Genomic DNA, 55,857 nt, shown 5'->3' on the forward strand with positions numbered 1-55,857 from the left:
TTCAGGACGCCGGGCGTCATTCCCGCCGTGTCGCGGGGAGCGTGGCGCGCGTCGTCCGCGTAGACGTAGATCACGCCCATGTTCGGTTTTTTAAAGCGTAAGAAGAAGCAAGAGTCTCCTGCCCAGTACGTCGATGAGTCGCAAGAGGATGCGGCGGCGCTCGACAAGGAAGAGGGCGGCACCGGTCACGAGGAATCGACCGACGATGAGGCGCGTCGCGCCGTTGGAACGGTCGATCCCGACTCGGGCGAGGCGGCCGAGATTGTCCCCGAGCCGTATGAAACCCAGGCCGCACGCGAAGCCTTGGACGACCCCGAGGTAACGCCCCGCGATGGTGCCATGGGCGATGCCCGGCCGCTCGATCCCAATGCCGAGGCGCTCGCCGAGGACGTCGCCCCTAGTGCCGAGGCGTCGCCGGCATCTTCTCAGGCGGCTGTCGAGCCGAAGACGATTGCCGAGCCCGAGCCCGAGCCCGAGCCCGAGCCCGAGCCTGAGCCTGAGCCTGAGCCTGAGCCTGAGCCTGACGATGAAGATGCGGTGCGCACCGGCGCGGCCGAAACAGCGTCGCAACCGACACCGCCCGATGACGCATCGGCCCAGGCCGATGAGCCGGCCAGCGTGGCGCAACCCCGTGAGCGCCCCAAGAAGAAGAGCTGGTTCGCACGCATCAAGTCGGGGCTCGGCAAGACGCGCGCCAATTTCACCGAAGGGCTGGCGGGTCTGTTTCTAGGCAAGAAGCAGATCGACGATGAATTGATGGAGGATCTCGAGACCCAACTGCTGATGGCGGATGTGGGGATCGAGGCGACTACCGAGATCATCGATCGCCTGACCGAGCGCGTCTCGCGCAAGGAATTGAAGGATCCGCAGGCGCTTTACTCGGCTTTGCAGGAAGAGCTCCAGGAACTGCTCGATCCGGTTGCCCAGCCGCTGGCGTTGCCGCCCAAGGGCGAAGGGCCGTTCGTGATTCTCATGGTCGGCGTCAATGGCGTTGGCAAGACCACTACCATCGGCAAGCTGACACAGCGTTTCCAGAACGAGGGACGCAGTGTGATGCTGGCGGCGGGTGATACCTTTCGCGCGGCGGCGGTAGAGCAGCTCAAGGTATGGGGCGAGCGCAACCAGGTGCCGGTAGTGGCGCAGCACACCGGCGCCGATAGCGCTTCGGTCATCTACGATGCGCTCTCCGCCGCCAAGGCGCGCGGTGTCGACGTGCTGATCGCCGATACCGCCGGGCGCCTGCATAACAAGAGCCATCTGATGGAGGAGCTCAAGAAGGTGCGTCGCGTGATGGCCAAGCTCGACGAACAGGCGCCCCACGAGGTAATGCTGGTGCTGGATGCGGGCACCGGACAGAACGCGTTGTCCCAGGCCTCGACCTTCAACGAAGCGGTGCCGGTGACCGGCATCACCTTGACCAAGCTCGACGGCACCGCCAAGGGCGGCATCATTTTCGCCCTGGCCAAGCAATTGGGCACGCCGATTCGTTTCATCGGTGTGGGCGAGACCCTCGACGACTTGCGCCCGTTCGCCGCCGAGGACTTCGTCTCAGCGCTGTTCGAGCGCGACACGGGCGGAGACGCGTAGCGGTATGATCGTCTTCGAGCATGTCGGTAAACGTTACGGCGGGCGCTCCGAAGCCCTCGCCGATATCAACTTCCGGGTGGGGCGGGGCGAAATGTTGTTCCTCACCGGGCACTCGGGGGCCGGCAAGAGCTCGTTGCTGCGCTTGATCATGCGTCTGGAAAAGCCGTCGCGGGGGCGCGTACTGGTGGCCGGTCATGACCTCGACCGCTTTCATCTCAGCCAAATCCCTTATTACCGCCGCCAGATCGGGGTGGTCTTCCAGGACCACCAGCTGTTGTTCGATCGCAGCGTCTTCGCCAATGTGGCGTTGCCGTTGGAGATTCAGGGCGTGGAACCCCGCGAGGCGGCGCGTCGTGTGCGGGCGGCATTGGATAAGGTCGGTCTACTGTACCGGGAAACGGCACTGCCCATCGAACTTTCGAGCGGTGAGCGCCAACGCATCGGCATCGCGCGAGCGGTGGTCAACAAGCCGTCGTTACTGCTCGCCGACGAGCCCACCGGCAATCTCGACCCGCAGCTCTCCGCGGATATCATGCGATTGTTCGAGGACTTCAACCGCATCGGCACCACGGTGATGGTGGCCAGTCACGATCTGGCCCTGATCACGCGCCTGCGGCATCGGGTCCTGCGCCTGCGCGAAGGTCGGCTAGTCGGCGACGAGGAGGCGGCATGACCCGACGCACGACGTCTTCTGAAAGCCAGCGCCCCGCGCGGCGTGGCGCCCGAGCCTCTCAGGTGGGTCTGGAAAGTCGCACGCGAGCCTGGCTGCGTCATCATCGCGCGATGTGGCTCGATAGTGCTCAGCGGCTCGCCAAACGCCCGCTGAGCAGCCTGTTGACGATGTTGGCGATCGCCATCGCGCTGGTGCTGCCCAGTGGGCTGTGGCTGGCACTGGATAGCGCGCGATTGCTGGATGCCGAACTCGATGAAAGCGCGACCGTGACCGTCTATCTCGATACGCGCCTCGATGAGCGTGAGGCGATGGATGTCGCTGCGCGACTGCGCGATCAGGCCCCTGTGGCGGGAGCACGGCTGGTGACGGCCGCCGAAGGTCTGGCCGAATTCCAGCAAGGCGTGGGACTCGAGGATGCCCTGGCCTCGTTGGAAGACAATCCGCTACCCGCAGCGGTGGTGGTTACCCCGGCCGATACCGATCCCGATTCGGTGCGTGTGCTAGCGAGTAACCTCGAAGCGGTTGAGGGCGTCGACGAGGCGCGTGTCGATCTTGCTTGGCTGGAGCGCCTGCGGCGGCTGGCTGAATTGGGACAGCGTTTGGCGCTGGCGTTGGCGGGGCTGTTCGGCTTGGGCGTGCTGCTGGTGGTCGGCAATACCATTCGCCTGGCGGTAGAGAGCCGTCGTCAGGAGATCGAAGTGGTAACGTTGATCGGAGCCACCCATGCGTTCGTGCGCCGCCCGTTCCTGTATAGCGGTGCCTGGTACGGCCTGGGGGGAGGCGTGCTGGCAATCGTACTACTGGTCCTGGGGGGGCATTGGTTGTCAGCGCCGGTCACCGCCTTGGCCGAGAGTTACGGGGCACACTTCACGTTGCCGCGATTAGGCTTCGGGGGATCGGTTTTGCTGTGTTTTTGTAGTACACTGCTTGGCTGGCTGGGTGCTTGGTTAGCCGTCGGCCGTCATCTTGCCGACATTAAACCCCGCTAGGCTTGACAAGCCTGATGGCATGTATTGAACTTTCGTTCAAGTTAGCCTTCTAATGGGTCATGCGTGCTATCAGGCACATGATTCCTTCGCCGTGCAGCCGTGGATGCTGGATACGCCACGCACGCAAGGTGAACAACCGATGGAGACATCTGCATGAGCAACAGTCTTCAGCCCGTGGGTCATCTTTCTCCCGGTCATGACCTGAATGGCTACATTCAGGCCGTCAATCGCATTGCTGTGCTGTCCTCCGACGAGGAGAGAGAACTGGGCTTCCGCCTGTACGAACAGGGGGATCTTGAAGCGGCGCGGCGCTTGGTCATGTCGCACCTGCGTTTCGTGGTGCACATCGCACGCAGTTATTCCGGCTACGGTCTGCCGCAGGCCGATTTGATACAGGAAGGCAACGTCGGCTTGATGAAGGCCGTCAAGCGTTTCGACCCGAATCAGGGCGTGCGCCTGGTATCGTTCGCCGTGCACTGGATCAAGGCCGAGATTCACGAATACGTGCTGCGCAACTGGCGCATCGTGAAGATCGCTACTACCAAGGCCCAACGTAAATTGTTCTTCAATCTGCGGGGTGCCAAGAAGCGTTTGGCGTGGCTCAATAACGATGAAGTCGATGCCATTGCCAAGGATCTCGACGTCAAGCCGCAGGTCGTGCGCGAGATGGAAGGTCGTCTCTCGTCGTTCGATGCTGGCTACGATGCCTCGCCCTCTGAAGACGAAGATCAAGGCTATCAGGCGCCGGTCCATTACCTCGACGACGAGCGTTACGATCCTGCCGCGCAGCTCGAAGCGGCGGACTGGGAAGAGGACTCTTCGCATCGCTTGCAGTCGGCGCTGGGTGAGCTCGATGAGCGTTCGCAGGATATCCTGAAGCGCCGCTGGCTTTCCGAGTCCAAGTCCACGCTGCATGAGCTGGCTGACGTTTATGGCGTCTCCGCCGAGCGTATTCGTCAGCTCGAGAAGAACGCCATGAAGAAGATCAAGCAGCAGCTTGGTGATACCTTCGCCGCCTGAGTTCAAGCGCTAATCGGAAACGATGGACGCGAGACGAACAGTACGCGGAAGCAACAATGCCCGGCCATGTGCCGGGCATTGTCGTCTGTAGCGTCTACACGTGGGCAGGGTGTGGCGTAGCGACCAGCAGGCGGGCGGAGAGCATCTGCCACTGATCTTCCCAGTGCTCTGTGGGAAGGCGCCGGAAGTCGCTGCGCACATATTGCGTGATGCGTCCATCGGCGGCGGCCAGCAACAGATTGGCAGCGGCCGAGACTTTTAGCGTGGTGCGCAACCCTTCGTGAATCTCGGCTTCGCGCAGTATCTGCTTGAGCTGGGTTTCCAGGCGGTCGAAGAGCTGCGTCATGCGCACGCGCAAGCGTGCGGTTTCGCCGGTCAATGCATCGCCACCGAGCAGCCGGCACAGGCCGGGGTTCTTTTCGGCGAAGCCCAGCAGCAGCGTCAGAATATGATGGCAGCGCGCCTGTGCCTGCGGCTCCTCATCGAGAATGCGGCGGATGCGCTCGAACAGCGTCTCCTCTATGAATTCGATCAGCCCTTCGAACATCCGCGCCTTGCTGGGGAAATGCCGGTAGAGGGCGGCTTCGCTGACGCCGACCTGGCGGGCCAGCGCGGCGGTGGTGATCCGCTTGCCGCTGTCCTCCTGCAACATCAGCGCCAGCGCCTGGAGGATCTGCTCCCGGCGAGTTTGCTTAGGTGTTTCCTGCGTCATCGATATTCTTCTATTGGAATCGTGTTAGCCCATCCTAATGGGCTGCCGGGACGCCGACAAATCGTCGCGCATCGCGGCGCACCGTCCTGGGTGCGAGGAGAGTGTCAGTCTTTGCTGCCTTCGCTTTCGATGTCAGTGATCAGTGTGCCGACACCGGCGTTGGTGAAGATCTCCAGTAGCGTGGCATGCGGTACGCGGCCGTCGATGATATGCGAACTGGCCACGCCGCCTTTGACGGCATCCAACGCGCAGCGAATCTTGGGCAGCATGCCGCCATGGATGGTGCCATCGCCAATCATGGCGTCCACCTGGGCGGTGGAAAGGCCGGTCATGACCTCGCCCTCGGCATTCATCAGCCCGGCGACGTTGGTCAGCAGCATTAGCTTTTCGGCACTCAGCGCTTCGGCGACCTTACCGGCGACCAGGTCGGCGTTGATATTGTAGCTATGCCCTTCCGCATCGACGCCGATCGGCGCGATCACGGGAATGAAATCGCGGGCGGTGAGCATCTCGATGAGGTCAGTGGCGATGTGCTCGACCTCGCCGACATGGCCGATGTCGATGATTTCCGGCGCGGTCATCTCTGGGCTTTGATGCTCGACGCGCAACTGGCGTGCTGTAATCTGCGCGCCGTCCTTGCCGGTCAAGCCGATGGCCTTGCCACCGCTGCGATTGATCAGGTTGACGATGCTCTTGTTGACCAGCCCACCGAGCACCATCTCGACTACGTCCATGGTCTCGGCATCGGTGACACGCATGCCGCCGACGAAGCGCGACTCGATGTTCAGACGCTTGAGAAGATCGCCGATCTGCGGGCCGCCGCCATGCACTACCACCGGATTGATGCCGACTTCCTTCATCAGCACCATGTCACGGGCGAAGGAGTCGATCAGGGTGTCTTCGGTCATGGCGTTGCCGCCGTACTTTACTACCACTGTCTTGCCGGAGAAGCGCTGGATGTAAGGCAGCGCCTCCGACAGGATCTCGACCACTAGACGCGGGTCGCGTGCGTGTTCATTCATGAAGGTTGTCTCCTTGGAAGCGGCCGGTGCTCAGGCACCGGCCGCCGAGCATCAGAAGGGGAAATCGGCCTCGGGGGCGACCTGCTTGAGGGCGTCGCGGAATTGGCCTTGAATGCGTGCCAGGGCTTCCTCGCTCTTGCCCTCGAAGCGCAGCACCAGCATGGGCGTGGTATTGGACGCGCGGCACAGGCCCCAGCCGTCGGCATAGTCGACCCGGATGCCGTCGAGGGTGGTCTTCACGCCGTCGTCGCCGAAGTCGCCTTCCCGAGCGAGCTTGTCGACGATGGCGAACTTGTTCTCGTCGCTGACCTTGGCATTGAGCTCTGGCGTGCTGAGGTCCTGCGGGAAGCGCTCAAAGAAGGCGTCGGCGTCCAGACCCTGCGTGGCGCGTTGCTTGGCAAGGATTTCCAGCAGCCGCGCGGCGCCATACAGGCCGTCGTCGAAACCGTACCAGCGTTCCTTGAAGAAGATATGGCCGCTCATTTCGCCGGCCAGCGCCGCGTCGGTTTCCTTCATGCGCGCCTTGATCAGCGAGTGCCCGGTGCGCCACATCTCGGGCGTGCCGCCGGCGTTCTCGACCACCTGGGCCAGGTTGCCGGTGCACTTGACGTCGAAGATGATGCGCGCACCGGGACTACGTTGCAGCAGGTCCTCGGCGAAGGCCATCATCAGGCGGTCAGGATAGATTACCTCGCCCTTGGGCGTGACCACGCCGAGACGGTCGCCATCGCCGTCGAAGGCCAGGCCAATGTCCGCGCCGGTTTCCTTGACGGTGCGGATCAAGTCCTCGAGGTTTTCCAGCTTACCGGGATCGGGGTGATGATTGGGGAAATCGCCGTCGATTTCGGCGAACAGCGGTATCGTTTCCGCTCCCAGGCGCTCGATCAGTTGGGGGCCGAGCTCGCCAGCCACGCCGTTGCCGCAGTCGACCACGGCCTTGATCTTCCCGCTCAGACTGATATCGCCGAGGATGCGTTCGAGATACGCCTCGCGCACATCCATTTCCCGCAGGCTACCTTCACCTTCCCCGAGCGCGTCGTCCTGAATGCGCTGATAAAGCGCGGTGATGGCGTCGCCGGAGAGCGTTTCGCCGCCTAGCACGATCTTGAAGCCGTTGTAGTCGGGCGGGTTGTGGCTGCCCGTGACCATGACGCCGGAGCTGGTGCCCTCCAGCGTGTGCGTGGCGAAGTAGAGCACCGGCGTGGGCACCATGCCGATGTCGATCACATCGCGTCCCGCGTCGCGTAGGCCACGGATCAGGGCCGCTTGCAGGCGCTTACCCGAGTGGCGGCCGTCGCGGGCGACGACCACGGTGGCTTCGTCGCGGTTGGCGGCTTCGGCCCCGATGGCACGACCGATCAACTCGACGCCGTCCTCGGTCAGGCTGTCGTCGACGATGCCGCGAATGTCATAGGCGCGGAAAATGGACGCGCTGATGGATGTATTGGGAGCTTGTTGGCTCATGGTGAATCCCTTCGAGTCGATGGCCATGTGGCCGTGAACGTCGGGGCGACCGTCAGCGTCGCCCGCCCGAACTCAATGGCGTCCGGAGTGACCGAAGCCACCTCCGGCGCGCTCGCTGGCGGCGAAGTCCTCGACGATGTCGAGCTTGGCCTGTACCACGGGCACAAGCACATATTGTGCCAAGCGCTCGCCCGGTTCCAGAACGAACGTCTGGTTGCCGCGGTTCCAGACCGAGATCATCAGTTCGCCTTGATAGTCGGAGTCGATCAGGCCGACAAGATTGCCCAGCACGATGCCATGCTTATGCCCCAGGCCGGAGCGCGGCAGGATCATACCGGCAAGTCCCGGGTCGCCGATGTGAACGGCCAGGCCGGTGCGCACCAGCTCGCAGTCACCCGGTGCCAGCGTCAGCGGGCCATCGAGCAAGGCGCGCAGGTCCATGCCGGCGCTGCCGGTGGTGGCGTAACCGGGCAGCGGGAAGTCGTGTACGCGTTCGTCCAGAATCTTCACCGACAAGATGGTGTCGGAAGACAACGAGGCATCTGACATGAGAATGGGTCCGTCAGTCGTGCGCCGTAGGGGCGCGGTGGGCGTAAAGCGTCAATACCCGGTCGACGATGGCATCGGCCAGGGTGGTCTTGGGCTGTGGCGGCAGTGCTTGGCTGTCAGTGCCATCGCCGACACGCCACAGCAGCAGGGCGGCGTTGTCGTCGGCGCCGAAGCCGAGTCCCGCCTGGGAAACATCGTTGGCGACGATCATATCCATGCCCTTGCGGGTCAGCTTATCGCGTGCATAGCGTTCCACGTCGCGGGTCTCGGCGGCAAAGCCGACTACCAGCGGGCGCGGTGAACGTGCGGCGATCTCGGCCACGATATCGGGGTTCTTGACCAGGGTGAGCGTCAGCGTCTCGCTGGCGTCGGTCTTCTTGAGCTTGTGCTCGGCCACTGTTTCGGCGCGGTAGTCGGCGACCGCCGCGCAGCCGATGAAAATATCGCTCTCGGTGACGGCGTGCTCGGCGGCGGCAAGCATTTCGCTTGCCGATGTCACATCGATGCGCTCGACATCCGTAGGCGTCGCCAGGGCGACCGGCCCGCTGATCAAGCGCACGCGGGCGCCACGTCGGGCCCAGGCAGCGGCCAGGGCGTAGCCCATCTTGCCGGAACTGTGATTGGAGAGGTAACGCACCGGATCGAGCGCCTCATGGGTCGGCCCGGCGGTGATCGTCACTCGCAACGCCTCGGCATCGCGCACAGCCGGCGTCTCTGCGAGCTCGGTGATCAGCGCTTCCGGTTCGCGCATGCGGCCGGGCCCGACATCGCCACATGCCTGCTCGCCTCCATCCGGGCCCAGCAGGCGCCAACCCTGGGTGCGCAACGTCGCGGCATTGGCTTGGGTCGCGGGATGGCGCCACATGGCCTGATTCATCGCCGGTGCCATGACGCATTGCGCCTCACTGGCCAGGCACAGCGTGGTGAGCAGGTCGTCGGCATGGCCATGCGCCAGGCGCGCCATGAGATCGGCGGTAGCCGGCGCGACGAGGATCACGTCCGCCCAGCGCGCCAGTTCGATATGCCCCATGCCCGCTTCCGCCTCGGGGTCGAGCAGTGACGTGCGCACCGCTTCGCCGGTGAGTGCCTGAAGCGTCAGCGGGGTAATGAACGTCTGCGCGCCTTCGGTCATGACCACGCGCACCTCGCAGCCCGCCTTCTTCAATAGACGGGCGAGCTGGGCGCTTTTGTAAGCGGCGATACCGGCACTGATGCCGAGTAACACGCGCTTGCCGAAGAGTGTTGGCATGGCGGGAATCCTGACCGTTTTGCAGGCCTTCCACCTTACCATCGTGCCCCGGCTTTGCGTAGCGGACGCCGCTTCAAGCGCATAGCTGTTTGATGGCGATCTCTATTCCTCGCAATTCTGCCAGCCCCTTGAGACGCCCGATCAACGGATAACCCGGGCGTGTTTCGCGCGATAGGTCATCCAGCAGGTGATGGCCATGATCGGGGCGTAGCGGCAGTCGTGGATCGCCGTCACCCTCGCGGCGACGTTCCTCGTCGAGCAGGGTCTTGATCACGCCGACCATGTCGACATCACCATCGAGATGAGCCGCCTCATGGAAAGTTCGCGGGTCGGCCTCGCGCTTCGTGGCGCGCAGGTGGGCGAAGTAGATGCGCGAAGCGAAGCGCTCGCCCATCGCCACGAGATCGATGGCGTCGCTGACACCATAAGAACCCGTGCAGAAGGTCAGGCCGTTGGCAGGGCTGGGCACGGCATCGAGGATCCATTGAACGTCGTCGGGCGTCGAGACCACGCGCGGCAGGCCGAACAGCGAGCGGGGCGGGTCGTCGGGATGGATCGCCAGGCGAATGCCGACCTCCTCGGCCACCGGCACGATGGCGCTCAGGAAATGGCCGAGATTGGCGCGCAAGCGGGCGGCGTCGATCTCGGCATACTCGGCGATCACCTGGCGAAAGCGCGCCAGAGTGTAGTGTTCCTCGGCGCCGGGTAGCCCGGCGATGATGGTGTCGATCAGTCGCTGGCGCGCCGTTTCGTCGAGCGTTTCGAGATAGCGGCGTGCGGCCTCGCGTTCGGCGGTATCGTAGTCGCGTTCGGCGCCGGGGCGTTCGAGCAGGTACAGGTCGAAGGCCGCGAAGGCGGTTTGCTCGAAGCGCAGCGCGGTGCCACCGCCGGGTAGCGGCCAGGCCAGGTCGGTGCGTGTCCAGTCGAGAACGGGCATGAAGTTGTAGCAGACCACGTCGATACCGCAGGCCGCCAGATTACGCAATGTCTGCTGGTAGTGGGCGATGTAGGTCTCGCAGTCGCCGCGCCCCTTTTTGATGTCCTCGTGGACCGGCACGCTTTCGACCACCGACCAAGTGAGCCCCGAGGCTTCGATCAACGCTTTGCGCTCGGCGATTGCCTCGCAAGGCCAGGTCTCACCGTTGGGGATCTCGTGTAGAGCGGTGACGATGCCAGTAGCTCCGGTCTGGCGGATGTCGTCGAGGGTGATCGGGTCGTCGGGCCCGAACCAGCGCCAGGTGTGTTCCATGGTCGTCTCCTATCGTGTCGGGGCGTCGAGAATGGTCAGGGCCTCCCCGACGCCACCTTCGGTCAGCGTGGAGTAGGCGTCGAGCACCGCGTTAGAGAAGCGGGCATCGTCGGCCAGCTCGCTTGGAAAAACGCTGTCGAGGGCGAGGAAGGCGGCGATCAGTGGCTCGGGCTTGTCGTGGTTGGCGTGCAACGCAGCGAAGGTGTCGGCCATCGGGTCGTCGACCGGGTGGCTCTCGCCTGCCAGATTGCTGCCGGCGGTGTAGCGGATCCAGGCCGCTACGCCGAGCGCCGTGCAAGCGATCTCGTCCCCGACCTCGAGCCGTACCTGCGCTCCGGCGAGCCAGCGTTGGGGGAGCTTCTGAGATCCATCCATGGCGATCTGTTGCAGGCGATGATGCAGGCTATCGTTGGCAAAGCGAGCGATCAGACGATCGGCGTAGGCCTCGAGGTCGATATCTGCCGGCATGGCCAACGTCGGTGCGGCTTCGCGGCGCATGTAGCCGCGCAGCAGGGCGGCGAACTCCGGACGACCGACGGCTTCTGCCACCGTTTCGATGCCGGCCAGCGCGCCGAGATAGGCGAGCAGCGAATGGCTGCCGTTGAGCATGCGTAGCTTCATGGCCTCGAAGGGGGCGACATCGGCGACCATCTGCACGCCGTCGTGCTGCCAGTCGGGGCGACCCTGCGGGAAGTCGTCCTCGATCACCCATTGGCTGAAAGACTCGCAGGCCACTGCGGCGGGGTCGTCGATACCCAGTGTGCGCAGGCGCTCGAACTCGGCCTCGCTCATCGCCGGGACGATGCGATCGACCATGCTCGAGGGAAAGGCCACGGCATCGGCGATCCATTCGGCGAGTGAAGGGGCGCGCTGATGGGCCAGCTCGATCACCGCGCGTCGGGTGCGCTGGCCGTTATCGGGCATGTTATCGCAGCACAGTATCGTGAACGCCGGGGTGCCGGCCATGCATCGCCTAGCCAGCGCTTCGACCAGCATGCCCGGTGCGGTCCGCGGTTGCGTGGGATTGGCGATGTCGTGGCGAATCGGCTCAGCGTCGAGCAGCAGCCGTCCGTCCGCCGGGTCGAGGTGGTAGCCCTTCTCGGTCACGGTCAGTGTGACGATGCGCACGGCGGGCTCGCTCATGCGCCCCAGCAGGGCCTCGAGGTCCTCGCCGCCGGGGCCGGCATAGAGCGTCTCGCGGATCGCCGCGACCTCGCGTAGGGTCAGGGTGTCGCTGTCGGTGTATTCGGCGACGTGATAGCGCTGTTCGCGTTCGCGCATCAGCTCGACGAGCTGGCGGTTGGAACGCAGGTTGGCGCTGGCGATGCCCCACGGGCCGCCATCATGGCGGGCCAGGTTACGCTCCAGATAGACCGCTTGGTGGGCGCGGTGAAAGGCACCCAGGCCGAGATGCACGATGCCCACCGTGGCCGGCGCGTGCGTGCTGGGTATCGATGTCGGGATCATGGTCGATCAGTCTCCCATCAGCAGATTGGGCAGCCACAGCGAAAGGGTCGGCACATAGGACACCAGTAGCAGCACCACCAGGTTGCAGATCAGAAACGGCACGATGGCGCGAGCGACACGCAGCATCGGCAGCTTGCCGATACCCGAGACAACGAAAAGGCAGACCCCGAGGGGGGGAGTGGTCAGTCCGATCATCAGGTTAAGCACCGCCATCAGGCCGAAATGCACGGGGTCCATGCCCACGCCGGTGGCTACTCCCAGTAACGCGGGGAACAGAATGATCAGTGCGGCGATGGTTTCCATGAAGGTGCCGACCACCAGCAGGATCAGGTTGAGTATCAGGATGACCACGATGGGATTCGCGCTAAAGCCTAGTATCTGGTCGGCGATCATCTGCGGGATCTGTTGGCTGGTGAGAATCCAGCCGAACAGGTTGGCCAAGCCCACCAGCAGCATCAGCGAGCCCGAAGTCAGTACCGTATCGACGACGATCTGCGGCAGGTTGCGCCAGGTAATCCCCTTGTAGACGAACATGCCGATTATCAAGGCGTATAGGCTGGCGACGATGGACGCCTCGGTGGGCGTAAAAAAGCCGCCGATGATGCCGTAGAGAATGATGAAGGTCATCATCAGTGCCCAGAACGCGCTGCGCCCTTCCTTGATCAGTTCCTTGAAGGTCGAGCGCCTCTCGCGTGGGTAGCCGCGCTTCACCGCCAGGATGTACACGGTGATCATCATCGCCAGGCCCAGCAATAACCCCGGAATGGCGCCGGCCAGAAACATCCGGCCGACCGAGACGCCGGATAGCGAGCCGGCGATGATCATCGGCACGCTGGGGGGAATGATCGGCCCCACTGTCGACGAGGCGGCGGTCACTGCAGCGGCGAAGGGCTTGTCATAGCCGGCGCGTGCCATGCCGGGGATCATCACTGAACCGATGCTTGCTGCATCGGCCACGGCGGTGCCCGAGATGCCGCCGAAGATCATCGAACCGCCCACGTTAGCGAGCCCCAGGCCACCGCGGATATGGCCCACCAAGGCATTCGCGAAACGCACGATGTGATCGGTGATATTGCCGACGTTCATCAGGTTGCCGGCCAGCACGAAACCGGGAATGCATAGCAGCACGAAGGTGTCGATGCCCCCGTACATGCGCTGCGGGACGATGGTCAGCGAGATGTCCGATAGCAGCAGGTAAGAAAGTGAGGCGATGCCCAGCGAAAAGGCGATGGGAATACCCACCAGCAGCAAGACCAGAAATACGCAGAACAGAACGGCGATTTCCATTACGGCGTCTCCCCGGTATGGGTCGATCCGCCGCGAGCAATGGCCACGCTGGCCTCGATCAGGCCGATCGCCGCATACAGGGCGGATAGGCCGAACAGGGCGACGGTCGAGAAGAAGATATAGTGCATATGGACCTCAAGCGTCGGCGAGGTCTGGAAGGCACCCACCTGAGCGAATTGCATGGCGTAGGGGATCATCCATGCGGAGAAGACACCCACGACCAAACAACATAGTGCTCGGTAGACCAACTGGCTGCGCCGGCCCAACAGGTGCTGGAAAAGTTCGACGTTGACGTGGCGGTTGCGGCGAAGGACGAGGCCGGACGACAGCGACACCATGTAAATGAATAAATAGCGCGATAGCTCCTCGGTCCAGGCCGGGGAGCTAGGCAGCGCCACTCGGGAGACGACTTGCAGGATCACCACGGCGGCGATGGCTAGCAGCGCCAGCGATGCGAGTAGGGCAAACAGGCGGTCGAGCCCGCTGACCAACCGCCCCCAGATACCGCCGAGGGGTGGGATCTCGGCGATGTCGTGTAGCGGATCGCTCGGTATGGAATCGGAATCGCTCATCAGGAATGTTCCTCGGCGAGTCGGCAGAGTGCCGGGGCCGTCATGCCCAGCCCCGGCGTGGGGAATGTGCCCGATCAGAGATCCTGGATCGCCTCATAGAGCTTTTGCTGTTCGTCGTTGAGCGACGCTTTGACAGCCGGTTCGGCCTTGTCGGCGAAAGCTTTTTGATCGACCTCGACGAACTCCATGCCGGCTTCTTCGAGCGCGTTGCGCAGACGTTTCTGGTCCTCGCTGAAGAGCTTCGCCTCATAGGACTGCATCTGCTGAGCCGCATCGAGAACCACCTCTTGCAGGTCCTCCGGCATTGACTCGAGCTTTTTCTTGCCGATCACCACGTAGATCCAACTACGCACGTGATCGGTCACGTTCACGTAGTCCTGAACCTCATTGAAGCTGGCGCTCTCGATCAGCGAAAGCGGGTTCTCCTGGGCATCGATGGTGCCCTGCTGCAGCGATGTGAACACCTCGCTGAAGGCCATTGGCGTGGGTTTGGCGCCGAGTGCCTGCCAGGTGTCGACGAACAGTGGCACGTTGGGCACGCGCAGACGCAGGCCGTTCAGGTCGGAGGGTTTCTTGATCGGCCGGTTGGAGGTCAGCTCACGCGGGCCGCGTTCGAACCAGGCGATCGGTACCAGGCCGGCTTTCTCCTCGATCTGTTGTTCGATCTGCTTGCCGATATCGCCCTCGACTGCCTTGCGCAGATGCTCGGAGTCGCGGAAGGCGTAGGGCACGGCCATCATCGCCGCCTTGGGGGCCCAGTTCTGCAAGCTTTCCCCGGTGATGGTCATATCAGCGGTGCCGAGTTGAATGCTGTTGATGACTTCCATCTCGGTGCCCAACTGCTCGTTGGGAAATATCTGTACGTCGATGCGGCCGTCGGATTCCTCTTCGACGACTTGTTTGAAGCGCTCGGCGGCTTTGTTCCAGATGTTTTCTTCGTTGGCCAGGTGGCCGAACTTGAGGGTGTAGTCCGCGGCGGTGGCGAACGGGGCGGCGAGGATGCTTGAGCCGATAACGGCACTGGCGAGTAGTTGTTTGAGCATGACGTTCACTCCTGACTCTGATTGAGGGCTGTTGTTGTTGAGCGTTGAGTAGTGGTTTGCAGTCGATGTTTGGCGAGTGCGAGGGATCTAATCGCTTCAGGCATCGAGCTCGATGAGTACCTTGCACACGCGTTCCGGGTAATGGTCGATCATATGGATCGCCTCACCCATCTCGGCGAAGGGCAGCCGGTGGCTGACCAGCGCCGTGGCATCGAGCCGCCCGCTGGCGAGCATCTCGATGACTTCGGGGAACTTGCGGTTGTTGAGTCGTGAGCCGACGATCGTCAGCTCCTTCTTGATCACCTCGAGTTGAACCAGGTCGCTGGGCGTGGCGTTGAAGCCCAGCAGGCCGATGCGCCCGGCTGGTGAGGCGATTCGCGCCATTTGAGGAAACAAGGCGGGTACGCAGGCGGCATCGGCGATTAGCGGCACGCCTTCGCCGCTCGTGCGCTCGGCCATCACGGCCTCGAGGTCCTCCCGCTGACCGTTCACTGTGTGGCTGGCGCCCAGTGAGCGGGCGACGTCCAGCCGGTCGTCGATGACGTCGCAAACGGTGATGTCAGTGAGCCCTTGCGCTCGGGCGACCTGGAGGATCGTCAGGCCGATCACGCCGGCGCCGAGGATCAACAGGGCATCGCCGTCGTGAGGCTGCATGCGCGCCAGTACGTTGGCCGCGATGGTGTAGGGCTCGACCAGCGCGGCCTGATCGAGAGCGATGTTCTCGGGCAGCCGATGAGCGTTAGCGGCGGGAACGCTGACCTGGTTGGCGAAGCCGCCGTTGCGGTGCACACCGATCACCTGCATGGCGCTGCAGACGTTGGGCCGACCGATACGGCAGGGGTAGCACTCGCCGCAGTTGATGACCGGGTCGATGCATACTCGGTCACCCACCGACACGTTCTCGACGCCCTCGCCTACTGCCTCGACGACGCCGGCGAACTCGTGGCCGGTAATCCGCGGGAAGCGTACGAAAGCGTTGTCGCCGTGAATGATGTGCATGTCCGAGCCGCAGATGCCGGCGAAGGCGACGCCGACGCTCACCTCGCCAGCGGCGGCTTGCGGGGCATCGACGTCAACGATACTGAAATCGTGAGGGGCGCGAACCTCAAAGGCTTTCATGACGGACTCCACTCTTTTCAACGGGGAACGGGATGACGGATAAACGGGATTACCAGTGCCAGAGCGTGCCGTCTTCCAGACGGTTGACCGGCAGACTGGCGCGTTTGTAGGGGTACTGGGCCGCGCGTTCCTCGTCGATATCGACGCCGTGTCCCGGAGACTCGCCCACCAGGAAATGGCCGTCCTCGAAGCGATAGTCGTGGGGGAAGACCTCATCGGTGAGTGGGTCGTGGGGCATGTGTTCCTGAATGCCGAAATTGGGTACCCAGGTGTCGAAGTGAATCGCCGCGCCCAGACATACCGGCGATAGGTCGGTGGGGCCATGGAAGCCGGTACGTACATGATAAAGCGCAGCCAAATCGGCGACGCGGCGCATCGCGGTGATGCCGCCGCCGTGGGTGAGCGGCATGCGGATATAGTCGATCCACTGGTTCTGGATCATCTCTCGGCAGTCGTGGATCGAATTGAAAACCTCACCGATTGCCAGCGGCGTGGTGGTGTGTTCGCGGATCAAGCGCAGGCTCTCCTGGTTCTCGGCCGGCACGCAGTCTTCCAACCAGAACAGGTGATAGGGTTCAACGGCCTTGCCCAATCGCGCTGCCTCGATCGGCGTCAGGCGATGATGGACGTCGTGCAGGACGTGCAGCTCGTCGCCGAAGCGCTCGCGTACTGCGGCGAATAGCTTGGGCGCATGATTAAGGTACTTTTCGGTACTCCAGACGTGCTCGGCAGGCAGTGAGGAGTCGGCCGGCTCGTAGCGCTCGCCGGGGTTCTTGGCCACGCCGTAGGTGGTCTTGATCCCCGGCACGCCGGACTGGACGCGCACTGCGCGATAGCCCATCTCGACATGACGGGCGACTTCCTCGAGGCAGTCATCGATTTCCTGGCCGGTGCAGTGGGCGTAGGTCATGACGCGCTCACGGCTTTTGCCGCCGAGTAACTGATAAAGCGGCATGCCCGCGGCCTTGGCCTTGATGTCCCATAGCGCCATGTCGACGGCGGCAATGGCGGTCATGGTCACTGGGCCACGCCGCCAGTAGGCACCGCGATAGAGATACTGCCAGGTATCTTCGATGCGGCTGGCGTCGCGGCCGATCAATGTCGGCACGACGTGTTCGTCGAGGTAGGCCGTCACCGCCATCTCGCGGCCGTTCAGGGTGGCATCGCCGATGCCGTAGGTGCCGGACTCGGTGACGATCTTGAGCGTCACGAAGTTGCGCCCAGGGCAGGTGACGATGGTATAGGCGTCTTGAATCTTCATGCACTGGCTCCAGAAAGCAGCGAGGTTCGACGACCACCCGTCGAGGTGGACGTGAAGAGTTCGGGAAAGCGTTCGACCAGGTCCGGTAGCGAGCTGAGTATTTCGCGCAGGTGTTCCCTCACGGCCTTTTCAGCAGCCTCGGGATCGCGCGCAATGATGCTTTCGAGAATGTGGGTGTGCTGATCGATCAGTTTCTTGATCGGCGTGGCGTCCGGCACGCTCAGATAGCGCACACGGTCGAGTTGTGCCTTGACCTCCTGTGTCACGCGCCAGGCGGCGTCGTGGCCAGTCTCTAGCGCGAGGGTACGGTGGAATGCTTCGTCGAGACGGTAGAAGCGGTCATGGTCTTGCGTCTCGATGCAGCGTTGCTGGCGGTCGATGAGTTCGCGAAGTTCATCGCGTACCTCTGGCGCGAGCCCCTGTTCGGCGGCGTCTCGTGCGACCGCGATCTCGATGGCTTCGCGGACGAAACGTGCCTCCATGACATCGGCTTGAGAAATGTGCACGACGTAAGTACCGCGTTGGGGACGTACCTCGATAAGGCCGGCCTCCGAGAGTCGAATAAAAGCTTCGCGTACGGGTTGCCGGCTGACCGCGAAGGTATCGGCTATCTCTTTTTCCGACAGTGCCTGGCCGGGCGCCAACGTCATGCGAATGATCGATTGGCGTAGGACCGCATAGAGGCGTTGACGGACGTTGCCGTCGGCTTGTTCGTCCCAGAGCGCGAGCAGCGATGGCGTCATGTGAAGGTCCTGAATCGATGCTTTGTATGACTAGTATGGTAGTCAGGTTAGACAATCATGCGATGCGACTTTGGTTGGGGGTGATCGGCATGCGATATTGCTAATTAATGAGATATTGCTGATATTATGTCTGGGTGTGCCGTGACATTCGCAAACCGAGAGAAGCTGTCGATGGGAATACGCGATTGGCCGGAAGGCGAACGCCCGCGTGAAAAGTTGCTCACTCTGGGGGCGCCGGTGCTGTCGGATGCCGAGTTGCTGGCGATTTTTCTACGTGTGGGCGTGAAGGGACGCTCGGCGGTGGACCTTGCACGTGACCTGCTGGTCGCTTTCGGAGGTCTACGGCCGTTGCTGGAGGCCGATCAGGCGCGCTTTTGCGCGGAGCATGGTCTGGGGGAAGCCAAGTATGTGCAGCTTCAAGCCTCCCTAGAGCTGTCGCGGCGCCACCTGGGGAGCTTGTTGGAGCGTGGCGGCGCTCTGACCTCGCCGGCCTTGGTGCGCCAGTTCTTGACCTCGCAGTTGCGTCACTTGCCCCACGAGGCGTTCGCGGCATTATTTCTGGATACGCAGCACCGCGTAATCCGTTTCGAGACGCTCTCGGAAGGCACGCTCGACAGTGCATCTGTCTACCCGCGTGAGGTGTCGCGCCGTGCGCTGGCGCTCAATGCCGGGGCGTTGATCTTTGCCCACAACCACCCTTCGGGCGTGGCCGAGCCGAGTGACGCCGATCGTCGAATCACCCAGCGGCTCAAGGAAGCATTGGGGTTGTTCGAGATCCGTGTGCTGGATCATTTCGTCGTCGGCGATGGTGAGGTAATATCGTTCGCCGAACGCGGATGGCTTTGAGGCCGTTTCTGCGATGCTAGGCTGGCCGTCCGTCGAGCCTCCGCAAGCTTGCGGCAAGGCTTGACGTCTGGTATAAAGTACGCCCTTTGAATCAGGGCAGAAGGCGGTAGCCTGCCATTCCCGGTTTGCCCGACAGGTTTTGAACAACTCGCCAGTGGTTGGAGGCTTCCATGTCCCAAGTATGTCAGGTTACCGGCAAGCGCCCGGTGACTGGTAACAATGTTTCTCACTCCCAGCGGAGAACACGTCGTCGCTTCTTGCCGAACTTGCACACCCATCGTTTCTGGGTGGAAGCCGAAAAGCGCTTCGTCAAGCTGCGCGTTTCCTCCAAGGGCATGCGCATCATCGACAAGAAAGGCATCGAAGAAGTGCTCAGCGATATCCGCAAGCGTGGTGATCGCGTCTAAACAGCGCGTCCAAACAGGGAGTAACGAGTCATGCGTGACAAGATCAAGATGGTGTCCAGCGCCGGAACCGGCCATTTCTACACCACCGACAAGAACAAGCGGAACACGCCGGACAAGCTCGAAATGAAAAAATTCGACCCGGTCGTCCGCAAGCACGTGATGTACAAGGAAGCCAAGATCAAGTGATCTTGGCCCTCCTTCGCCTCAGGTGATGTTCACCTGTCTGAAAAACCCGGGTCGCTCCGGGTTTTTTTATGCCAGCAAGAAAGGTGGCGGGAGACCAGCATGCCCGAACTCCCCGAAGTCGAGACGACGCGTCGCGGTATTGCGCCCTACATAGAGGGACGCGAGATTCGTGAGGTCATTGTGCGCCAACCGCGCCTGCGCACCCCGGTGCCGGATGACCTGGCGGATTCGCTCGTCGGTCAACGAGTCGGTACGCTAGGGCGGCGCGCCAAGTACCTGCTCATGCCTGTCGGCGAGCGTACCTTGTTATGGCATTTGGGAATGTCCGGAAGCCTGCGCCTGGCGCGTCTCGGCGATATGCCCAGAAAGCACGACCATGTCGACCTGGTCGTGGAAGATGGCGCGATTTTGCGTTATCACGACCCCCGTCGTTTCGGCTTCGTCGATTGGCTGCAGGGCTCGCTTGGCGACGATCCGCGCCTGGCGCGTCTGGGCCCCGAGCCGTTGTCGCCGGATTTCGACGGCGAGCGTCTCTATCGGCTTTCACGCAAGCGACGCATTGCCGTCAAACCGTTCCTGATGGACAACGCCGTGGTGGTGGGGGTTGGCAATATCTACGCCAGCGAAGCGTTGTTCCTGGCAGGGATCGACCCTCGGCGTGCGGCGGGACGTATCTCTCGCGAGCGCTATGAGCGCCTGGCCGAGGCGGCGCGCGAGGTGCTGGCGGCGGCGATCACGCAGGGCGGCACGACGCTTCGCGACTTCGTCAGCGGCACCGGCGAGCCCGGTTATTTCGCTCAGCGCCTCAACGTCTATGGGCGGCAAGAAGCGCCCTGTCGGCGTTGCGGCGAGCCTTTACGCTTGGCTACGCTGGGGCAGCGGGCCAGCGTTTTTTGTCCTCACTGTCAGCGCTGAGCGCTTTGCGCCGCGCGATGTCTTTGCCAAGAGGTTTTCCGTGACCGAACGTCTACGCCTCAAGAAAAACGCCGACCGTCGTCTCAAGGCGGGCCATTTATGGCTCTATTCCAACGAGATCGATATCGCGACCACGCCGCTGAAGGATTTCGAACCGGGCGCCCAGGCGGTCATCGAGGCTGCCAATGGCAAGCCGATGGGCATCGCCTACGTCAATCCGCATTCGCTGATCTGCGCGCGTATCGTGTCGCGGGATGTCGATGTGCGTCTCGACCGTTCGCTATTGGTCCACCGCCTCAAGCAGGCGTTGAGTCTGCGTGCGCGGATGTTCGCCAAGCCGTTCTATCGCCTGGTGTATGGCGAGGGCGACTTGTTGCCGGGACTCATCGTCGATCGTTTCGATGATGTGTTGGTCGTGCAACTCAATACCGTGGGCATGGATCGGCTGCGCGACGAGATCGTCGCCGCGCTCGAGAAAGTGTTGGCGCCGCGCGCCATCGTCTTCAAGAACGATTCCTCCGGACGTCGCCAGGAACAGCTCGGCGACGAGGTCGAGGTGGTCTATGGTGAGTTGCCTGACCAGGTACTGCTCGAGGAGAACGGCGTGCGCTTCGTGGTGCCGGTGCTCGATGGCCAGAAAACCGGGTGGTTTTTCGACCATCGCGCTAACCGGGCATGGCTCAATGGCCTGGTTGCCGGCAAGCGCGTGCTGGACGTGTTCAGCTACGTGGGCGGCTGGGGCGTTCAGGCGGCCGCGCATGGCGCTAGCGAGGTGCTGTGCGTGGATAGTTCCGCCCAGGCGCTGGAGCGTGTGGCCGAGAACGCTGCGCTTAACGGCCTGGCCGAGCAGGTGGCCGTCGGTGAGGGCGAGGCCTTCGAGGCATTGGCAGCCCTCAAGGCGGAAGGTGAGCAGTTCGATGTGATCGTGCTCGATCCGCCGGCGTTCATCAAGAAACGCAAGGATATCCCTAACGGTGAGCGCGCCTATTCGCGGCTCAATCGTGAGGCGATTCGGCTGCTGGGGCGCGATGGCATGCTGCTCTCGGCATCATGCTCGATGCACTTGGCGCCGGAGCGTTTGATGGAGTGCGTGCGAGGCGCGGTGCGCCATCAGGACCGTCACGGGCAGGTCATCTATCAGGGCCATCAGGGGCCGGATCATCCCGTGCACCCTGCGATTCCCGAAACCGCTTACCTCAAGGCCATGGGTGTGCGGGTTTTCCGCAACTGAGCATGACGTTGGAGCGCGTTCGCGTCTTTCGCCATCCCAACGCGTTGCTGGTCAATCACGTGCACAACGTGTTGGCTAGCGCCGGGTTGGTGCCCGTGCTACGCAACATGACCCTCGGCGGTGGCGCCGGTGAACTGCCGCCCGGTGAATGCGAGCCGGAGGTCTGGGTGCCGGTGGGGCATCGTCAACGCGCTGAGGCGTTGGTTGATGAGGCTCTCAATGGCCCCGCCGAAGGGTGCCCGAACTGGTGCTGCCCTGCCTGTGGCGAATGGTTGGATGGTGTCTTCGATACCTGCTGGCAGTGCAACGGGGAGCGTCCGCGCTAGTCGGCGTAAATCTTTCGGTATCGCGCCGTGTGACCGCAAGGTTTTCTGTCCGGCGGGGTCTGTTCAGCACGTTGTTTTGTTTTTCCGCGTTGCCTCTTCGATTCCGGTGTGTGTGCTGTAATGGATAGGCATCGAGCCTACATTGACCCCATCGTGAAGCGGAGGCGCCATGAAAATCGCCGTACCCAAGGAAATCAAGAATCATGAGTATCGCGTCGCTCTGACGCCGAGTGTGGTGCGAGAGCTGGCGGCGCGCGGCCATACCGTGGCCGTGCAGGCATCGGCGGGCGAGGGTGCCGGATTCCCTGACACTGAGTATGAAGCGGCGGGAGCGCATATCGAACAAGATCTCGATGCGCTCTGGGACAACGCCGAGTTGATCGTCAAGGTCAAGGAACCCCAGCCCGAGGAGGTCAAGCGCCTCAAGCCCGGGCATACCCTGTTCACCTACCTGCATCTGGCCGCCGAGGAGTCGTTGACCCGGGGGTTGATGGACAGTGAAGCCACCTGTATCGCCTACGAGACGATCACCGACGACCAGGGCGGGTTGCCGCTGCTGGCGCCGATGAGCCGCGTTGCCGGCCGCATGGCGATCCAGGCCGGGGCGCACAGCCTGGAAAAGGCCCAGGGCGGTGCCGGCATTCTGATTCCCGGGGTGCCCGGCGTGGCGCCGGCCAAGGTCACGGTGATCGGTGGCGGCGTGGTCGGCGAGAACGCCGCGCGCATGGCGCTGGGACTGGGCGCCGAGGTGACCGTGCTCGACAAGTCGCTGGCGCGTCTGGAAGTGCTCGATCATCGTTATCAGGGCCGTCTGAACACCGTGTACTCGACGGCGGATGCCCTGGAAACGGCGGTGCGCGAGTCGGACATCGTCGTCGGGGCGGTGCTGGTGCCCGGTGCGCAGGCGCCCAAGCTGATCACGCGCGACATGCTCGCCGACATGCGTCCGGGCAGCGTGCTGGTGGACGTGGCCATCGACCAGGGCGGTTGTTTCGAGACCAGCCGCGCGACGACGCATGCCGACCCCACCTATGTGGTGGATGGCGTGGTGCACTACTGCGTCGCCAACATGCCGGGCGCCGTGGCGCGCACCTCGACCCAGGCGTTGACCAATGCCACCCTGCCGTTCGTGCTGGCCCTGGCCGACAAGGGGTGGCAGGGCGCCTTGGCGGAAGACCCTCACTTCCTCGAGGGGCTCAACGTGCATGCCGGGCGCATCACTCATCCGGCGGTGGCCAAGGCCTTCGCCCTGGAGGCCGTCGACCCGCGCACACTGCTGTCATAGTCACTTCGCTGTGACAAGCAGACGCCGCGCGCCCCGGTCGCCTTGACCGGGGCGTCGTTGTACACTGGGCGGATTCTCACATTTCGTTGCGATCAGCCCAATTTCATGACCAAGACACGCGTTCTGACCGGTATCACCACCACCGGCACCCCGCATCTCGGCAACTATGTCGGGGCCATCAAACCGGCCATCGAGGCCAGCCAGCGTCCCGATGTGGATTCCTTCTACTTCCTCGCTGACCTGCATGCGTTGATCAAGTGTCAGGATCCTAAGCGCGTGCAGCAATCGCGCCTGGAAATCGCCGCTACCTGGCTGGCGCTGGGTCTGGATACCGACAACGCCGTTTTCTACCGCCAGTCGGACATTCCCGAAATCCCCGAGCTGACCTGGATGCTGTCCTGCGTCTGTGCCAAGGGGCTGATGAACCGTGCCCATGCTTACAAGGCGGCGGTGGCCGAGAACGAAGAACTCGGTCATCAGGATATGGATAAGGGCGTGAGCATGGGGCTGTTCGGTTATCCGGTGCTGATGGCGGCGGACATTCTGATGTTCAATGCCAATAAAGTGCCGGTGGGGCGCGATCAGATCCAGCATATCGAGATGGCACGCGACATGGGGGGGCGTTTCAACCATCTCTACAAGGGTCAGTATTTCACGCTGCCCGAGGCGGTGGTCGACGATAAGGTCGAAGTGTTGAACGGGCTCGATGGCCGCAAGATGTCCAAGAGTTACAACAACACCATCCCGCTATTCGTCTCGGAGAAGAAGCTCCAGAAGCTGGTGCGCAAGATCAAGACCAACTCCCTGGAGCCCGGCGAGCCCAAAGATCCCGATAGCTGCACGCTGTTCCAGATCTTCTCAGCGTTTGCCTCTGCCGAAGAAACCGCCACCATGCGAGCCGACTACGAAAACGGTATCGGTTGGGGCGAGGCCAAGGACCGAGTCTTCGAATACCTCAATGTGCATCTGCGCGAACCCCGCGAGCGGTATAACGCCCTACTCGAGGACCCCGGGCATATCGAGGACGTGCTCAAGCAGGGCGCCGAAAAGGCTCGCGCCGAGGCGCAACCGCTCATGGATCGCGTGCGCGAGGTCGCTGGCCTGGGGCGTTTCGTGTAACGCTTCGCTTGCTTTTCTTATCGGCGCGTCCTGCGCGCTGCCAAGGCCCGTGTCATGAGACACGGGCCTTGTTTTATATTGCTAAACGCTATAGCGGGAATGCGTTTTATAAATTTTTAAAAGGTCTAGACAGGCGCTAAGATAGGCAACAATTTCCATTCGAATGATGACAGGAGGTTGCGATGCCTGACGCATCTAGCGTTTCATCTGCCACCGCCGAACCGCGCCGTGGCCTGCCGCCACTGGCGCTGGCATCGGCGGTGGTCTTGTTGCTGGCGGCCTTGGCCGTCGGGGTGGCATTCGGTGCCGCCCAGGGGTGGTTAATGGTCGTCGGGGGTGCCTTCGGTATGGTGCTCTACCATGCGGCCTTCGGTTTTACCTCGGCCTGGCGAGTCTTCATCACTGAGCGGCGCGGGCGTGGCCTGCGCGCGCAGATGGTCATGCTGGCCCTGGCGGTGGTGCTGTTCTTCCCTGCTCTGGGCGCGGGTACTCTGTTTGGCACGCCGGTTTCCGGCTATATCGCACCCATCGGGGTATCGGTTCTGGTCGGTGCGTTCTTGTTCGGGTTAGGCATGCAACTCGGCGGCGGCTGTGCCTCGGGAACCTTGTTCACGGTGGGCGGCGGCAATGCGCGCATGGTAATTACCTTGGTCTTCTTCATCGTCGGCTCCCTGGTCGGCACGGCGCATTTTGCCTGGTGGCAGACATGGCCGGCGTTCCAGCCGACGTCGCTGCATGGCTTGTTCGGCGTGGGCGGCGGTATCGTCGTCAGCCTGACGTTGTTCGCCGCGATCGCGGCGTTGACGGTGGCCATGGAGAAGCGCCGGCACGGTCAGCTCGAACGGGCGCCGCAGGTCGAGGCCGGTCGCTCGCGCTGGCTGCAAGGCCCTTGGCCGCTATTGGCCGGCGCAGTGGGACTGGCGGTGCTCAATTTCATCACGCTGGCGCTCGCCGGACGCCCATGGGGCATTACCTCGGCATTCGCGCTGTGGGGCGCCAAGGGCTTCGAAGCCTTGGGCGGCGATGTCAGCGGTTGGGGGTATTGGCAGGCGGCCGGCAATGAGGCGGCCTTGAACGCCAACGTCTGGAGCGATATCACCACGGTCATGAACGTGGGCATCATTCTGGGGGCGATGGCCGCAGCGGCGCTGGCGGGCCGTTTCGCGCCGAAATTCAATATTCCGTTACGCTCCGTAGTAGCGGCAGCCATCGGCGGGTTCCTGCTGGGTTATGGGGCGCGCCTCGCGTTCGGGTGCAACATCGGCGCCTATTTCGGCGGCATTTCGTCGGGCAGCTTGCACGGCTGGCTGTGGTTGGTCGCGGCGTTTGCCGGCAACATGCTGGGCGTCAAATTGCGCCCGTTGTTCTTCTCAGGCCCTTCACGCCCCGTAACTCGCAGTGGCTGAGCCATAGAATCGATACGCGCAAATGATGCACGGCGTCCTTCGGGACGCCGTGCGTCTTTGTGGCGTGCGCGGGTGGCAAGGCGGCGTGATATAGTTAAGCTCGAGCCGTGCGGAGCCCTAGAGCTCCGAGTTCCGTCACCTGCGTGAGGCAAACGATGAGCGAAACATCCAAGCGTCCCCTTTATATTCCTTATGCCGGCCCCTCACTGCTGGAGATGCCGCTACTCAACAAGGGCAGCGCCTTTACCAGTGAAGAGCGTGTCGAGTTCAATTTGGTGGGCCTGTTGCCGCAGAATGTCGAGAGCATCGAAGAGCAACTCGAGCGCGCTTATCACCAATACACTCTTTGTCAGAACAACCTCGACAAGCACATTTATCTGCGGGCGATTCAGGACGACAACGAGACGCTGTTCTTCCGTCTACTGGAAGAGCATCTCGAGGAAATGCTGCCGATCATTTATACCCCCACGGTGGGGGAGGCATGCGAAGAGTTCTCCAATATTTACCGTAACCACCGCGGGCTCTTCATCTCTTATCCCGATCGTCACCGCATGGATGACATCCTGCGTAGCGCTACCAAGGACAAGGTGCGCGTGATCGTAGCCACCGACGGTGAGCGCATCCTGGGACTGGGCGATCAGGGCATCGGTGGCATGGGCATTCCCATCGGCAAACTGTCGCTTTATACCGCCTGTGGCGGCATCAGCCCGGCTTACACATTGCCCATCGTGCTCGATGTGGGCACTAACAATCAGAAACTGCTCGACGATCCCATGTACATGGGATGGCGCCACCCGCGGGTCAGTCAGGAAGAGTACGACGAGTTCATCGGCATGTTCATGGAGGCGTTGCAGCGTCGCTGGCCCAACGTGCTGTTGCAGTTCGAGGACTTCGCCCAGACCAATGCCATGCCGTTGCTCGAGCGTTATCGCGACCAGCTGTGCTGCTTCAACGACGACATCCAGGGCACGGCGGCGGTGTGCGTAGGCACGCTGCTGGCGGCCTGCAAGACCAAGGGCGAGGCGCTCAAGGATCAGACCATCGCGTTTCTCGGGGCCGGCTCGGCGGGCTGCGGTATCGCCGAGCAGATCGTCGTGGCGATGACCATGGAAGGCCTGAGTGAGGCCGAGGCGCGCCGTCGTGTCTACATGGTCGACCGTTTCGGATTGTTGATCAGCGACATGGACGGGCTCTACGACTTCCAGCAGCGCCTGGCGCATGAGACCGCCACCTTGAGCGATTGGGATACCCAGGCCCGTGACCTGCTCGACGTGGTGCGCAATGCCAAGCCCAGCGTATTGATCGGGGTTTCCGGGCAAAGCGGCCTGTTCACCGAGGAAGTGATCAAGACGTTGCACGCCGGCTGTGCCCAGCCGCTGGTGATGCCGCTTTCCAACCCGACCTCCAAGGTCGAGGCTGTCCCCCAAGATCTTCTCGACTGGACCCAGGGCGAAGCGTTGGTGGCGACGGGCAGCCCCTTCCCGCCAGTGCGCGTCGGCGAGCGTGACGTGGCGATCGCTCAGTGCAACAACGCCTATATCTTCCCCGGCATCGGTCTGGGGGTCGTGGCGACCAGCGCGTCCCGAGTCACCGACAAGATGCTGATGGCGGCCTCCAACGCCTTGGCCCAGGGCGCTCCCATCGTCAAGACCGGCAAGGGCGCTCTGTTACCCTCGCTGGGTGACATCCGCGAGATCAGCAAGGACATCGCCTTCGCCGTCGCCAAGCAGGCCCAGGAGGAAAACGTCGCGCTGTCCTCTAGCGATGAAGCGCTGTGGGACGCCATCGAGCGTCACTTCTGGTATCCGCGTTACCGCACCTATCGGCGCCGCGCCTTCTAAACGCACGCTGCTCCTCGATCCACCGACAAAAAACACCCCGCCGGCCATGCCGACGGGGTGTTTCTCATGGCGCTAACTCAGCGCTAGGCGATCAGAGCATGCTACGCAGCACGTAGTGCAGGATGCCGCCGTGGCGATAGTAGGCCATCTCGTTGGCGGTATCGATGCGGCACAGCGCCTCGATCTTCTTCTCGCCTTTATCGGAGGCGATGGTCACCTGGACCTTGGCGCCAGGCTCGATATCGGCGATGCCTTCGATGGAGATCGTTTCATCGCCGGTCATGCCCAGCGACTTGCGATCCTCGCCCTCGGGGAACTGCAGCGGCAACACGCCCATGCCGATCAGGTTGGAGCGGTGGATGCGCTCGTAAGATTCGGCGAGTACGGCGCGCACGCCCAGCAGGCGCGTGCCCTTGGCCGCCCAGTCACGGCTCGAGCCAGTGCCGTATTCCTTGCCGGCGACCACCACCAGCGGCGTGTCTTGCTCGACATATTTCATCGCCGCGTCGTAGATCGCCATCTGCTCGCCGCTGGGCACATGGCGGGTATAGCCGCCGACGACGTCATCGAGCATCTCGTTTTTGATGCGCACGTTGGCGAAGGTGCCGCGCATCATCACTTCGTGATTGCCGCGCCGTGAGCCATAGGAGTTGAAATCCATGGGCTTGACGCCGTTTTCCTGCAGATAACGGCCGGCAGGGCTGTCCGGCTTGATCGCGCCGGCGGGCGAGATGTGGTCGGTGGTCACCGAGTCGCCGAACATGGCCAACACGTTGGCATCTTTGACGTCTTCCAACGGCGCGGGCTCCTTGCCCATGCCTTCGAAGAACGGCGGATGCTGGATGTAGGTGGACTTGTTGTTCCACGCATAGACATCGCTTTCCGGTACCTCGAGCGACTTCCAGATCTCATCACCCTCGAAGACCTCGCTGTACTCCTTGCGATACATCTCGGTCCGGACCTGTTCGACGGCTTCGGCGATTTCCGCCTGGCTGGGCCAGACATCCTTCAGGTACACCGGGTTGCCATCCTTGTCATTGCCCAGCGGATCCTTGGAAAGATCGATGCGCATGTTGCCGGCCAAGGCATACGCCACGACCAAGGGCGGTGATGCCAGCCAGTTGGTGGGCACCAGCGGATGGATACGGCCTTCGAAGTTGCGGTTGCCGGAGAGCACCGAGGCCACCGTCAGATCGCCTTCGTCGATGGCTTTCTCGATCGGCTCGTGCAAGGGGCCGGAGTTACCGATGCAGGTGGTGCAGCCATAGCCGACCAGGTTGAAGCCGAGTTCGTTGAGGTCGCTCTGGGTGCCGCTGGCGTCGAGGTAGTCAGTGACCACCTTGGAGCCCGGTGCCAGTGACGTCTTGACCCAAGGCTTGGTGGTGAGGCCCTTCTCGACGGCCTTGCGCGCCAGCAACCCGGCGGCCAGCATCACGCTGGGGTTGGAGGTGTTGGTGCACGAGGTGATAGCAGCGATGACCACGGCGCCGTGGTTGAGCTTGAAGTTTTCGCCATCGACCTCACAGTGCTGGCTATCTTCATTCTCCACGCTTTCGTCGGTGCCCACGGCGGTCTGGCCGCCTTCGGAGAGCCACTTGCCTTGCTCGGTGGGCGCGGCGTCTGGCTTGCGGTCGCTGAGGATCTTCTCGAAGGTAGACTTCATGTCGGTCAGAGCGACACGGTCCTGCGGACGCTTGGGCCCGGCCAAGCTGGACTCGACTTCGTTCATGTCGAGGTGCAGGACATCAGTGAAGATCGGTTCGGCGCCGGGTTCGCGCCACAGCCCCTGCGCCTTGGTATATGCCTCGACGAGCTCGATCTGATGTTCGTCACGGCCGGTGAGGCGCATGTAGTTGAGGGTTTCCTCGTCGACCGGGAAGAAACCGCAGGTGGCACCGTATTCAGGAGCCATGTTGCCGATGGTGGCGCGATCCGCCAGCGGCAGGTCCTTGAGGCCATCGCCGTAGAATTCGACGAATTTACCTACCACGCCTTTCTGGCGAAGCATCTGAGTGACCGTCAGCACCAGGTCGGTGGCGGTGATGCCTTCGCGCAGCTTGCCGGTAAGCTTGAAGCCGATGACCTCGGGAATCAGCATCGAGACCGGCTGGCCAAGCATCGCGGCCTCGGCCTCGATGCCGCCCACGCCCCAGCCAAGCACGCCCAGGCCGTTGATCATGGTGGTGTGGGAATCGGTGCCCACGAGGGTGTCCGGGTAGGCGAACGTCTTGCCGTTTTCTTCCTTCGTCCACACCGTCTTGCCCAGATACTCCAGGTTGACCTGGTGGCAGATACCGGTACCCGGCGGCACGACGCGGAAATTATCGAACGCCTGCTGGCCCCAACGCAGGAATTCGTAACGTTCCTGATTGCGCTCCATCTCGATGGCGACGTTGTCCTTGAACGACGACGGATCGCCGTAGTGATCGACCATCACCGAGTGGTCGATGACCAGATCCACGGGGGAAAGCGGATTGATGCGGTCGGCCGATTCGCCAAGACGCTTGACGGCGTCGCGCATGGCGGCCAAGTCCACGACCCCGGGAACACCGGTGAAGTCCTGCATCAACACGCGTGCCGGACGGTAACCGATTTCGCGAGTGGAACGCCCTTCCTTCTGCCAGTCGACGAGTGCCTGCATATCGTCGGAGGAGACGCTTTCATCGTCGCCGTAGCGTAGTTGGTTCTCGAGCAATACCTTGAGTGTCATGGGCAGGCGCGAAGCGTCGCCAAACGCTTGGGCAGCCTTGTCCAGACTATAGTAGTGATAGGTATGATCGCCGACATCGAGTGTCGATAACGTATTCTGTGGAGCTTCGGACATGGGCCCCCTCCTCATCAATGCTGGACGATTTTCATGGCGAACGCCGAACCACGTTGCCCTTGGCATGCTGGAAAGGTCTGAAGACCATTCGATGGTTCGGTTCGCCGCGAGTCAGGTTCCTTCGACAATGTCTACAATATCATCGATACCGGAGACATTGTCATGATAAGCCTTTATTTCAAGCGCGCCCATGTCACCAAGGTGGCAAGTTGGAAATGCCTGAAGCGTGGCATGCCAGTCTTGTGCGAGAATTTCGACGCTGCGGCTTGAAAGAGGGCAAGGGCGACCCGACATTCAGTCGGTAATGCGCCGTACTTGAGGACGCTAGGAGTCGGTATGAACGAAGAGATGTTGTTGTCATGGCCGGCGACGTGCCCTTATTGCGACGCATTTTTCGAGATGTTGATCGATAGCAGTGTGGGTAGCCACGCTACTTGGGAAGATTGCCCTCAGTGCTGCGCGCCGATTCAAGTGCGTGTGACGATATCGCCGTTCAGTGGCGAACTTGAAGACGTCATGCTAGGGCAAGACGACGACGTATTTTGAGCGCTTCCACCGTGTTTTGAGCGCTTCCACATGGACATACCGTTATGGCGGAAGTGGCATAGCGGCCCGATAGGGAGTGCCTATATTGCCCATTGGGGTAATCAAATGGGCATAAGAGACGCTCGCCGGTAGCCTTGGCGGGGTTTCATCATAGTCATCCACCCGACTTTTCAGGAGAAATGAATGAGCGTATTGGTTGGACGTCAGGTACCCGATTTTGAAGCGGCAGCGGTTCTGGGCGATGGCACCATCGTCGACGACTTCAAGCTGTCCGAAACTAACGGCAAGCTGCGTGTCGTCTTTTTCTGGCCGCTGGACTTCACCTTCGTCTGCCCGTCCGAGATCATCGCGCACGACAATCGTCTGGCGCAGTTCCGCGAGCTCGGCGTTGAAGTGATCGGGGTGTCCATCGACTCTCAGTTCACCCACCACGCATGGCGCAAGACCTCTCCCGAGAAGGGCGGCATTGGTGAAGTCGGCTTCCCGATGGTGGCTGACGTCAAGCACGAGATCACGCAAGCGTTCGGTATCGAGCACCCGGAAGCCGGCGTCGCTCTGCGCGCGTCCTTCCTGATCGACGAAGACGGCGTCGTTCAGCACCAGACCATCAACAACCTGCCGTTGGGCCGCAACGTCGATGAGATGCTGCGCATGGTCAAGGCCCTCCAGTTCCACCAGAAGAACGGCGAAGTCTGCCCGGCTGGCTGGGAAGAAGGCCAGGAAGGCATGAAAGACACCGCCGAAGGCGTCGCCAAGTATCTGGGCACGCACTCCGACGAACTGTAAGCGTTAACACGTTTGCAACGAAGGGCGGCCAATCGGCCGCCCTTTGCCGTGTCGACAAGCGTTTATAACGAATGGTGTGTGGCCTGCGCGTGACGCGTGCATGCCACACAGCATTTTTTGGTCCAGCTGCCGGTCAGCGTATCCCGTAAGCGAGGTTTTCCCATGAGCGACGTGCGTCACGAACGACTGATCATTCTCGGTTCCGGCCCCGCCGGTTACACGGCGGCCGTCTATGCGGCACGCGCCAATCTCAAGCCCCTGCTGATCACGGGCATGCAGGCGGGCGGCCAGTTGACGACCACCACCGATGTGGACAACTGGCCGGGCGATGCCGAAGGCGTGCAGGGACCGGAGCTGATGGAGCGCATGCGTAGCCATGCCGAGCGTTTCGATACCGAAGTGCTGTTCGACCATATCAACGAGGTCGAGCTGCGCGAGCGCCCGTTCGTGCTCAAGGGCGAAAACGGCACCTATACCTGCGATGCCCTGATCATTTCCACCGGGGCCAGCGCGCGCTATCTGGGCCTGCCGTCCGAAGAGAAGTTCATGGGGCAGGGCGTGTCCGCCTGCGCGACCTGCGATGGCTTCTTCTATCGCGGTCAGGAAGTCGTGGTCATCGGTGGAGGTAACACCGCCGTCGAGGAAGCACTGTATCTTTCCAATATCGCGACCAAGGTCACGTTAGTGCATCGCCGCGATAGTCTGCGTGCCGAGAAAATCCTGCAGGACAAGCTGTTCGACAAGGTCGAAAACGGCAACATGGAGATCGTCTGGAACCACACGCTCGAGGAAGTGTTGGGTGACAACACCGGCGTGACCGGGGTGCGTTTGATCTCCACCGTCGATGGCGCGTCGCGCGAGATTCAAGCGCCGGGGCTGTTCGTCGCCATCGGCCATTCGCCGAACACGGGCATCTTCGAAGGCCAACTGGACATGAACAGCGGCTATATCCGGGTCAAGTCAGGTCTCGACGGCAATGCCACCATGACGAGCGTGCCGGGCGTCTTCGCCGCCGGCGACGTGATGGATCACGTTTACCGTCAGGCGGTGACCTCCGCGGGTACCGGATGCATGGCGGCGCTCGACGCCGAGCGCTATCTAGACGGCCTGGAATGAGGTCTTTGCGCCGCGCCGCGCGGTGACAGCCTGGTACCGACCACGCCCGCGAATCGCTTCGCGGGCGTGGTCGTTGTAAGAATTTATGAGAGGCTGTCGAGGGCGATACCCAGGGAGATGACGCATGAATGCCCCCTCGGATGACATGACGTCCTCCATCGCATGGCTGGATGATCTGGTCGACGCCTGTCGTGAGCGTCGGCATCGCGGTGTGATCTGGATACCCGCTTCTCCCGAGACGGCACATGCGCGTGCACTTTCCCTGTGGCGGGCTCGAGCATGGCAAGCGCCCTTGTGGGTCGGCCAGGCTGCCCCCTCAGAAAGCATTAACGTGCTTGTTCCGCGCCAGGCACGCACCCGCTTGGGACGCGAGCACGATCTGATCGTTATCGATGCCGGTGCCGAGTCGGGCTTCGATCCAGACGCCTTCGGGGCGTTGAGCGGTACGCTGCGTGCCGGTGGGCTGATGATCGTGCTGACGCCCGCCGAGTGGGCGGGTGGCCAGGCTGGTCCGGATGCCGACTATGCGCGTCTGGCGCATTGGCCCCACGCGCCGACGACCCTGAGCGCCCATTATCTGGCACGCCTGGCACGCAGCCTGCTCCGCGAGGCCAACATCTGGCGCTGGCCTGACGGGCAGGCCTCGCCGTTCCCCGCTCGTATGCCTGAGGCGAGCGCACCCGCAGCGTCTGCTCCCGATGACGCCTGTATCACGCATGATCAGCAAGAGGCCGTGCGCCGGCTGACACGGCTACGTCGTCGGCGCCCCGTGGTGTTGAGTGCCGACCGAGGGCGCGGCAAGTCGGCCGCGCTGGGCATTGCCGCTGCGCGACGACTGGCGGCAGACGAGACGACGCTGTGGGTCACCGCGCCGCGTCGGGCAGCGGTCGAACCACTGTTCGAGCGTTTGGCGGCTTTGTATCCCCATGGACACCGCGCCGAGGCGCGCTTCCACGTCACGCTGGAGGCGGGGGAGTGCGAGGTACGCTTTCTCGCCCCGGATGCCGTGATGGCGGCTCTGAGCGAGCCAAGCGTGGAGCGTCACGCGCCGCCGACGCTGTTCGTCGATGAAGCGGCGGCCATCCCCACACCATTGTTGGCACGTTGGCTAGATGCCTTCCCACGTCTCGCTTTTGCCACCACCGTGCATGGTTACGAAGGCACCGGACGTGGCTTCCAGGTGCGTTTTTACGCGCGTCTATCCCGCCGCACTCCCGACTGGCGCGAGATCCATCTACGCGAGCCGGTCCGCTGGGCCGACGGCGATCCCCTCGAGCGTCTGACCCGTGACATGCTGCTGCTCGATGCCGCGCCGGCCGACGATGGTGAGGCCGAAGCGGCGCTGGCTGCCGCGCCATTGCGCATCCGCTGGCTCGACCGCGGGGCACTGACCCATGACGAACACGCCCTCGAGGCGTTGTTCGGCCTGCTAGTGCAGGCCCATTACCGGACCACCCCGAGTGATTTACGCCAACTGCTCGACGGCCCGGACGTGCGACTCGTGGGAGCTTATGCCGGTGATACTTGTCTCGGAGTATGCCAGGTGCAGGCGGAGGGCGGTTTCCCCGACGATCTGGCCGAGCGCGTCGTGCTCGGCGAGCGTCGACCGCGTGGTCATTTGCTGGCGCAATCGTTGGCGGCGCACGGTGGCTGGCAGACGGCACTGACATCGCGTTGGTGGCGCATCATGCGCATCGCCGTGCATCCCGCCGTGCGGCGGCTTGGCGTGGGGCGGACACTGGTCGAAGCCGTGGCCACGGCGGCTCGCAGGCACGACGTCGCGTATCTGGGCGTGAGTTTCGGCGCCGAGGCGATGTTGATCGCCTTCTGGCGGCGTTTGGGATTCATCTCGCTACGCCTGGGGCTGACCCGCGAAGCGGCAAGTGGCGAGCACGCCCTGATGATGGGGCAGGCGCTGACGAGCCGAGCGGAAACATCGTTGTCACCTTGGACGAATGACTTCCAGCATCTGCTGCCGAGCCTGCTGGCTTTCGAGCTGGCGCATCTGGATATCGATGTCGTCACGGCGTTGCTGCACGAGGGCGCGGCGCCCGAGGTGAATGCCGATCTATGCGCACGCCTGGAGCGCTTCGCGCAGGGCGGCGGTGAGTTGGCGCTCGCGCGGCCCTGGTTGTGTCGGGCCTGGCTGGCCTGGTGGCGCCGTCAGCCGCAGGAGACCGCCGACGAGACGCCAGGCGAGGATACAAGAGCACTGCACGATTGGGCTGCGACGTTGTTCCAGGGGCGTGATGTCGAGACGACGCGCGTGATGGGGCGGCAAGCCCGGATTGCCCACTGGCGCCGCCTGGCAGGCTTCTTGAGTTGTCGCCTGACGCCGACGCCATGACTGTCGCCGTTAGCGGACTTGCGTTGCGCGATGCAGTGCGTAAGGTGTCATGACGCCCGACATGTGCCGCGTCGTCATTCCTTGATCGTATGTCGTTACCGGGAGATGTGGCGCGCGATGTCGGCGGCTCCCAACAGGAACGATATCCCATGAACGATCATCTTCTGCAACTCTCTCCCGAACCGCTGTGGCGTCATTTTCGTACGCTGTGCAATACGCCGCGCCCCTCCGGTCATGAACAGCGCCTGGTCGAGACGCTCACAGCCTGGGCCGACGAGCGTGGGCTGGCGCACGAGCGCGATGCTGCCGGTAATCTCAAGCTTTCCAAACCGGCCTCGCCGGGGTGCGAGGCGCTTCCCGGTGTCATCCTGCAAGGGCATCTGGACATGGTCGCCCAGGCCAACGCCGATCATCCGCATGATTTTACCCGCGATGCGCTCGACACCTACGTCGAGGACGGCTGGCTGCATGCTCGCGAGACTACCTTGGGTGCCGATAACGGCATGGGCGTGGCCGCCGCGTTGGCGATTCTTGAGGACGACTCCCTGCGCCACGGTCCGCTCGAGGCGTTGTTTACGCTGGAGGAAGAAGCTTCCATGCGCGGCGCGCTGGAACTCGACGAAGGCTGGCTGCAAGGGCGCTATCTGCTCAACCTCGATTCCGAGGATCGCGGCCAGGTCTATATCGGCTGCGCCGGCGGGGCCGATGTGGTCGTTGGCGCGCGACTGCCCACGCGAGATCTCGGCGAGGACGAAATCGTGCGTCGTGTCGCCCTGACCGGGCTGGTGGGCGGCCACTCGGGTATCGATATCCACAAAGGGCGAGGCAATGCCAATCGCTTGCTGGTACGGGTGCTGCGCGCCTTGGAGCCGTTCGGTGCCTGTCTCGTCGCCTATCATGGCGGTACGCTGCGCAATGCATTGCCGCGCGAGGCCTTTGCCAGCATCGCGCTGCCCGCCGACGAAGAGCAAGCGGTCACGCAGCGGCTGGTCGAACTCCAGGCCGAGCTTGCCAGCGAGCTGGCGGGAATCGACGAAGACGTGCAACTCGCCCTCGAGCCGGCGGAGTCCGATGCGCCCCTCACCGAGGCTGCCAATCGCCTGTTGATCGCGGCCCTGCATGTAGCGCCGTGCGGTGTCGAGCGTATGAGCGTTGAAGTACCGGGCGTGGTGGAAACCTCCAACAACCTGGGTGTGGTCAAGCTCGAGGCCGGACGCTTTCATCTCTGCGCCCTGGTACGCTCGTTACGCGATAGCGCCACGCAGGATCTCGCCGACCGCTTTCGTGCGTTGTTCTCATTGATCGGTGCCGAGACGCGAGTCGAGAATGCCTACCCCGGCTGGACGCCGGATCCCGAGAGCACGCTGCTGGCGCGATTCCGTCGTCTGCATCTCGAGCAGACCGGCGTCGACCCCGACGTGAAGGTCATCCACGCCGGACTGGAATGCGGCATTCTCGGCGGCAAGTACCCGCACCTGGAGATGATTTCCTTCGGCCCTTTGATCCGTGGCGCTCACTCGCCGGCGGAACGCGTCGAACTCGATTCCGTGGGCGAGTTCTGGCAAGTGCTACGCGCCGTCATCGAAGACTTGGCTACGGCGCGAGCGGCGTGAGTCAGCGCGACGCCTGACGCACCGCTTCCAGCCCCGTCTCGGAGATATAGCCTCGGTCGCGCGCATGCGCGGCCATGGCAGCACTGTCATCGCTCAGCAGTAATTCGCAGTCGGTATGTTCGATCTCCTCGCGCAGCCGGGCGATGGCCGCTTCGCGATCGGGCTTGCGGTCGACGCGGCGAATGTAGATCGTCTTCACGCGGTCCGGGTTTTCCTTGACGATGCGTGTGTAGATTTCCGGGTCGTGCTGACCGCTGTCACCGATCAGCACGCAGGGCAGCGTGTCGAACAGCGTGAGCATCTGGGTGATCAAGTCGTACTTGTGGTCTTCGGCGCGGCGTGGCCAGGGATGACGCCAGGAAATCCCCCATTCGCGCAGGAACAGGATCGGTCCGACGGGAATGTGATTGAGCTGGAAGAACGCCTCGAGCACCTCGTAGATGCTCCACGGGCCGCGCGATACATAGAGGATCGGTCGCCGTAAGTCGCCCGCCGTGCCCGCGTGCAGGGCTTGATAAAGCTCGGCAACACCGGGAAAGGCGGTGCGTCGATGCGCCTTCTCGACGAATAGGCGATACAGCATGCGCAGCTTGTCGGCGACGCCGGTGTACATCACCGTGTCGTCGATGTCGCTGATCACCATCAGGTCGGTATGCGGTGGCGGAATATAGACATCGGCGCGCGATAGAACGTTGTCGCGGTCGGCCGTGATGACCTCGAGTTCGGCGCGATGCCATGAAACGTGCTCGTCGAGCGGAATGTCGAGCGGCAGGCGGACATCGAAATAGCCGTCGTGGTCGGTGGTGACGGTGGCGCTATTGTCGCCCAGACGAATGCGCACCTCGGCGTCGGCAAAGCCGCGTCGCGCTAGGCGTCGGGTTACGTCCGCGGCGTCGCGTAGCGCCCCGCGTCTAGGGATGACGCGCGCCAGCCCCACCTGACGGAAGACGCGCCCCATCAGGAACACCTCGCGATGCGTGCCGTAACCACGGTAGGGATGGACGACCGGTCCGCCCCGGCCGCTATCCGACTTCATCGGCCGCGCGAAGATCCGTAACAGGCTCTTGAGGGCGAAATGCAGGCGCCGTGAAGGCATTCGAATGCCGCGTCGCGGGCCCGCGCGCTCGTCGGTACGCAAAACGTCCGCCCCACGCGAGGCGGACGTCGATTGTGGTCGGTGAGGAGCCATCAGGCGTGTTGTCCGCTATGGCGACCTTCGGCCAGCTCCTCGATCAGTTTGGCGTTGAAGGCGTCCATGTCCTTGGGCGTGCGGCTGGTGACCAAGCCGTTATCGACGACGACCGGCTCGTCGACCCAGTGGGCGCCAGCGTTCTTGAGATCTTGCCCCACGGATGCGACCGAGGTCATCTTGCGTCCGTCGACAACACCGGCGTTGATCAGGATCCACGGCGCATGGCAGATCGCAGCCACTGGCTTGCCCGCCTCGAAGAAGCCACGCACGAAGGCGAGCGCTTTTTCGTTGAGGCGCAATTCGTCGGGGTTGAAGAGCCCGCCGGGTAGCACCAGCGCGTGATAATCGGTGACGTCGACATCGCTCAATGCCTTGTCGGCCTCGTAGGTGTCGCCCCAGTCGGTTTCGGCCCAGGCACGGATACCTTTGCCTTCGGGAGAGACGACCTGCACCTCGACGCCCTGACTTTTCAGAGCGGCACGCGGCGCGGAAAGCTCGGATTCCTCGAACCCATCGGTGGCGAGGATGGCGACACGTTTACCTGACTGTGCTTGACTCATCGTGACCTCCTGGTCGTGATGCTTCATGGATGACAGCAGCCGCTACCGGGCGATCCTAGTCCGGTATCAGGCGGCTTCACTAATTGATTTTGGGTCATTGGCGCAGGACTTCAAGCCCCGGGCGCTTGCGTCGCGACGCGCAGTGGGGGAAGGTGGCGCGCGAAGTGTTTAATCGAAGTGTTAATCGCGAGTTTCATTGAAGGTTTCAAGCGAAAATCTCCCATCGCCGGTATCCGCACATGTCCAGCACGTTTCCTGCCGTTTATCTCCTTGCCCTTGCGGTCGTCCTGGCGCTCGCCACGCTGATGCTTGGCGTGGCATGGCGGCGTGAACGCACACGCCGTGCGGCGACCGAGCACGAGGCCGAACGTGCACAGCGTCACTATGACGAGGTCGATGAGACACGTGCCCGGCTGGAGCGCGAGCTGGCCCAGAGCGATGCTCAACTGGACGCCGTGCGCGAGCAGAGCCTCGAGACCCAGCGCCTGCTGGGGCAACGCGAACGCGATCTCGACGAGCGTCAGGAACGACTCGCGGCGCTACGCGAACGGTATGGTCGCTTGGAAACGCAACTCGAGCAGGAGCGCTCCCATCATGCCGAGAAGCTTGCCCTGCTCGAGGAGGCGCGGACACGTCTCACCCAGGACTTCGAGGCGTTGGCAGGGCGGATCTTCGAGGAACGACAGCAAACGTTCAATACCCAGAGCCGCGAGAATCTCGAGGCCATGCTGGCGCCATTTCGCGAGCAGGTCGGCGACTTCCGGGCGCGACTGGAGGAAATCCATGGTCAGTCGCTGCGCGAGCGCTCGACTCTCAAGACGCAGATCGAGCATCTGTCCACGCTGAATCGTCAGATCACCGAGGAAGCCGCCAACCTGACGCGGGCGCTCAAGGGCGACAAGAAGATGCAGGGCGATTGGGGCGAGGTGATACTCGAATCGGTGCTCGAACGCTCGGGACTGCGCCGCGACATCGAATACAAGCGCGAGGTATCGGTAGAAGGCGAGTCGGGGCGTCAGCGTCCCGACGCGGTCATCTACCTGCCCGACAATCGGCACTTAATCGTCGATGCCAAGGTCTCGCTCAACGCCTACGTGCGCTATGTCAACGCCGAGGACGACGCTACGCGCGCGCAGGCATTGAAGGCACATGTTCAGGCGGTGCGCGCGCATATCGACGCGCTCTCAGGACGCGATTACCCGCGCTTGCCGGGGCTCAACTCACCGGATTTCGTGTTCCTTTTCATGCCCGTCGAACCTGCGTTCGCGGTGGCCTTCCAGCATGATGAAACGCTTTTCCAGGATGCCTTCTCGCGCGACATCGTCGTGGTCACGCCGACCACGCTGCTGGCGAGCCTGAGAACCGTGGCTAGCCTCTGGACGTTGGAGCGCCAGAACGATAACGCGCGCGTCATCGCCGCACGGGCGGGCAAGTTACTGGACAAGTTTCGTGGCTTCGTGGATAGCCTCGAGGACGTTGGCCGCCATCTGGAGCGTGCCGACGGTAGCTACCGCCAGGCGATGGGGCGGCTTTCAACGGGGCAGGGGAGCTTGGTCAGCCAAGCGTTGATGCTCAAGCGCCTTGGCGTGCGCATGAAGCGTGACCTGCCAACGCATCTGACCGAGCAGGTGGACGCCGAAGAACTGGACGACATGGCGGACGACGAGCCCGATGCCGCAGAGAGCGCTCCCGATGACGAGGCGCGCGGGGAGCCCTAACGACACCGCCCGGCACAAGGCCGGGCGGTGTTATCGGACGGAGCGACTCGGTGGGAATCAGCCCAGATAGGCGCTGAGCATCCACACGGTCTTTTCCTGCTCGCGGATGTAGTCGCTCATCTGCGAGGCGGTGCCTTCGTCGTCGGCATCGGCGGCCATGGAATTGAGCTCGCGCTGCAGTTCGAGCAGTGCCTGATACCCTTGCACTAGCCCGCGTACGCATTCGGTGCCTTCGTGCACGTGCGTATCTTCCTGAATGCGCGAGATCTTGGTGTAATCGCTGTAGGCATGCAGCGGCTCATGACCCAGGGTGAGGATACGCTCGGCGACTTCGTCGACCTTGGCCAGCAGGTCGGTGTAGATTTCCTCGAACTTGGTGTGCAGTTCGAAGAAATGCGGGCCTTTCACGTTCCAGTGGTAGCCGCGCGCGTTCATGTAGAAGATCTGGTAGTTGGCCAGCAGTTCGTTGAGCTTCTCGGCCAGTTGATTGGCGCTGCTGGTATGCAAACCGATGGCATTGATGTCGGACATGAAAGCACTCCCTCGTAAAGCGATGGACTGAACGTCGTCAGTGGTCAAAATCGTCACTGAGCCCAGTCTAGAGCGTCATTTGTGGATTGGGTAACGAATCTTTCCCATCGACGATATAGCGTCTGTATATGAAATGCCCATGACGCAGTGGTTTTTCAAGGGCGAAGGGTGCGGCATTGTGTCTGGCCCGGCGATTAGCGTGGCGCCTGCCGGCCGGCAAGCTGCCACACACGCAGGAGGCTCTCGGCACGGTCGGCGAGCAGCTCGGCGGTGCGTTCTAGAGCTTCCGGCAAGGCCAAGGGGCCATCGGCCAGCGCGAAGGCTGCCTCGATACCTTCGTCGTGCACGGCCCGCCAGCCATCCCCCAAGCGCCCGGCGAGTGCGAGCGTGGGCACGCCGTATTGTCGCGCGCGCCGGGCGATGCCGACCGGCGTCTTGCCGGCAAGGCTTTGGCCATCGAGCTGGCCTTCGCCGGTGATGACCAGGTCGGCCCCTTCCAGCAGGCGGTCGAAGTCGACCTGGTTCATGACCAGCTCGATGCCGGGCTGCAGTCGCGCACCCAGAAAAGCGGCGGCTGCGAACCCCATGCCGCCGGCCGCGCCGGCACCCGGTAGCGTGCGGTGATCTGTGCCGAGGGCGTTGGCGACGTGGTCGGCGAAATGGGCCAAGGCCGCGTCGAGCTGTGTGACATCCGTCGGCGTAGCGCCCTTCTGCGGTCCGAAGATCGCGCTGGCTCCGCGCTCGCCGAGCAAGGGGTTATCGACGTCCACGGCGGTGTCCACCTTGAGCGTCGCCAGGCGCGGGTCCAGGTCGCTCAGATCGAGTTCGGTCAGCCGTGCCAGTGCCGCACCGCCGGGCGGCAGCGGCTGGCCCTCGGCATCGAGCAGTCGCGCGCCCAGCGCTGCGAGCATTCCCGCACCGGCATCGTTGGTGGCGCTGCCGCCCAGGGTGAGAATCAAACGCTTGGCTCCAGCATTGAGCGCATCGCGAATCAGCTCGCCGACGCCAAGGGTGGTGCTGTGCAGCGCGGTGCGCTCGGCGTCGGCGAGCGCTTGCAAGCCGCTGGCCTCGGCGAGCTCGACGTAGGCCGTGGCACTCGCAGCGTGCCATCCCCAACTGGCGCTGATGGGGCGCCCCAGGGCGTCGTGGACCTCGGTGACGCGGCGCTCGGCTCCCGTGGCGGCCAGCAAGGCATCCAACGTGCCTTCGCCGCCGTCCCCCATCGGGCATTGGATCAACTGTGCTTGGGGAAGGATGCGGGCGCAGCCTGCGGCGATGGCGACAGTGGCCTCGCGGGCCGAAAGGGCATCCTTGTAGCTATCCGGGGCGATGACGATCTTCATGGGCGAGCCTCTTGCATGATCCAAACCCGAGGACGGGGCGTCGTGGTCGAATTGCCAGCCTAACGCATGCTGGCGCCAGGCGGGAGACGCAGGGCATGCCACGCTGACGGAACCGTGGCACTCGACTACGCTCTCAACGAGGTGCCCGTGCGGCGGGAACAGTGAGGCGAGACGCACGATTTCACTCGCCGCTGCCGAGTGGCCTTTTCCTTTCAGGCGAGAACGCGATGATGAAACCTCTTTTGCTGGTAGTGGCATTGGGGCTCGGCGGTTGTCAGAGCCTGGCTTCTTACGATCCGCTGGGCCGCGATGTGGCCTCGCCGCTGCCCGAGGCGTGCCAGTGGGCGGCCGAGGGCGACGCCAAGGCACGGGTAAGGGCTGTAGCCGATGCCTTGGAGGCACAGGGGTATCGTATCGAACAGACCGAGGTTGCGCTGGGATTGGTGAGTGCCGAGCGAGCCCAGGCGCAGCCGGGGCTCGGCGCCGTGGATCGCCCACCCTGGGGACGCAGCGGTTTCTGGGGATACTATGGCATGGGTAGTCGCCATGGCTATTCGCTGGGGTATTCCCAGCGCTTTGGCGGTGATCCGGTACGCCTGCAACGCGTCTCGGTGGTCGCCGTCGAGAATATCGTACGGGTGACACGCGATTCGCGCGTGGTCGATGTCGACGGATATCTGATCGATGCGCGTCCGGACAACAGCGCGGCGTTCTGCGCCGCTTTACACGATGACATCGACGCACGCATGCGCGAGGAGAGCACATCATGAGTCGGCTGCTGGGCGTATTGCTGGTGGCATCGTTCGTGGTATTGAGCGTGGGCGGATGCGCGACCACATCGGCGGCGCCGCAGACCCGAACATTGGTCGTGGAGGCCGAGCCGTCGACCGCGTTGGAAGCGGGGGTGGCGATGCTCACGGCACGCGGCTTCGTGATTCGTCGCGCCGATGTCGACCTGGGCGATGTCGAGGCCGTGCTGGCCGCGCGCCCCACGCTTGAGGTGCGCTACCGGCTCGAGGCGGCCGAGCAGGGCACGCGCGTCACGCTGTCGGGGCGGCGTGGCGGCCAGCCGGTGCCACCTTATGTGTTCGATACGCTTTTGATCGATGTGCAGGAGCGGCTCGGCGAGCTGCCCTAAGTCCTGCGAAAACTGCCTGCGTTCGCCGACTTTTCGCAAGGACTTAGTATCACGCCTATGGCGCCAACAGATCGCGCAGTGTCGTCAGGTGGGTTTTGAGCGTCGCGTCGTCATACGGCTGCGGCGTGCCCTGGCCCCACACAGGCCCCGGCCAGGCTGCGTCGTTCTGGTGGCGGACGATGACATGCAGGTGTAACTGCGCGACCTGATTGCCGAGCGTCGCCAGATTGAGCTTGTTGCCGTCATGGTGCGCCATCAAGCGGCGTCCCACCTCGGTGGCTTCCTGCCACATCGTGGCCTGATCGTCGGCGGAGAGCTCATAGACTTCGCTAATATCGTTGCGACGGGGTATCAGCACTAGCCAGGAATAGCGCGCGTCGTCATTCAGGCGCACCTGGCACAGAGAAAGATCGGCGACATAATGCGAGTCGGCCGCCAAGCGTGGATGCAGGATAAAATCGGTCATGCGAGCGCTCCTGAAAATCGTCGTAAAGTGGGCTGGCTATGCTAACGTTAGGTTACACGGCAAGGTGCCGTGTTTCCGCTAGGTCAGGGTAATTCCAGGAGAAAAGCATGAAGCGTACAACGGTTGCGATCTTGGGTTTGCTGTTGCTGGTGGCGCTGGGTGGATGCAATACCCTCCAGGGCGCGGGTGAGGATATCGAGCGTGGCGGTGAAGCGGTTCAGGATGCCGCTTCCTGAACCGATGTCGTGCAAAGGATGCATGGCGGCGCCAGCTTTGCTACGTTGTGGGCGATCCGCCATGTCGGCGGATAGTGTGGCCCGAGCAAACGGGTACATGGACCGGCGGGACCTTTTCCCGCTTGATGACGTGAAGGAGACACGATAATGAAACGGATGCTGGCATTTTCCCTGTTGCTGATGTTCACCGCTGGCGCAATCAGCGGCTGCAACACCTTCGAGGGCGCAGGCGAAGACATCGAACAAGGCGGTGAAGAAGTGCAAGAAGCCGCTAGCTGATGCATACCACCGCCGTCCCGCCGGGGCGGCGGTGGGTCGGCCGATCTTTTCCCCTGTCGCGTCCCCGCGTTCCTTCCTGTTCCGTTTTCGACCTCTTGGCCCCTCTCAGCCTGCCATCTATGCCATGGCGCCACTCTCGCCGAAAGAAAAACGTCGCTCCAGGCGTTCGAACGCCAAGTCGGTGACGATAGCCAGAAGACCTACCAATATGGCACCTTGAATCACGTACGGCAGGTTGTTGCCCACCAAGCCGGCGATGATCGGCGTGCCCAGTGTCTTGGCACCAACCGTGGAGCCGATCGTTGCCGTGCCGATGTTGATGATCACCGAAACACGCACGCCGGCGATGATGACCCGCATCGCCAAGGGGAGTTCGATGCGCCATAGGATCTGCCAGGCGCTCATGCCGTTGCCGCGTGCGGCCTCGAGCGTTTGCGAGGGTACGGTGCCCAACCCCGCGACGGTGTTTTGCACCACGGGCAAAAGGCCATAGAGCACCAGCGCCACCAGGGTGGGGATGAAGCCGAAACCGGCGACTGGCACGACGATTGCCAGCACCGCCGCCGGGGGGAAGGTCTGGCCGATGGCGGCCAGCGTCGACACCAAGGGCTCGAACTCTCGCCCTGCCGGCCGTGTGACGAATAGTCCCGCTGCAACGCCAACACTCACCGAGATGAGTGACGACACCAGCACCAGGGCGAGATGGGCGAGCGTCAGATTGAGGAAGCTCTCGCGCTCATACATGGCCGGATCTTGATCGGGAAACAACGCCCGAAATAGTGGCGCCAACTGTTCCATACCCACCACCAGCGCGATCAACAAGACGCTGAGCAATATCAGTAAAGCGCGGCGCGAGAAAGAGGGGCGGGATAGTGCGCTGACGCTCATGAGCGATGCCCCATGACGCCCGACATCGTTACTTCGCCTAGTAGACGCCCCTCACCATCGAGCACTGGTAACGCCGTCACTCGAAACCACACCATGCGTGACAAGGCCTCCTTCATCGACATCTCCGGCGTGGCGGTCCATTCGGGATTGACCACCGTGCGGGCCGTCTCGGACTCGCCTAGACGGCCACCCAGCAGCGCCATGGGACGGTCGTTGGCGTCCACCTGCCAGGTGGTCGGAGCACTGGCGATGGCGTTGTTGCGCGTGCGCTGGGCGGGTCGACAATATTCTTCGACCCGGCGCCGCGAGAGTAGCTTGAGGCCTAAATCGGCGCGTCCGATGAAGTCGCGCACGAAATCGTTGGCGGGTGCGACGAGAAGCTCCGCCGGGCGGTCGTATTGCACCAGTTGACCGGCATTGAGCAGTGCCACGCGGGAGGCCAAGCGCAAGGCCTCGTCCATGTCATGGGTGACGAAGACGATGGTCTTACCGGTTTGGCGGTGCACGCGTGCCAGTTCGGCCTGCAAGGTATCGCGCGTCAGTGGGTCGACGGCCCCGAAGGGCTCGTCCATCAATAGCACGTCAGGATCGGCGGCCAGAGCACGGGCCACACCGACACGCTGCGCCTGACCGCCCGAGAGTTGATGCGGATACTTGTCGTGCAATCCTTCATCATCGAGCTGAAACAGTGCCAGCAATTCGTCGACGCGCTCGGCAATGCGTGACGACGGCCACTTGAGCAGCTTGGGCACGGTGGCGATGTTGTCCGCGACGCGCCAGTGTGGAAACAGCCCGATCGACTGAATGGCATAGCCGATGCGACGACGCAGGCGTTCCGGCGGCAGGGTGGTGATATCTTCGCCGCCCACCAGGATTTTTCCCTCGCTGTGCGCGATCAGGCGATTGATCATCTTCAGCGTGGTCGATTTGCCACATCCCGATGGGCCGATGAGGACACAGAATTCGCCCTGTTCAACGGTCAGCGAGATGTCGTCGACGACGCTTGTTTCGCCATACCGCTTGGTCAATCCCTGAAGTTCGATCATCGGTGTTACCTATCGGCGGGTGCCGGCCGGCTTGCTCAGCACGACCAGCATTTGCAGCGTGAAATCGGCGATCACCGCCAGCACGATGGTCGGAATCGCGCCGAGCAGGACCAGGTCGATGGCATATTGGCCGAGACCTTGGAAGATAAAGGCGCCCAAGCCCCCGGCCCCGATCAGCGCTGCCACCACCGTCAGGCCGATGGCCTGTACGGTCACGATGCGCAGCCCCGAAAGCATGACCGGCAACGCCAAAGGGATCTCCACGCGCCACAGCACCTGGCGCGCGGTCATGCCCATGCCGCGTGCCGCTTCCACGGTGGCGGGTGGGACGCCCTTGAGGCCGGCGTAGGTATTGCGCACCACGGGGAGCAACGCGTACATCACCAGCGCGATGATGGCCGGCGCGGCCCCGATGCCCTTGATGCCCCATTCGCCGAGCAGAGGAAAGGCGTTGCCGAGTGCCGAAAGCGGTGCGACAAGCAGGGCGAACAGGGCAATCGAGGGAATCGTTTGGAAGAAATTGAGCACGCTGAACAGCGTTCCCTGCAGGCGTACGTGGCGATGGGCTAGCAGGCCCAGTGGCACGCCGATAAGTAACGCCGGCCCCAACGCGGAGCCCACCAGGACCAAGTGCGTGATGAACTGATCACTGAAGTTGTCGCGGATATTGGCATATTCGCGCATGATCGATAGATCGTCGAAATGGCCGCTGGCGAACAACATCGCCACGCTTCCCCCCGCGATCAGCATGTAACCCAGGCGCAGTAGCCAGCCGCTGGAAGCGCGCTGAAAGGCATCGATGGCCGCCAAAGCGCAGCAGAATGCCATTACCCAGAAAGCCGATCCTTGCGAGACCCGCGCCGAAGGCGATTTTTCGACCAGCGTGCGTTGCGCATAGTCGCCCAGGCTATACAGCGTGATCAGCAATAGCCCCAGGCTGGCCAGCAGGACAACGCCATGGGCGAGCTCACGCGGTAGCGGGCGTCTCAGCGCCGCCACGGCCAGCACCGCGCTCAGCGCTAGCAGGGCGATCGCCTGCCAGGCTGATAACGCCTCGCTCAGGCCGACGGTCTGTCCGGAGGCCAAGCGGTTGGGCGACATCGTGGCGAAGGGCAATAGCCAAGCCGCCAGAAGCCCCGCACATAGCAGCGTGACCAAGACGCGATTGGCCACCAGGCGCGCGCTGGCCGTGTCGCGCGTGGGATTATGAGAAGCAGACACCGGCAGCCGTCAGTCGAGCAGGTCTTGTGATTCCAGGTAATCCTCGGCGACATCGCTGGCCGGTTCACCATCGACCTGAATGCGGCGGTTGAGGGACTGCAAGGTTTCCCGGTCGAGCCCTTCGAAAACGGGTTCGAGCAGCTCGGGAATCTGCGGATAAGCATCGAGCGTGGCTTGGCGGATCACCGGCGCCGGTTCGTAGACCATCTGCACGCCTTGGGTATCGTCCATGACTTTGAGATCGGCGGCAGGGATGGCGCCGTCAGTGGCATAGACCATGGCGGCATTGGTGCCGCTGGTGTTCTCGGCGGCGGCGCGAATGGTCGCCGCCGTGTTGCCGCCGGAGAGGACGAGCAACTGGTCTTGGTCGAGCTTGAAATCGTAGGCACGCTGGAAGCTGGGCAAGGCGGCATCGCTTTCCACGAATTCGGCGGAGCCGGCCAGTTTGACCTCACCGCCATCGCGTATCCAGGCGGCGAAATCCTCCATGCTGGAGAGATCGTTCTCGTCGGCGATGTCACGGCGCAGTGCGATGGCCCAAGTGTTGTTGGCTGGCGCCGGCGTGAGCCATACCAGATCGTTGTGTTCCTTGTCGTAGGCGCGAATCTTCTCGTAACCCTCGCCCGAACGTTTCCATGCAGCGTCATCGGTGGTTTGCGTGAAAAACGCCCCGTTGCCGGTATATTCGGGATAAAGGTCGATCTCGTCTTCGAGCAAGGCACTGCGTACGATGTTGGTCGGGCCGAGCTGAAGCTTGTCTTCGACGGGAATGTCGGCATGTTCCAGGCGCTGGACGATCATGTTGCCGAGCAAAGCCCCCTCGGTATCGATCTTCGACGAGACGCGCACCGGCTCGTCGGCGAATGCCGGCGTCAACGACAACGCCAGCCCGGCGGCCAGGCCGAACACGGCGGTGGAGAAATACTTGAAGGTTCCTTGCATGATTCCTGGCTCCTTGGAAATGACGAGCGTCGCGACGGTCCAGCCTTGAGTCTAGCATTCTCGGCTCGCGCAGCGAGAGGGAATGCGCCTGGCCTCTAGCGCGCTGCTTGGATACGCTAACGTGTGAGTCCAGCGAATGAAGAGGAGACGACATGAATAAACGTATTCTGGGAAGTGCGGTGGCAGTGTTTATGCTGGCAGGATGTACTGGCGGCCCGGCACCAGACGAGGCGCCACCGCCACCGTCGAAGTCACAACGTGATGCTTGCGGTGCCGAGGCGCTTCAGGGCTACCTAGGCCAGCGTGCCACCGAGCGCACCTTGGCGCGCTTGGAAACGGAGAGCGATGCCGAGCGCGTTCGTGTCATCGGTCCCAATCAGGCGGTGACGATGGATTACCGAGCGGATCGGCTAAACGTCAAATTCGATGATCAAGACAATATCGTCGAACTCACCTGTGGCTGAGCCATGCAGGCCGCCTAGCGAAGAATGAAAAATACGCAGGCTGCGGTGAGCACGCCCATGACGACGTTGAAGCGCCGCCAGGCTTGGGGCGTGGTCAGCCAGTGGCGGATGGCCATGCCGAACCCGGCCCATAGCGAGATGCACGGGAAAGCTACGATTTCGGCGAGCCCGGCCAGGAGTAGGGCATTCAGCCAGACGGGGCCACCCTCGGGCAGAAAGCCCGCCATCAATGCCAGGCCCATCACCCACGCCTTGGGGTTGGCGAACTGAAACGCGGCTGCTTGCCAGAGACTCAACGGCTTTGCCGCAGCAGCGTCGCTGAACTCGGGCGGAGGCGCGGTGGCGATTTTCCAGGCCAAATACAACAGGTAGGCACTGCCGATCAGGCGTAGTGCGTTTTGCACCACTGGATAGCGCTCGAAGAGCACCCCCAATCCTAGGGCGATGGCCGTGAACAATACGAAACAGCCCAGCGCGATACCCAGCAGGTGCGGCAGCGTGCGTCGGTAGCCGTAATTGGCGCCCGAGGCGGTCAGCATGACGTTATTGGGACCCGGCGTGATGCTCATCGAAATCATGTACAGCGCAGCAGGGCCAAGCGCCACCCATCCTTCCAGCATGTCGTCCTCAAGTGATCATCGCCGGGAACGTTATGCCCCCGCAGACGACCAGCTTGCCGGCCGGATGCCACGACCGCAAGCTATCACGCTGCGTTGCGACCGTACGTGGATTTCGCGTTACGCTAGCAGTGCCATGCACAACGCGATCAAGGAGGCTTTATGGCCAATGCCGAGGTGCTACAAGAAGGAACGCTGCATTGTTTTCCCACCGGCCTGCGCGACGAAAACGGCGAGCTGGTCAACGTCGAGGTATCGGCCGTGGTTTACGATGGTCAGCGTCTGATCCTGGCCAGCGACAAGCCGATTCCCGGTGACGCACGCTCGGCTGTCTTCGCTGTCCCGATCACGGCTGCCGGTCCCGATGATCGCGGTCTGGAATACTTCACGGCGGATGCCATCAAGCGGGCAGTCAAGTACGAGGACTTCGCATTGACTGCCGACGGTCGCTACGTGTTGGCGACCACCGGATTCGATCGCATCGACATGGAAAGCCATGCGCTAAATGCCTACAACCATTTATTGATCTGGCCGCTGGGCGAGCCCGAGCAGGTGCAAGTAGTCGATCCCGACCCGCGTGACGGTGTCGAAGGCTCGCTGGAACTGCGCAACAAGCTGGACGGCGCCATCGGCTATCCGTATTACAAGATAGAAGGGCTGGCGGCTATTCCGGGGGAGCGTGGTGATGGGCTACTGCTTTTCGGCGTGCGCGAACAAGGCTACTCACACGAAGACTTCGACTATGTGTGCCGTGTGGTGGGCGCGCATTATACCGTGAATGACCACGGCAACCTGGTGTTCGTCGATGAGCTACGCGAATTCTATAGCTTCTCTCCCCAGCAGCAGCCTGAGGTACGCTATGACTGCGGCCTGTCCAGCCTGGAGTACGACCCCCATCATCAGCGCCTGTTTCTGCTGACGAGCTTCGAGGTCGAAGAAGCGGAAGAAGAGCGTATCGGCGGCTACCTCTGGGTAGTGTCACTAGAGGCATTCGCGGCAGGGAAAGCGCCGACGCTGGTGCGCACGATGGCTGGAGACGCTCTGGAGTTCGGACACAAGGCGGAAGGCTTGGCGATTCTGGATAGCGAGCGCTTGTTCGTGGCCTACGACAACGATCGCGACATGTCGTTGGGCAGCATCGATGAACGTGACGAGCGCCACGCCTGCGAGGCGCCGTACACCATCTTGAGGCTCACCTGAGACCCTGCTGATTCATCGGAGGTCGAGTTCGTCTCTCCAGCGCTGTACGGCGATCTCGTCCTTGAGCATTTCCAGCGTTTCGATCAACACCTGCTCGGTGACGCGGTCGGTGCGCTGGTCGACGTATAGCCAGGCATCGATGCCGCTTCCAGCCAGGTCGCCGATGAGGCTCTTGAAACGCGGCGAGCGTAGTCCATCGATGGCTTCGTGGACCACACGGCTGGCGACGTCACTCAGGCTGCGTTCCATGGCATGGGCCATATGCTCGCCGATGGGGAGGCGCCTCAGGCGGGAGAGCTCCTGGTTTTCCTCGAGCGTACGGGTGACCAGCGTCGCCACATAGCGATGCACTTCCTGATGATTCTCGGCATAGCTCTTGTCGACGGTGGTTTCGAGACGCTTGGCGATCTCGTCGACAAGCGCCGCCTTGCGTGGCTGAATCACCTTTTCCGAGAGACGTTTGGTGAAGTCGTCGCTACGCTGGACTTCCTCTTGCAGACTGCTCAGCAGGCGCGTTGCCACGCGATCGGAAAGCTCCTCCATGAGCACGCGGTAGTAGCGCTCGAAGAAGGCGTATAGCCCCCAGCGGCGAATGTCGATCGCCCCCAGGCGCTGCAACCGAATCAGCAGCGAGATGAGACGCAGTACACGCAGGATGCGGAAGCCGCTGATAGGAATGCACCCCAGCACGTCGTACCAGTGCACGAACGGGTAGAAGAACCAGCGTGCGTAGCGACGTTCGGCGATGGCTACCGCCCAGCCGGCCAGAACATCGAGCAGGAAGATGCTCACGAAGACCAGGTCGATCGTCATGAAGCGCTGGTGAATGGCACTGTCATAAGCCTGGTGGAGGCTCGGTGCCAGTGCTTCCAGTCCGGCATTCAGGGGCGGCAAGAGAAACAGACTATCGACGAGCAGCAGCAATAGGTTCGCCGAGACCAGCACCACGATGGCAATGTCCCAGACGAGGTAAAGGCGCTCGCGTCGGCGCGAGCCAGCGGTGGAAGGTGCGCTCATCAAATTCTCCGTCGGCGGCGCCGCGCCACGGCGGCGGCAGGCGTCATGCACGTGGTCACGCTACCAGTTTCGCGGTGGCGCGTCAGGGTGCCTCGCGGGTCTCATTGAGATGCGCCTGGGCGCGCTGCTCTTCCTGCTCCTCTTGCTTGCGCATTTGCTTGCGTAATTTGGCTTTCTCGAAGCGCAGCTTCTGCAGCGGCGTGTCGAGCTGCAGTTGTGGCACGGGGTTGGGATGCCCTTCGCCATCTACCGCGACCATGGTCAGGTAGCAGCTATTGGTGTGGCGAATCACGCGATCCTGGATCGACTCGGCGATGATCTTGATGCCGATCTCCATCGAGGAATGCCCGACATAATTGACCGAGGCCAGAAAGGTGACCAGCTCACCAACGTGTATGGGTTGCTTGAAGCGTACTTGGTCCACCGACAGCGTAACGACATAAGAACCGGAGTAACGGCTAGCGCAGGCATAGGCGACCTCGTCGAGCTTCTTGAGAATCGCGCCGCCATGCACTTTGCCGCTGAAGTTGGCCATGTCGGGCGTCATCAGCACCGTCATGGTGAGTTCATGCTGGCGGGGGAGGTCGTCAGGCGCCATGGGTCACAGTCCTACTGAGGTCGCGGAATGAATAGAGGCGCAAGATGTACCATGTTTTGCCCCGCCTTGTCGCTTCCGTTTGCCGTTCGATGCGCGGGCGGGGCCGGTTTACAGAAAGGTCAGCCCCAGCGCGATGATGATGCCCGTCACCACCAACTGGATCAGGCAGAAGCCCATGATGTCCTTGGCCTTGAGACCCGCGATGGCCAGCATGGGGAGCGCCCAGAACGGCTGCAGCAGGTTGGTCCAGGCATCGCCCCAGGCGACCGCCATGGCGACGCGGGGGATGTCCGCGCCCAGCGAGGCGGCAGCGGGCAGCATGACGGGGGCCTGGACGGCCCATTGCCCGCCACCCGAAGGAACGAACAGGTTGACGATGCCGGCACTGATGAACGACCAGAAAGGCAGCGTCTGGGCGGTGGAGAGCGCCACGAACCCCTCGGAAAGCGTCTGCGCCAGTCCCGACTGCATGATGATCGCCATGATACCGGCGTAGAAAGGAAACTGAATGACGATGCCGGTACCGCCCTTGATGGCCTCGTGCAAGCTGTCCAGCAGGCTGCGGGGCGTGCGATGCAGCACGATGGCTAGCGACAGAAACAGGAAGTTGACGATGTTGAGGTTCAGGCTGCCGCTTCGGAACACGAAATAGTCGAGCAGGAACAGCAAACCTGGGATGCCGACCAGCCACGCCAGCCAGGGACTCTTCTCCAACCGTTCCGCCGGCCGATTGGCCGGGCTCAGGTCGCGCGGGGCTTCATCGAGCAGTGCAGGGTCGACGTACATGCTGTCGCGTTCGTCGGGAAGCATGAGGCGATTGACCAGCGGCACGGCAATGAACATCGCCAGGACGATGGCCAGGTTGAAGAAAGCGAAGATGGTGTCGGAAGTGGGGATGACGCCGATCTGGTCAGCCGTGAAATGGCCTTCGGTGGCAATGGTCAAGGGAATCGAGCCGGCCAGCCCGCCATGCCATACCACGAACCCTGAATACGCACTGGCGATCAACAGGCGGTAGTCGACCCGTATTTGCCTTGCCAAGGCTTTGGCGAACAAAGCGCCGATTACCAGGCCGAACCCCCAATTGATCCAACTGGCGGCCAGGGAGACCAGCGACACCAGCACGATGGCACTGGCGGGCCCCTTGGCCAAGCTGGCGATCTTGTCGAGCAGGCGCTTGACGGGCGGGCTGCTGGCCAGCATGAAGCCGGTGACCAGCACCAGGAGCATCTGCATCGAGAAGGACAACAACCCCCAGAAGCCATCGCCCCAATAGCGCATGATCGTGAGGGGCGACTGACGCTCGACCAGCATGGCGGCGATGGCGGCCACTAGGGTCAACAGCAGTACGAAGATATAGGGATCGGGCAGGTAGCGTTCGACCAAGCGTACCGCAGGGCGCGATAACAGCTTTAACATGGGAGTCTCCCTAAGAGGTTGTTGTTATGGAGATGTTGTTGTTATGGAGATAACGATAACCTCTCAAGAGGATCTCCTATTACTCAACCTTGGTCCTGTATCCCTTGGTCGCAACTGGGCGGCACGGCGCTTGTCCAGCGCGTTCGCCGATAGTGTAGGTAGACACCGGCGAGGCTTGCCGAACGCACCAGGGTGAAGACGGTGAAGGCGAGCCACAGGCCATGATTGCCCAGCGGTTGCGTGAACCACCACACCGGCAGGTAGGCGGCGAGCGCCAACAGGATGGTATCGCGCATTTCGCGGGTCGCGGTGGCACCGATGAAGACACCATCGAGCAGGTAACTCCACACCGCGATGGCCGGCATGACGACCATCCAGGGGAGATAGTCCCCCGCCGTGGCGCGCACGTCCGGCAGGTCGGTGAGCAGGGCAATCAAGTAGTCGCCACCGAAAAAGAATGCCGCCATGGCGACGCCGGCGGTCATCAGCGAGAACCGCGCGGCGGCGCGCACCGAGGCCCCGAATAGCGGCCAGTCACGGCGTCCCACGGCGCGGCCGGTCAAGGCCTCGGCGGCATGGGCGAAGCCGTCCAACGCGTAAGACGTAATCATGATGAACTGCATCAGCACGGCGTTGGCGGCGAGCACCGTATCGCCCTGACTGGCACCTTGGGCGGTGAAGAAGGCCATGGCGAACAGCAGCCCCAGCGTGCGCACGAACAAGTGCCGGTTGACCTGGAACAGTTCTGAGTAGGCAGCAAGTCGCAGCAATCGCTGGCGCAGAAAGTGCCCCTTGAGCAGCTTCAGTTGACGCGCCACTAGCCACAGGCCGACGGCCAGCGCGGTGTAATCGGCGATGACCGTGGCCCAGGCCACGCCGTCGCTGGTCATTCCCAGCCCGACCACGAACAACAGGTCGAGTGCGATGTTGACGCTATTGGTGAGCACCATGATCGCCAGCGTGACCCGCGAATTCTGCTGGCCCAGGAACCAGCCGAGAATCGCGTAATTGGCCATCACCGCCGGAGCCGAGAGGATGCGAATATGGGCATAGCTCGCCGCCAGTGACATGGCGGCCTCGCTGCCGTCGAGCAAGTAAAGGCCGAAGCTGATGAGCGGTTCGGCGAGCAGGATCAAGATCGCGCCGATACCCAATGCCAGCAATAACGATTGTCCCAGCAGGTTGCGTATGTCGCTGTCGTCCTCGCGTCCCATGGCTTGAGAGGTCAAACCGGTGGTGCCCATGCGCAGAAAGCCGAATCCCCAGTAGAGAAAGCTGAACAGCGTGGCGCCGAGGGTTACGGCGGCCATGTAGCGCGAATCCGACAGGTGCCCGACCACGGCGGTATCCACCAGGCCCAGCAATGGCACGGTAATGTTGGAAAGAATGATCGGCCAGGCGAGTGGCCAGATGCGTGTCGAAGAGCGTGAAGTGGACACGGGATTCCGTTGTTTGTGTTGGACGTTTACGCCTGGCGAGCAGCCTGCGAGACATGAAAAGAACGGAGGGGAGCGGAGACGGACCTCGTGGGCCGTCGACGCTATGTATCGTGCATGGCCGCGCTCAGGCGGCGGTAATCAGCCGATACTTGTGCATGAGCTGGTCGTGGGTTTCGCTGCGCTCGGGGTCGAGGGGAATGCAGTCGACCGGGCACACCTGCTGACACTGGGGCTCGTCGAAATGACCGACGCACTCGGTGCACAAGTTGGGGTCGATGACGTAAATCTCCTCACCCGGGGAAATGGCGCCATTGGGGCACTCGGGTTCGCAGACATCGCAGTTGATGCACTCATCGGTGATCATCAGGGCCATGGAAGTGTCCTCTACTGCGCATCGGGCGACGAGGGGTCTGAGGCGAAATGCCGGCTCAGTGCATCGACCACGCAGGGGTGCACGAGCTTGGAGACATCTCCCCCGAGACGCGCGATCTCGCGCACGATGGTGGAAGAAATATACGAGTTTTCTATCGCGGGCGTCAGGAACAAGCTCTCGATATGCGGTGCCTGGGCCCGATTCATATTGGCTAATTGTAACTCATATTCGAAATCGGATACCGCTCTCAATCCCCGCAGGATGATGCGTGCCCCTTGTTGATCCAGCAGCTGTGTCAGCAACCCGCTGAAGCCGACGACCGTGACGTTGTCGAGGTCGGCGGTAATCTCTTCGATCAGTGCGACGCGGG

The 55,857-nt window shown here is 62.6% G+C and carries 56 protein-coding genes (1 of these 56 only partly in view); 26 read left to right on the forward strand and 30 right to left on the reverse strand.

Annotated features, from left to right (window positions below; genetic code table 11):
• Positions 1-78: 78 nt before the first annotated feature.
• From ftsY to rpoH, 4 genes are all read left to right on the forward strand, one after another.
• Positions 79-1,587, forward strand: coding sequence for a signal recognition particle-docking protein FtsY (gene ftsY, locus KZO83_RS06655; protein ID WP_247620217.1), 1,509 nt, complete (start codon positions 79-81; stop codon positions 1,585-1,587).
• A 4-nt stretch (positions 1,588-1,591) separates the two neighbouring features.
• Positions 1,592-2,260, forward strand: a complete 669-nt coding sequence (ftsE, locus tag KZO83_RS06660) for a cell division ATP-binding protein FtsE (RefSeq protein WP_178999152.1) — start codon at positions 1,592-1,594, stop codon at positions 2,258-2,260.
• Positions 2,257-3,249: a permease-like cell division protein FtsX gene (ftsX, locus tag KZO83_RS06665; protein ID WP_247620218.1), complete on the forward strand. Its 993-nt coding sequence runs from the start codon at positions 2,257-2,259 to the stop codon at positions 3,247-3,249. The genes ftsE and ftsX overlap by 4 nt, the downstream gene beginning before the upstream one ends.
• Positions 3,250-3,402: 153 nt before the next feature.
• Positions 3,403-4,269: an RNA polymerase sigma factor RpoH gene (gene rpoH / locus KZO83_RS06670; RefSeq protein WP_178999154.1), complete on the forward strand. Its 867-nt coding sequence runs from the start codon at positions 3,403-3,405 to the stop codon at positions 4,267-4,269.
• A gap of 94 nt (positions 4,270-4,363) precedes the next feature.
• Here the strand turns inward: rpoH and slmA are convergent, their stop codons facing one another.
• The 13 genes from slmA to KZO83_RS06735 form a co-directional block, all read right to left on the reverse strand.
• Positions 4,364-4,981 carry a nucleoid occlusion factor SlmA gene (gene slmA, locus KZO83_RS06675; protein WP_178999155.1) on the reverse strand — a complete coding sequence of 206 codons (618 nt, stop codon included), beginning with the start codon at positions 4,979-4,981 and terminating at the stop codon, positions 4,364-4,366.
• A gap of 104 nt (positions 4,982-5,085) precedes the next feature.
• Complete coding sequence (argB, locus tag KZO83_RS06680) at positions 5,086-6,003, reverse strand: acetylglutamate kinase (RefSeq protein WP_247620219.1); 918 nt, start codon at positions 6,001-6,003, stop codon at positions 5,086-5,088.
• Between the two features lie 51 nt (positions 6,004-6,054).
• Positions 6,055-7,467: a phosphomannomutase/phosphoglucomutase gene (locus tag KZO83_RS06685; protein WP_247620220.1), complete on the reverse strand. Its 1,413-nt coding sequence runs from the start codon at positions 7,465-7,467 to the stop codon at positions 6,055-6,057.
• A 72-nt stretch (positions 7,468-7,539) separates the two neighbouring features.
• Positions 7,540-8,016 carry a dUTP diphosphatase gene (gene dut / locus KZO83_RS06690; protein WP_247620221.1) on the reverse strand — a complete coding sequence of 159 codons (477 nt, stop codon included), beginning with the start codon at positions 8,014-8,016 and terminating at the stop codon, positions 7,540-7,542.
• Positions 8,017-8,029: 13 nt separating this feature from the next.
• Positions 8,030-9,265, reverse strand: a complete 1,236-nt coding sequence (gene coaBC, locus KZO83_RS06695; protein WP_247620222.1) for a bifunctional phosphopantothenoylcysteine decarboxylase/phosphopantothenate--cysteine ligase CoaBC — start codon at positions 9,263-9,265, stop codon at positions 8,030-8,032.
• Positions 9,266-9,338: 73 nt separating this feature from the next.
• Positions 9,339-10,514: a mannonate dehydratase gene (gene uxuA / locus KZO83_RS06700; RefSeq protein ID WP_246941278.1), complete on the reverse strand. Its 1,176-nt coding sequence runs from the start codon at positions 10,512-10,514 to the stop codon at positions 9,339-9,341.
• Between the two features lie 9 nt (positions 10,515-10,523).
• Positions 10,524-11,981, reverse strand: a complete 1,458-nt coding sequence (locus KZO83_RS06705) for a mannitol dehydrogenase family protein (RefSeq protein ID WP_247620223.1) — start codon at positions 11,979-11,981, stop codon at positions 10,524-10,526.
• 6 nt (positions 11,982-11,987) lie between these two features.
• Positions 11,988-13,268, reverse strand: coding sequence for a TRAP transporter large permease (locus tag KZO83_RS06710; protein WP_247620224.1), 1,281 nt, complete (start codon positions 13,266-13,268; stop codon positions 11,988-11,990).
• Positions 13,268-13,840 carry a TRAP transporter small permease gene (locus KZO83_RS06715; RefSeq protein ID WP_178999162.1) on the reverse strand — a complete coding sequence of 191 codons (573 nt, stop codon included), beginning with the start codon at positions 13,838-13,840 and terminating at the stop codon, positions 13,268-13,270. The genes KZO83_RS06710 and KZO83_RS06715 overlap by 1 nt, the downstream gene beginning before the upstream one ends.
• Before the next feature lie 74 nt (positions 13,841-13,914).
• A complete protein-coding gene (locus KZO83_RS06720; RefSeq protein ID WP_247620225.1) occupies positions 13,915-14,883 on the reverse strand; it encodes a TRAP transporter substrate-binding protein in 969 nt (322 codons plus the stop codon).
• Between the two features lie 96 nt (positions 14,884-14,979).
• Positions 14,980-16,002: a Zn-dependent oxidoreductase gene (locus tag KZO83_RS06725; RefSeq protein WP_247620226.1), complete on the reverse strand. Its 1,023-nt coding sequence runs from the start codon at positions 16,000-16,002 to the stop codon at positions 14,980-14,982.
• A 49-nt stretch (positions 16,003-16,051) separates the two neighbouring features.
• On the reverse strand, positions 16,052-17,263 hold the full coding sequence (manD, locus tag KZO83_RS06730) for a D-mannonate dehydratase ManD (protein WP_247620227.1): 1,212 nt from the start codon (positions 17,261-17,263) through the stop codon (positions 16,052-16,054).
• Positions 17,260-18,006 carry a GntR family transcriptional regulator gene (locus KZO83_RS06735; protein ID WP_247620228.1) on the reverse strand — a complete coding sequence of 249 codons (747 nt, stop codon included), beginning with the start codon at positions 18,004-18,006 and terminating at the stop codon, positions 17,260-17,262. Before KZO83_RS06735 ends, manD begins: the two co-directional genes overlap by 4 nt.
• 171 nt (positions 18,007-18,177) lie before the next feature.
• On the opposite strand from KZO83_RS06735, the gene radC reads away from it, so the two are divergent.
• The 10 genes from radC (at position 18,178) to KZO83_RS06785 (ending at position 27,568) form a co-directional block, all read left to right on the forward strand.
• A complete protein-coding gene (gene radC / locus KZO83_RS06740; protein ID WP_040243070.1) occupies positions 18,178-18,852 on the forward strand; it encodes a RadC family protein in 675 nt (224 codons plus the stop codon).
• 170 nt (positions 18,853-19,022) lie between these two features.
• Positions 19,023-19,259, forward strand: coding sequence for a 50S ribosomal protein L28 (gene rpmB / locus KZO83_RS06745; RefSeq protein WP_040243069.1), 237 nt, complete (start codon positions 19,023-19,025; stop codon positions 19,257-19,259).
• A 30-nt stretch (positions 19,260-19,289) separates the two neighbouring features.
• Positions 19,290-19,445 carry a 50S ribosomal protein L33 gene (gene rpmG, locus KZO83_RS06750; RefSeq protein ID WP_011508261.1) on the forward strand — a complete coding sequence of 52 codons (156 nt, stop codon included), beginning with the start codon at positions 19,290-19,292 and terminating at the stop codon, positions 19,443-19,445.
• A gap of 99 nt (positions 19,446-19,544) precedes the next feature.
• Positions 19,545-20,360, forward strand: coding sequence for a bifunctional DNA-formamidopyrimidine glycosylase/DNA-(apurinic or apyrimidinic site) lyase (gene mutM, locus KZO83_RS06755; RefSeq protein ID WP_247620229.1), 816 nt, complete (start codon positions 19,545-19,547; stop codon positions 20,358-20,360).
• Positions 20,361-20,400: 40 nt separating this feature from the next.
• A complete protein-coding gene (locus KZO83_RS06760) occupies positions 20,401-21,591 on the forward strand; it encodes a class I SAM-dependent rRNA methyltransferase (protein WP_247620230.1) in 1,191 nt (396 codons plus the stop codon).
• Positions 21,592-21,593: 2 nt separating this feature from the next.
• The gene (locus KZO83_RS06765) at positions 21,594-21,917 is read left to right on the forward strand and encodes a putative signal transducing protein (protein ID WP_247620231.1); all 324 of its coding nucleotides are present in this window, start codon (positions 21,594-21,596) and stop codon (positions 21,915-21,917) included.
• Between the two features lie 169 nt (positions 21,918-22,086).
• The gene (gene ald / locus KZO83_RS06770) at positions 22,087-23,202 is read left to right on the forward strand and encodes an alanine dehydrogenase (protein ID WP_247620232.1); all 1,116 of its coding nucleotides are present in this window, start codon (positions 22,087-22,089) and stop codon (positions 23,200-23,202) included.
• A 105-nt stretch (positions 23,203-23,307) separates the two neighbouring features.
• Entirely contained in the window at positions 23,308-24,321 is a 1,014-nt protein-coding gene (gene trpS / locus KZO83_RS06775) for a tryptophan--tRNA ligase (RefSeq protein WP_247620233.1), read from the forward strand.
• A 182-nt stretch (positions 24,322-24,503) separates the two neighbouring features.
• Entirely contained in the window at positions 24,504-25,727 is a 1,224-nt protein-coding gene (locus KZO83_RS06780) for a YeeE/YedE family protein (protein WP_247620234.1), read from the forward strand.
• 155 nt (positions 25,728-25,882) lie between these two features.
• Positions 25,883-27,568, forward strand: a complete 1,686-nt coding sequence (locus tag KZO83_RS06785) for an NAD-dependent malic enzyme (RefSeq protein WP_247620235.1) — start codon at positions 25,883-25,885, stop codon at positions 27,566-27,568.
• A 91-nt stretch (positions 27,569-27,659) separates the two neighbouring features.
• Here KZO83_RS06785 and acnA read toward each other — a convergent pair whose 3' ends face one another.
• A complete protein-coding gene (gene acnA / locus KZO83_RS06790; RefSeq protein ID WP_247620236.1) occupies positions 27,660-30,392 on the reverse strand; it encodes an aconitate hydratase AcnA in 2,733 nt (910 codons plus the stop codon).
• Between the two features lie 336 nt (positions 30,393-30,728).
• Between acnA and KZO83_RS06795 the strand changes: the two genes are divergently transcribed.
• From KZO83_RS06795 to KZO83_RS06815, 5 genes are all read left to right on the forward strand, one after another.
• The gene (locus KZO83_RS06795; protein WP_247620237.1) at positions 30,729-30,938 is read left to right on the forward strand and encodes a zinc ribbon domain-containing protein; all 210 of its coding nucleotides are present in this window, start codon (positions 30,729-30,731) and stop codon (positions 30,936-30,938) included.
• 183 nt (positions 30,939-31,121) lie between these two features.
• A complete protein-coding gene (locus KZO83_RS06800) occupies positions 31,122-31,724 on the forward strand; it encodes a peroxiredoxin (protein ID WP_075367727.1) in 603 nt (200 codons plus the stop codon).
• Between the two features lie 162 nt (positions 31,725-31,886).
• Complete coding sequence (gene trxB / locus KZO83_RS06805) at positions 31,887-32,840, forward strand: thioredoxin-disulfide reductase (RefSeq protein WP_247620238.1); 954 nt, start codon at positions 31,887-31,889, stop codon at positions 32,838-32,840.
• A gap of 124 nt (positions 32,841-32,964) precedes the next feature.
• Positions 32,965-35,187, forward strand: a complete 2,223-nt coding sequence (locus KZO83_RS06810; RefSeq protein WP_247620239.1) for a tRNA(Met) cytidine acetyltransferase TmcA — start codon at positions 32,965-32,967, stop codon at positions 35,185-35,187.
• 149 nt (positions 35,188-35,336) lie between these two features.
• Positions 35,337-36,800, forward strand: coding sequence for an aminoacyl-histidine dipeptidase (locus tag KZO83_RS06815; RefSeq protein ID WP_247620240.1), 1,464 nt, complete (start codon positions 35,337-35,339; stop codon positions 36,798-36,800).
• 1 nt (position 36,801) lies between these two features.
• On the opposite strand, the gene KZO83_RS06820 is transcribed toward KZO83_RS06815, so the two are convergent.
• Both KZO83_RS06820 and KZO83_RS06825 read right to left on the reverse strand, forming a co-directional pair.
• Entirely contained in the window at positions 36,802-37,896 is a 1,095-nt protein-coding gene (locus tag KZO83_RS06820; protein WP_247620241.1) for an App1 family protein, read from the reverse strand.
• A 92-nt stretch (positions 37,897-37,988) separates the two neighbouring features.
• Positions 37,989-38,552: a type 1 glutamine amidotransferase domain-containing protein gene (locus KZO83_RS06825; RefSeq protein ID WP_040243050.1), complete on the reverse strand. Its 564-nt coding sequence runs from the start codon at positions 38,550-38,552 to the stop codon at positions 37,989-37,991.
• Positions 38,553-38,791: 239 nt separating this feature from the next.
• Between KZO83_RS06825 and KZO83_RS06830 the strand changes: the two genes are divergently transcribed.
• Positions 38,792-40,270, forward strand: a complete 1,479-nt coding sequence (locus KZO83_RS06830) for a DNA recombination protein RmuC (RefSeq protein WP_247620242.1) — start codon at positions 38,792-38,794, stop codon at positions 40,268-40,270.
• 57 nt (positions 40,271-40,327) lie between these two features.
• Here KZO83_RS06830 and KZO83_RS06835 read toward each other — a convergent pair whose 3' ends face one another.
• Positions 40,328-40,801: a Dps family protein gene (locus KZO83_RS06835; protein WP_040243047.1), complete on the reverse strand. Its 474-nt coding sequence runs from the start codon at positions 40,799-40,801 to the stop codon at positions 40,328-40,330.
• A 194-nt stretch (positions 40,802-40,995) separates the two neighbouring features.
• Positions 40,996-42,144 carry a glycerate kinase gene (locus KZO83_RS06840; protein WP_247620243.1) on the reverse strand — a complete coding sequence of 383 codons (1,149 nt, stop codon included), beginning with the start codon at positions 42,142-42,144 and terminating at the stop codon, positions 40,996-40,998.
• 227 nt (positions 42,145-42,371) lie between these two features.
• Here KZO83_RS06840 and KZO83_RS06845 point away from each other — a divergent pair, with 227 nt between their 5' ends.
• On the forward strand, positions 42,372-42,914 hold the full coding sequence (locus tag KZO83_RS06845; RefSeq protein WP_178999183.1) for a hypothetical protein: 543 nt from the start codon (positions 42,372-42,374) through the stop codon (positions 42,912-42,914).
• Positions 42,911-43,282, forward strand: coding sequence for a hypothetical protein (locus KZO83_RS06850; protein ID WP_075367719.1), 372 nt, complete (start codon positions 42,911-42,913; stop codon positions 43,280-43,282). The genes KZO83_RS06845 and KZO83_RS06850 overlap by 4 nt, the downstream gene beginning before the upstream one ends.
• 55 nt (positions 43,283-43,337) lie before the next feature.
• On the opposite strand, the gene KZO83_RS06855 is transcribed toward KZO83_RS06850, so the two are convergent.
• Positions 43,338-43,748 (reverse strand): HIT domain-containing protein, encoded by a 411-nt coding sequence (locus KZO83_RS06855; protein WP_247620244.1) that lies wholly within the window; start codon positions 43,746-43,748, stop codon positions 43,338-43,340.
• A gap of 107 nt (positions 43,749-43,855) precedes the next feature.
• Here KZO83_RS06855 and KZO83_RS06860 point away from each other — a divergent pair, with 107 nt between their 5' ends.
• Together KZO83_RS06860 and KZO83_RS06865 are read left to right on the forward strand one after the other, a co-directional pair.
• Entirely contained in the window at positions 43,856-43,984 is a 129-nt protein-coding gene (locus KZO83_RS06860; protein ID WP_247620245.1) for an entericidin A/B family lipoprotein, read from the forward strand.
• 147 nt (positions 43,985-44,131) lie between these two features.
• Positions 44,132-44,263, forward strand: a complete 132-nt coding sequence (locus KZO83_RS06865) for an entericidin A/B family lipoprotein (protein WP_075367716.1) — start codon at positions 44,132-44,134, stop codon at positions 44,261-44,263.
• Positions 44,264-44,380: 117 nt separating this feature from the next.
• Here the strand turns inward: KZO83_RS06865 and KZO83_RS06870 are convergent, their stop codons facing one another.
• Genes KZO83_RS06870 through osmF form a run of 4 tightly spaced genes read right to left on the reverse strand, consistent with a single transcriptional unit; the run spans position 44,381 to position 48,360 of the window.
• Positions 44,381-45,151, reverse strand: a complete 771-nt coding sequence (locus tag KZO83_RS06870) for an ABC transporter permease (RefSeq protein WP_247620246.1) — start codon at positions 45,149-45,151, stop codon at positions 44,381-44,383.
• Positions 45,148-46,197 carry an ABC transporter ATP-binding protein gene (locus tag KZO83_RS06875; RefSeq protein ID WP_178999187.1) on the reverse strand — a complete coding sequence of 350 codons (1,050 nt, stop codon included), beginning with the start codon at positions 46,195-46,197 and terminating at the stop codon, positions 45,148-45,150. Before KZO83_RS06875 ends, KZO83_RS06870 begins: the two co-directional genes overlap by 4 nt.
• Positions 46,198-46,206: 9 nt before the next feature.
• On the reverse strand, positions 46,207-47,418 hold the full coding sequence (locus KZO83_RS06880; RefSeq protein WP_247620247.1) for an ABC transporter permease: 1,212 nt from the start codon (positions 47,416-47,418) through the stop codon (positions 46,207-46,209).
• A gap of 9 nt (positions 47,419-47,427) precedes the next feature.
• Positions 47,428-48,360, reverse strand: coding sequence for a glycine betaine ABC transporter substrate-binding protein OsmF (gene osmF / locus KZO83_RS06885; RefSeq protein ID WP_247620248.1), 933 nt, complete (start codon positions 48,358-48,360; stop codon positions 47,428-47,430).
• A gap of 152 nt (positions 48,361-48,512) precedes the next feature.
• On the opposite strand from osmF, the gene KZO83_RS06890 reads away from it, so the two are divergent.
• Positions 48,513-48,824, forward strand: coding sequence for an I78 family peptidase inhibitor (locus tag KZO83_RS06890; protein ID WP_247620249.1), 312 nt, complete (start codon positions 48,513-48,515; stop codon positions 48,822-48,824).
• A 14-nt stretch (positions 48,825-48,838) separates the two neighbouring features.
• Here the strand turns inward: KZO83_RS06890 and KZO83_RS06895 are convergent, their stop codons facing one another.
• On the reverse strand, positions 48,839-49,444 hold the full coding sequence (locus KZO83_RS06895) for a LysE family translocator (protein ID WP_075367712.1): 606 nt from the start codon (positions 49,442-49,444) through the stop codon (positions 48,839-48,841).
• 159 nt (positions 49,445-49,603) lie between these two features.
• On the opposite strand from KZO83_RS06895, the gene KZO83_RS06900 reads away from it, so the two are divergent.
• A complete protein-coding gene (locus KZO83_RS06900; protein ID WP_247620250.1) occupies positions 49,604-50,641 on the forward strand; it encodes a hypothetical protein in 1,038 nt (345 codons plus the stop codon).
• Between the two features lie 12 nt (positions 50,642-50,653).
• Here KZO83_RS06900 and KZO83_RS06905 read toward each other — a convergent pair whose 3' ends face one another.
• From KZO83_RS06905 to coaD, 6 genes are all read right to left on the reverse strand, one after another.
• Positions 50,654-51,658, reverse strand: coding sequence for an ion transporter (locus KZO83_RS06905; protein WP_247620251.1), 1,005 nt, complete (start codon positions 51,656-51,658; stop codon positions 50,654-50,656).
• A gap of 82 nt (positions 51,659-51,740) precedes the next feature.
• A complete protein-coding gene (locus KZO83_RS06910) occupies positions 51,741-52,256 on the reverse strand; it encodes an acyl-CoA thioesterase (protein ID WP_075367709.1) in 516 nt (171 codons plus the stop codon).
• Positions 52,257-52,364: 108 nt separating this feature from the next.
• A complete protein-coding gene (locus tag KZO83_RS06915; RefSeq protein ID WP_247620252.1) occupies positions 52,365-53,675 on the reverse strand; it encodes a short-chain fatty acid transporter in 1,311 nt (436 codons plus the stop codon).
• Positions 53,676-53,758: 83 nt separating this feature from the next.
• The gene (locus KZO83_RS06920) at positions 53,759-55,114 is read right to left on the reverse strand and encodes an MATE family efflux transporter (protein ID WP_247620253.1); all 1,356 of its coding nucleotides are present in this window, start codon (positions 55,112-55,114) and stop codon (positions 53,759-53,761) included.
• A gap of 124 nt (positions 55,115-55,238) precedes the next feature.
• Complete coding sequence (locus KZO83_RS06925) at positions 55,239-55,487, reverse strand: YfhL family 4Fe-4S dicluster ferredoxin (RefSeq protein ID WP_011508227.1); 249 nt, start codon at positions 55,485-55,487, stop codon at positions 55,239-55,241.
• Between the two features lie 11 nt (positions 55,488-55,498).
• Positions 55,499-55,857 carry the 3' portion of a pantetheine-phosphate adenylyltransferase gene (gene coaD / locus KZO83_RS06930; protein ID WP_247620254.1) on the reverse strand. 145 nt of this gene lie beyond the right edge of the window, so the window shows 359 of its 504 coding nt (coding positions 146-504); the start codon falls outside the window, past its right edge; the stop codon is at positions 55,499-55,501.

The sequence above is a fragment of the Chromohalobacter moromii genome, assembly GCF_023091865.1.
GTDB lineage: Bacteria > Pseudomonadota > Gammaproteobacteria > Pseudomonadales > Halomonadaceae > Chromohalobacter > Chromohalobacter moromii.

Coding starts and splice junctions, on each gene's coding strand:
- ftsY (WP_247620217.1), top strand. CDS start 79: ATGTTCGGTTTTTTAAAGCGTAAGAAGAAGCAAGAGTCTCCTGCCCAG.
- ftsE (WP_178999152.1), top strand. CDS start 1,592: ATGATCGTCTTCGAGCATGTCGGTAAACGTTACGGCGGGCGCTCCGAA.
- ftsX (WP_247620218.1), top strand. CDS start 2,257: ATGACCCGACGCACGACGTCTTCTGAAAGCCAGCGCCCCGCGCGGCGT.
- rpoH (WP_178999154.1), top strand. CDS start 3,403: ATGAGCAACAGTCTTCAGCCCGTGGGTCATCTTTCTCCCGGTCATGAC.
- slmA (WP_178999155.1), bottom strand. CDS start 4,981: ATGACGCAGGAAACACCTAAGCAAACTCGCCGGGAGCAGATCCTCCAG.
- argB (WP_247620219.1), bottom strand. CDS start 6,003: ATGAATGAACACGCACGCGACCCGCGTCTAGTGGTCGAGATCCTGTCG.
- KZO83_RS06685 (WP_247620220.1), bottom strand. CDS start 7,467: ATGAGCCAACAAGCTCCCAATACATCCATCAGCGCGTCCATTTTCCGC.
- dut (WP_247620221.1), bottom strand. CDS start 8,016: ATGTCAGATGCCTCGTTGTCTTCCGACACCATCTTGTCGGTGAAGATT.
- coaBC (WP_247620222.1), bottom strand. CDS start 9,265: ATGCCAACACTCTTCGGCAAGCGCGTGTTACTCGGCATCAGTGCCGGT.
- uxuA (WP_246941278.1), bottom strand. CDS start 10,514: ATGGAACACACCTGGCGCTGGTTCGGGCCCGACGACCCGATCACCCTC.
- KZO83_RS06705 (WP_247620223.1), bottom strand. CDS start 11,981: ATGATCCCGACATCGATACCCAGCACGCACGCGCCGGCCACGGTGGGC.
- KZO83_RS06710 (WP_247620224.1), bottom strand. CDS start 13,268: ATGGAAATCGCCGTTCTGTTCTGCGTATTTCTGGTCTTGCTGCTGGTG.
- KZO83_RS06715 (WP_178999162.1), bottom strand. CDS start 13,840: ATGAGCGATTCCGATTCCATACCGAGCGATCCGCTACACGACATCGCC.
- KZO83_RS06720 (WP_247620225.1), bottom strand. CDS start 14,883: ATGCTCAAACAACTACTCGCCAGTGCCGTTATCGGCTCAAGCATCCTC.
- KZO83_RS06725 (WP_247620226.1), bottom strand. CDS start 16,002: ATGAAAGCCTTTGAGGTTCGCGCCCCTCACGATTTCAGTATCGTTGAC.
- manD (WP_247620227.1), bottom strand. CDS start 17,263: ATGAAGATTCAAGACGCCTATACCATCGTCACCTGCCCTGGGCGCAAC.
- KZO83_RS06735 (WP_247620228.1), bottom strand. CDS start 18,006: ATGACGCCATCGCTGCTCGCGCTCTGGGACGAACAAGCCGACGGCAAC.
- radC (WP_040243070.1), top strand. CDS start 18,178: ATGGGAATACGCGATTGGCCGGAAGGCGAACGCCCGCGTGAAAAGTTG.
- rpmB (WP_040243069.1), top strand. CDS start 19,023: ATGTCCCAAGTATGTCAGGTTACCGGCAAGCGCCCGGTGACTGGTAAC.
- rpmG (WP_011508261.1), top strand. CDS start 19,290: ATGCGTGACAAGATCAAGATGGTGTCCAGCGCCGGAACCGGCCATTTC.
- mutM (WP_247620229.1), top strand. CDS start 19,545: ATGCCCGAACTCCCCGAAGTCGAGACGACGCGTCGCGGTATTGCGCCC.
- KZO83_RS06765 (WP_247620231.1), top strand. CDS start 21,594: ATGACGTTGGAGCGCGTTCGCGTCTTTCGCCATCCCAACGCGTTGCTG.
- ald (WP_247620232.1), top strand. CDS start 22,087: ATGAAAATCGCCGTACCCAAGGAAATCAAGAATCATGAGTATCGCGTC.
- trpS (WP_247620233.1), top strand. CDS start 23,308: ATGACCAAGACACGCGTTCTGACCGGTATCACCACCACCGGCACCCCG.
- KZO83_RS06780 (WP_247620234.1), top strand. CDS start 24,504: ATGCCTGACGCATCTAGCGTTTCATCTGCCACCGCCGAACCGCGCCGT.
- KZO83_RS06785 (WP_247620235.1), top strand. CDS start 25,883: ATGAGCGAAACATCCAAGCGTCCCCTTTATATTCCTTATGCCGGCCCC.
- acnA (WP_247620236.1), bottom strand. CDS start 30,392: ATGTCCGAAGCTCCACAGAATACGTTATCGACACTCGATGTCGGCGAT.
- KZO83_RS06795 (WP_247620237.1), top strand. CDS start 30,729: ATGAACGAAGAGATGTTGTTGTCATGGCCGGCGACGTGCCCTTATTGC.
- KZO83_RS06800 (WP_075367727.1), top strand. CDS start 31,122: ATGAGCGTATTGGTTGGACGTCAGGTACCCGATTTTGAAGCGGCAGCG.
- trxB (WP_247620238.1), top strand. CDS start 31,887: ATGAGCGACGTGCGTCACGAACGACTGATCATTCTCGGTTCCGGCCCC.
- KZO83_RS06810 (WP_247620239.1), top strand. CDS start 32,965: ATGAATGCCCCCTCGGATGACATGACGTCCTCCATCGCATGGCTGGAT.
- KZO83_RS06815 (WP_247620240.1), top strand. CDS start 35,337: ATGAACGATCATCTTCTGCAACTCTCTCCCGAACCGCTGTGGCGTCAT.
- KZO83_RS06820 (WP_247620241.1), bottom strand. CDS start 37,896: ATGCCTTCACGGCGCCTGCATTTCGCCCTCAAGAGCCTGTTACGGATC.
- KZO83_RS06825 (WP_040243050.1), bottom strand. CDS start 38,552: ATGAGTCAAGCACAGTCAGGTAAACGTGTCGCCATCCTCGCCACCGAT.
- KZO83_RS06830 (WP_247620242.1), top strand. CDS start 38,792: ATGTCCAGCACGTTTCCTGCCGTTTATCTCCTTGCCCTTGCGGTCGTC.
- KZO83_RS06835 (WP_040243047.1), bottom strand. CDS start 40,801: ATGTCCGACATCAATGCCATCGGTTTGCATACCAGCAGCGCCAATCAA.
- KZO83_RS06840 (WP_247620243.1), bottom strand. CDS start 42,144: ATGAAGATCGTCATCGCCCCGGATAGCTACAAGGATGCCCTTTCGGCC.
- KZO83_RS06845 (WP_178999183.1), top strand. CDS start 42,372: ATGATGAAACCTCTTTTGCTGGTAGTGGCATTGGGGCTCGGCGGTTGT.
- KZO83_RS06850 (WP_075367719.1), top strand. CDS start 42,911: ATGAGTCGGCTGCTGGGCGTATTGCTGGTGGCATCGTTCGTGGTATTG.
- KZO83_RS06855 (WP_247620244.1), bottom strand. CDS start 43,748: ATGACCGATTTTATCCTGCATCCACGCTTGGCGGCCGACTCGCATTAT.
- KZO83_RS06860 (WP_247620245.1), top strand. CDS start 43,856: ATGAAGCGTACAACGGTTGCGATCTTGGGTTTGCTGTTGCTGGTGGCG.
- KZO83_RS06865 (WP_075367716.1), top strand. CDS start 44,132: ATGAAACGGATGCTGGCATTTTCCCTGTTGCTGATGTTCACCGCTGGC.
- KZO83_RS06870 (WP_247620246.1), bottom strand. CDS start 45,151: ATGAGCGTCAGCGCACTATCCCGCCCCTCTTTCTCGCGCCGCGCTTTA.
- KZO83_RS06875 (WP_178999187.1), bottom strand. CDS start 46,197: ATGATCGAACTTCAGGGATTGACCAAGCGGTATGGCGAAACAAGCGTC.
- osmF (WP_247620248.1), bottom strand. CDS start 48,360: ATGCAAGGAACCTTCAAGTATTTCTCCACCGCCGTGTTCGGCCTGGCC.
- KZO83_RS06890 (WP_247620249.1), top strand. CDS start 48,513: ATGAATAAACGTATTCTGGGAAGTGCGGTGGCAGTGTTTATGCTGGCA.
- KZO83_RS06895 (WP_075367712.1), bottom strand. CDS start 49,444: ATGCTGGAAGGATGGGTGGCGCTTGGCCCTGCTGCGCTGTACATGATT.
- KZO83_RS06900 (WP_247620250.1), top strand. CDS start 49,604: ATGGCCAATGCCGAGGTGCTACAAGAAGGAACGCTGCATTGTTTTCCC.
- KZO83_RS06905 (WP_247620251.1), bottom strand. CDS start 51,658: ATGAGCGCACCTTCCACCGCTGGCTCGCGCCGACGCGAGCGCCTTTAC.
- KZO83_RS06910 (WP_075367709.1), bottom strand. CDS start 52,256: ATGGCGCCTGACGACCTCCCCCGCCAGCATGAACTCACCATGACGGTG.
- KZO83_RS06915 (WP_247620252.1), bottom strand. CDS start 53,675: ATGTTAAAGCTGTTATCGCGCCCTGCGGTACGCTTGGTCGAACGCTAC.
- KZO83_RS06925 (WP_011508227.1), bottom strand. CDS start 55,487: ATGGCCCTGATGATCACCGATGAGTGCATCAACTGCGATGTCTGCGAA.